General features: G+C 67.5%; 53 protein-coding genes (1 of these 53 running past the window's edge). 14 read left to right on the top strand and 39 right to left on the bottom strand.

What is annotated here, in order from left to right; all coding sequences use genetic code 11:
- Positions 1-459: 459 nt before the first annotated feature.
- From MMF96_RS11405 to MMF96_RS11370, 8 genes are all read left to right on the top strand, one after another.
- On the top strand, positions 460-1407 hold the full coding sequence (locus MMF96_RS11405) for a carbohydrate ABC transporter permease (protein ID WP_256883601.1): 948 nt from the start codon (positions 460-462) through the stop codon (positions 1405-1407).
- Complete coding sequence (locus tag MMF96_RS11400) at positions 1404-2300, top strand: carbohydrate ABC transporter permease (protein WP_256883600.1); 897 nt, start codon at positions 1404-1406, stop codon at positions 2298-2300. Before MMF96_RS11405 ends, MMF96_RS11400 begins: the two co-directional genes overlap by 4 nt.
- On the top strand, positions 2300-5458 hold the full coding sequence (locus MMF96_RS11395; protein ID WP_256883603.1) for a glycoside hydrolase family 2 TIM barrel-domain containing protein: 3159 nt from the start codon (positions 2300-2302) through the stop codon (positions 5456-5458). The genes MMF96_RS11400 and MMF96_RS11395 overlap by 1 nt, the downstream gene beginning before the upstream one ends.
- An 81-nt stretch (positions 5459-5539) precedes the next feature.
- Positions 5540-6337 carry a phosphatase PAP2 family protein gene (locus tag MMF96_RS11390; protein WP_256883599.1) on the top strand — a complete coding sequence of 266 codons (798 nt, stop codon included), beginning with the start codon at positions 5540-5542 and terminating at the stop codon, positions 6335-6337.
- Between the two features lie 14 nt (positions 6338-6351).
- On the top strand, positions 6352-7068 hold the full coding sequence (locus MMF96_RS11385; protein ID WP_371130752.1) for a VTT domain-containing protein: 717 nt from the start codon (positions 6352-6354) through the stop codon (positions 7066-7068).
- On the top strand, positions 7055-7726 hold the full coding sequence (locus MMF96_RS11380; RefSeq protein WP_256883598.1) for a response regulator transcription factor: 672 nt from the start codon (positions 7055-7057) through the stop codon (positions 7724-7726). The genes MMF96_RS11385 and MMF96_RS11380 overlap by 14 nt, the downstream gene beginning before the upstream one ends.
- Positions 7723-8718, top strand: coding sequence for a HAMP domain-containing sensor histidine kinase (locus MMF96_RS11375; protein WP_256883597.1), 996 nt, complete (start codon positions 7723-7725; stop codon positions 8716-8718). The genes MMF96_RS11380 and MMF96_RS11375 overlap by 4 nt, the downstream gene beginning before the upstream one ends.
- 87 nt (positions 8719-8805) lie before the next feature.
- Positions 8806-10065, top strand: coding sequence for an APC family permease (locus MMF96_RS11370; RefSeq protein ID WP_256883596.1), 1260 nt, complete (start codon positions 8806-8808; stop codon positions 10063-10065).
- A 69-nt stretch (positions 10066-10134) separates the two neighbouring features.
- Here the strand turns inward: MMF96_RS11370 and tsaD are convergent, their stop codons facing one another.
- The 5 genes from tsaD to alr all read right to left on the bottom strand — a co-directional run bounded on the left by tsaD (position 10135) and on the right by alr (position 14385).
- Positions 10135-11226, bottom strand: a complete 1092-nt coding sequence (gene tsaD / locus MMF96_RS11365) for a tRNA (adenosine(37)-N6)-threonylcarbamoyltransferase complex transferase subunit TsaD (RefSeq protein ID WP_256883595.1) — start codon at positions 11224-11226, stop codon at positions 10135-10137.
- Complete coding sequence (gene rimI, locus MMF96_RS11360; protein WP_176615163.1) at positions 11223-11723, bottom strand: ribosomal protein S18-alanine N-acetyltransferase; 501 nt, start codon at positions 11721-11723, stop codon at positions 11223-11225. Before rimI ends, tsaD begins: the two co-directional genes overlap by 4 nt.
- 131 nt (positions 11724-11854) lie before the next feature.
- A complete protein-coding gene (gene tsaB / locus MMF96_RS11355; protein ID WP_176615162.1) occupies positions 11855-12574 on the bottom strand; it encodes a tRNA (adenosine(37)-N6)-threonylcarbamoyltransferase complex dimerization subunit type 1 TsaB in 720 nt (239 codons plus the stop codon).
- A gap of 9 nt (positions 12575-12583) precedes the next feature.
- A complete protein-coding gene (gene tsaE, locus MMF96_RS11350) occupies positions 12584-13195 on the bottom strand; it encodes a tRNA (adenosine(37)-N6)-threonylcarbamoyltransferase complex ATPase subunit type 1 TsaE (RefSeq protein WP_256883594.1) in 612 nt (203 codons plus the stop codon).
- Complete coding sequence (alr, locus tag MMF96_RS11345) at positions 13195-14385, bottom strand: alanine racemase (protein ID WP_176615160.1); 1191 nt, start codon at positions 14383-14385, stop codon at positions 13195-13197. The genes tsaE and alr overlap by 1 nt, the downstream gene beginning before the upstream one ends.
- Before the next feature lie 144 nt (positions 14386-14529).
- On the opposite strand from alr, the gene MMF96_RS11340 reads away from it, so the two are divergent.
- Positions 14530-15834 (top strand): glycosyltransferase, encoded by a 1305-nt coding sequence (locus MMF96_RS11340; RefSeq protein WP_256883593.1) that lies wholly within the window; start codon positions 14530-14532, stop codon positions 15832-15834.
- Positions 15835-16071: 237 nt separating this feature from the next.
- A complete protein-coding gene (locus MMF96_RS11335; protein ID WP_256883592.1) occupies positions 16072-19155 on the top strand; it encodes a S8 family serine peptidase in 3084 nt (1027 codons plus the stop codon).
- A 102-nt stretch (positions 19156-19257) separates the two neighbouring features.
- Here the strand turns inward: MMF96_RS11335 and MMF96_RS11330 are convergent, their stop codons facing one another.
- Positions 19258-19779 carry a serine protease inhibitor gene (locus MMF96_RS11330; RefSeq protein ID WP_306295850.1) on the bottom strand — a complete coding sequence of 174 codons (522 nt, stop codon included), beginning with the start codon at positions 19777-19779 and terminating at the stop codon, positions 19258-19260.
- Positions 19780-19897: 118 nt separating this feature from the next.
- Here MMF96_RS11330 and MMF96_RS11325 point away from each other — a divergent pair, with 118 nt between their 5' ends.
- Together MMF96_RS11325 and MMF96_RS11320 are read left to right on the top strand one after the other, a co-directional pair.
- Positions 19898-21583, top strand: coding sequence for a glycoside hydrolase family 13 protein (locus MMF96_RS11325; RefSeq protein WP_256883591.1), 1686 nt, complete (start codon positions 19898-19900; stop codon positions 21581-21583).
- A gap of 229 nt (positions 21584-21812) precedes the next feature.
- Positions 21813-22763, top strand: a complete 951-nt coding sequence (locus MMF96_RS11320; RefSeq protein ID WP_256883590.1) for a DUF559 domain-containing protein — start codon at positions 21813-21815, stop codon at positions 22761-22763.
- A 123-nt stretch (positions 22764-22886) separates the two neighbouring features.
- Here MMF96_RS11320 and MMF96_RS11315 read toward each other — a convergent pair whose 3' ends face one another.
- The 6 genes from MMF96_RS11315 to glmS all read right to left on the bottom strand — a co-directional run bounded on the left by MMF96_RS11315 (position 22887) and on the right by glmS (position 31429).
- The gene (locus tag MMF96_RS11315) at positions 22887-23972 is read right to left on the bottom strand and encodes an inositol-3-phosphate synthase (RefSeq protein ID WP_256883589.1); all 1086 of its coding nucleotides are present in this window, start codon (positions 23970-23972) and stop codon (positions 22887-22889) included.
- A 269-nt stretch (positions 23973-24241) separates the two neighbouring features.
- On the bottom strand, positions 24242-25279 hold the full coding sequence (gene mgrA, locus MMF96_RS11310) for an L-glyceraldehyde 3-phosphate reductase (RefSeq protein ID WP_256883588.1): 1038 nt from the start codon (positions 25277-25279) through the stop codon (positions 24242-24244).
- Positions 25280-25339: 60 nt separating this feature from the next.
- Complete coding sequence (glgX, locus tag MMF96_RS11305; protein ID WP_256883587.1) at positions 25340-27460, bottom strand: glycogen debranching protein GlgX; 2121 nt, start codon at positions 27458-27460, stop codon at positions 25340-25342.
- 32 nt (positions 27461-27492) lie between these two features.
- Positions 27493-29070 (bottom strand): bifunctional ADP-dependent NAD(P)H-hydrate dehydratase/NAD(P)H-hydrate epimerase, encoded by a 1578-nt coding sequence (locus MMF96_RS11300; RefSeq protein WP_256883586.1) that lies wholly within the window; start codon positions 29068-29070, stop codon positions 27493-27495.
- Positions 29057-29404 carry a holo-ACP synthase gene (locus MMF96_RS11295; RefSeq protein WP_113719140.1) on the bottom strand — a complete coding sequence of 116 codons (348 nt, stop codon included), beginning with the start codon at positions 29402-29404 and terminating at the stop codon, positions 29057-29059. The genes MMF96_RS11300 and MMF96_RS11295 overlap by 14 nt, the downstream gene beginning before the upstream one ends.
- A gap of 120 nt (positions 29405-29524) precedes the next feature.
- A complete protein-coding gene (glmS, locus tag MMF96_RS11290) occupies positions 29525-31429 on the bottom strand; it encodes a glutamine--fructose-6-phosphate transaminase (isomerizing) (RefSeq protein WP_256883585.1) in 1905 nt (634 codons plus the stop codon).
- A 122-nt stretch (positions 31430-31551) separates the two neighbouring features.
- Here glmS and coaA point away from each other — a divergent pair, with 122 nt between their 5' ends.
- Positions 31552-32529: a type I pantothenate kinase gene (gene coaA, locus MMF96_RS11285; RefSeq protein ID WP_256883602.1), complete on the top strand. Its 978-nt coding sequence runs from the start codon at positions 31552-31554 to the stop codon at positions 32527-32529.
- A 6-nt stretch (positions 32530-32535) separates the two neighbouring features.
- Complete coding sequence (locus tag MMF96_RS11280; RefSeq protein WP_256883584.1) at positions 32536-33477, top strand: D-alanyl-D-alanine carboxypeptidase family protein; 942 nt, start codon at positions 32536-32538, stop codon at positions 33475-33477.
- A 227-nt stretch (positions 33478-33704) separates the two neighbouring features.
- On the opposite strand, the gene MMF96_RS11275 is transcribed toward MMF96_RS11280, so the two are convergent.
- From MMF96_RS11275 to rplP, 27 genes are all read right to left on the bottom strand, one after another.
- On the bottom strand, positions 33705-34136 hold the full coding sequence (locus MMF96_RS11275) for an MscL family protein (protein ID WP_176615203.1): 432 nt from the start codon (positions 34134-34136) through the stop codon (positions 33705-33707).
- Positions 34137-34283: 147 nt separating this feature from the next.
- Positions 34284-35630 (bottom strand): phosphoglucosamine mutase, encoded by a 1347-nt coding sequence (glmM, locus tag MMF96_RS11270; RefSeq protein WP_256883583.1) that lies wholly within the window; start codon positions 35628-35630, stop codon positions 34284-34286.
- Positions 35631-35750: 120 nt separating this feature from the next.
- Positions 35751-36266: a 30S ribosomal protein S9 gene (gene rpsI / locus MMF96_RS11265; protein WP_176615149.1), complete on the bottom strand. Its 516-nt coding sequence runs from the start codon at positions 36264-36266 to the stop codon at positions 35751-35753.
- A 38-nt stretch (positions 36267-36304) separates the two neighbouring features.
- A complete protein-coding gene (gene rplM, locus MMF96_RS11260) occupies positions 36305-36748 on the bottom strand; it encodes a 50S ribosomal protein L13 (RefSeq protein ID WP_176615148.1) in 444 nt (147 codons plus the stop codon).
- A 226-nt stretch (positions 36749-36974) separates the two neighbouring features.
- Positions 36975-37880, bottom strand: a complete 906-nt coding sequence (locus MMF96_RS11255) for a tRNA pseudouridine(38-40) synthase TruA (protein WP_256883582.1) — start codon at positions 37878-37880, stop codon at positions 36975-36977.
- Positions 37881-37912: 32 nt separating this feature from the next.
- Positions 37913-38605 carry a 50S ribosomal protein L17 gene (gene rplQ, locus MMF96_RS11250; RefSeq protein WP_176615146.1) on the bottom strand — a complete coding sequence of 231 codons (693 nt, stop codon included), beginning with the start codon at positions 38603-38605 and terminating at the stop codon, positions 37913-37915.
- Between the two features lie 86 nt (positions 38606-38691).
- The gene (locus MMF96_RS11245; protein ID WP_176615145.1) at positions 38692-39702 is read right to left on the bottom strand and encodes a DNA-directed RNA polymerase subunit alpha; all 1011 of its coding nucleotides are present in this window, start codon (positions 39700-39702) and stop codon (positions 38692-38694) included.
- Between the two features lie 161 nt (positions 39703-39863).
- Complete coding sequence (gene rpsK / locus MMF96_RS11240) at positions 39864-40265, bottom strand: 30S ribosomal protein S11 (RefSeq protein WP_131394219.1); 402 nt, start codon at positions 40263-40265, stop codon at positions 39864-39866.
- A gap of 47 nt (positions 40266-40312) precedes the next feature.
- Complete coding sequence (gene rpsM / locus MMF96_RS11235; RefSeq protein ID WP_038464651.1) at positions 40313-40690, bottom strand: 30S ribosomal protein S13; 378 nt, start codon at positions 40688-40690, stop codon at positions 40313-40315.
- 187 nt (positions 40691-40877) lie between these two features.
- The gene (gene rpmJ, locus MMF96_RS11230) at positions 40878-40991 is read right to left on the bottom strand and encodes a 50S ribosomal protein L36 (RefSeq protein WP_011775570.1); all 114 of its coding nucleotides are present in this window, start codon (positions 40989-40991) and stop codon (positions 40878-40880) included.
- 29 nt (positions 40992-41020) lie between these two features.
- Complete coding sequence (infA, locus tag MMF96_RS11225; RefSeq protein WP_009358723.1) at positions 41021-41242, bottom strand: translation initiation factor IF-1; 222 nt, start codon at positions 41240-41242, stop codon at positions 41021-41023.
- A 232-nt stretch (positions 41243-41474) separates the two neighbouring features.
- Complete coding sequence (locus MMF96_RS11220) at positions 41475-42419, bottom strand: P1 family peptidase (RefSeq protein WP_256883581.1); 945 nt, start codon at positions 42417-42419, stop codon at positions 41475-41477.
- Between the two features lie 159 nt (positions 42420-42578).
- Positions 42579-43415 carry a type I methionyl aminopeptidase gene (gene map / locus MMF96_RS11215; protein WP_256883580.1) on the bottom strand — a complete coding sequence of 279 codons (837 nt, stop codon included), beginning with the start codon at positions 43413-43415 and terminating at the stop codon, positions 42579-42581.
- 110 nt (positions 43416-43525) lie between these two features.
- Positions 43526-44086 carry an adenylate kinase gene (locus tag MMF96_RS11210; protein WP_176615202.1) on the bottom strand — a complete coding sequence of 187 codons (561 nt, stop codon included), beginning with the start codon at positions 44084-44086 and terminating at the stop codon, positions 43526-43528.
- Between the two features lie 5 nt (positions 44087-44091).
- Positions 44092-45417 (bottom strand): preprotein translocase subunit SecY, encoded by a 1326-nt coding sequence (gene secY, locus MMF96_RS11205; RefSeq protein WP_176615142.1) that lies wholly within the window; start codon positions 45415-45417, stop codon positions 44092-44094.
- Between the two features lie 210 nt (positions 45418-45627).
- Entirely contained in the window at positions 45628-46107 is a 480-nt protein-coding gene (gene rplO, locus MMF96_RS11200) for a 50S ribosomal protein L15 (protein ID WP_256883579.1), read from the bottom strand.
- A gap of 1 nt (position 46108) precedes the next feature.
- The gene (gene rpmD / locus MMF96_RS11195; RefSeq protein ID WP_176615141.1) at positions 46109-46321 is read right to left on the bottom strand and encodes a 50S ribosomal protein L30; all 213 of its coding nucleotides are present in this window, start codon (positions 46319-46321) and stop codon (positions 46109-46111) included.
- Positions 46321-47001 (bottom strand): 30S ribosomal protein S5, encoded by a 681-nt coding sequence (gene rpsE, locus MMF96_RS11190; protein ID WP_176615140.1) that lies wholly within the window; start codon positions 46999-47001, stop codon positions 46321-46323. The genes rpmD and rpsE overlap by 1 nt, the downstream gene beginning before the upstream one ends.
- A 26-nt stretch (positions 47002-47027) precedes the next feature.
- Entirely contained in the window at positions 47028-47399 is a 372-nt protein-coding gene (gene rplR / locus MMF96_RS11185; RefSeq protein WP_176615139.1) for a 50S ribosomal protein L18, read from the bottom strand.
- Positions 47400-47401: 2 nt separating this feature from the next.
- A complete protein-coding gene (gene rplF / locus MMF96_RS11180) occupies positions 47402-47938 on the bottom strand; it encodes a 50S ribosomal protein L6 (RefSeq protein WP_176615138.1) in 537 nt (178 codons plus the stop codon).
- 18 nt (positions 47939-47956) lie between these two features.
- Entirely contained in the window at positions 47957-48355 is a 399-nt protein-coding gene (rpsH, locus tag MMF96_RS11175; protein WP_176615137.1) for a 30S ribosomal protein S8, read from the bottom strand.
- 103 nt (positions 48356-48458) lie between these two features.
- Positions 48459-49043: a 50S ribosomal protein L5 gene (gene rplE, locus MMF96_RS11170; protein ID WP_176615136.1), complete on the bottom strand. Its 585-nt coding sequence runs from the start codon at positions 49041-49043 to the stop codon at positions 48459-48461.
- On the bottom strand, positions 49040-49402 hold the full coding sequence (rplX, locus tag MMF96_RS11165; protein ID WP_176615135.1) for a 50S ribosomal protein L24: 363 nt from the start codon (positions 49400-49402) through the stop codon (positions 49040-49042). The genes rplE and rplX overlap by 4 nt, the downstream gene beginning before the upstream one ends.
- A 3-nt stretch (positions 49403-49405) precedes the next feature.
- Positions 49406-49774, bottom strand: coding sequence for a 50S ribosomal protein L14 (gene rplN, locus MMF96_RS11160; protein ID WP_054013196.1), 369 nt, complete (start codon positions 49772-49774; stop codon positions 49406-49408).
- A gap of 484 nt (positions 49775-50258) precedes the next feature.
- Entirely contained in the window at positions 50259-50489 is a 231-nt protein-coding gene (gene rpsQ / locus MMF96_RS11155; RefSeq protein ID WP_082000545.1) for a 30S ribosomal protein S17, read from the bottom strand.
- Between the two features lie 62 nt (positions 50490-50551).
- Entirely contained in the window at positions 50552-50875 is a 324-nt protein-coding gene (gene rpmC / locus MMF96_RS11150; protein WP_176615134.1) for a 50S ribosomal protein L29, read from the bottom strand.
- A 2-nt stretch (positions 50876-50877) separates the two neighbouring features.
- Positions 50878-51247: the 3' portion of a 50S ribosomal protein L16 gene (gene rplP / locus MMF96_RS11145; RefSeq protein ID WP_165183260.1), read on the bottom strand. It continues 47 nt past the right edge of the window; only the last 370 of its 417 coding nucleotides appear in the window; its start codon lies beyond the right edge, outside the window — the gene reads right to left on this strand; it ends in the stop codon at positions 50878-50880.

Genomic DNA, 51247 nt, shown 5'->3' with positions numbered 1-51247 from the left:
TGTTCGAAGGCAGCGACCTCAACGCGCGAGCAACATCCATGGTGGCCATATTAACTGAGACAAACCCCAGAAAGCCGTAGGTGGCCAGGTAAGTTGCGAAAATGGCCAACTAAATTGAGACAGGACACTGACGTCCAGCCGCGAAGGCATTGACGCCGAGATCAAGAACTGCGGCATTGGCTGGTCCCCGAGCCCGGACTTCACCGGCACGTCAAGGCAGCAGCACTCGGCGTTCTTCAGCGGCCAAAACTACAACCAGGACGTCTTCGCCCCGGCCTCCCTGCAGCAAAACCCCGGCTGGTCCTGGTGGCCGTCCCAGCAGCAGTCCTTCAACATCCTCAGCGACGGATTCCGCAGAAAGGCCTCGGGAACCACGCTGGTTGATTCCATCGCCACGGCGGAACAACAAATCATGACCGTTTTCAAGAACAGCGGCCTGAGCATCCGAAAGGAAAACGCATGACAACCACGTCCCTCAAGGCACGCCGCGAAGCCACGGCTGCCGTTCCGGCCCGCCGCCGGCGCAACGGCGCCACGACCCGCGCGCCCTGGCTTTTGCTGGCGCCGTTCCTGGCCCTGTTCCTGCTGACGTTCATCCTGCCGATCATCGTGGCGGTCATCTCCAGCTTCACGAAGGTCACCCGGCGCGGCCTGTTTGGTGAGCAGGGGATCAGCAGCGGCTTTGCCGGCTTCTCCAACTACGCCCAGGCGCTCGCCGACGGCAACTTCATCGGCTCGATCTGGCGGATGCTGCTCTTTGGCGTGGTGCAGGTTCCGGTCATGATCGTGCTCGCCACCGTCCTGGCACTGCTGCTCGAATCCGCCTCCGCACGCTGGCCCGGCCTTTTCCGCGCCGCGTTCTTCCTGCCCTATGGCGTCCCGGGCGTCATCGCCACCATCCTATGGTCCTTCCTTTACGTCCCCGGCCTGAGCCCGCTGTACAGCATTGCTTCCGCCTTTGGCCTGTCGCCGGACTTCCTGGGCCCCCACTCGGTGCTCTGGTCCATTGCCAACATCGTCACATGGAGCTACACGGGCTACAACATGCTCATCATCATCGCCCAGCTCAAGGCGATTCCCGGCGAAGTCTACGAGGCCGCCAGGATGGACGGCGCGTCCCCCGTCCGGGTGGCGTCCAGCATCCAGCTGCCCCTGATCCGCCCGGCGCTGGTCCTGACCACCATCTTCTCCATCATCGGCACGCTGCAGCTCTTCGCCGAACCCCAGGTGCTGCAATCCGTCTCCTCCTCCATTGACAGCCAGTACACGCCCAACCTCAGCGCGTACACCACAGCGTTCGCCTACAACGACTACAACGTCGCCGCCGCCCAGGCCGTGCTCATCGCCGTGATTGCCTTCGCGCTTTCCTTTGCCTTCCTCGCCATCACGAACAGGAAATCCTCATGACCGCAACACTGACCAAGCCCGGGACCAAGCCCGCCACCCGGCCCGCGGCGGCCGGCCGCAAAAAATCCACCACGATACTCGTCACGGGGGCGCTGGTGGTGGCCACCCTGTACTTCCTGGTGCCCGTCTACTGGGTGGTGGTCGCGTCCACGAAGACCACCGGGGACCTTTTCGGCACCAACGGCTTCGCCTTCGCCGCGAACTTCAACCTCTGGAACAACCTGGCCCAGGTGCTCAGCTACGACGGCGGCATCTTTGTGCGCTGGTTCGCCAACTCCGTGCTCTACGCCGGCGTCGGGGCCCTGCTGGCCACCTACATCGCCGCGGCCGGCGGGTACGCGCTGGCCAAGTACACGTTCCGCGGCAGCAACCTGGTCTTCGGCATCATTCTGGGCGGCGTGCTGGTCCCCGGCACCGCCACCGCGCTCCCGCTGTTCCTGCTCTTTAGCCAACTGGGACTGGCCAACACCTACTGGAGCGTGCTGCTGCCCTCCCTGGTGTCCCCGTTCGGGCTGTTCCTGTGCCGGATCCATGCCCAGGCCACGGTGGACCCCGCCCTGATCGAGGCGGCGCGGCTGGACGGCGCCGGCGAGATACGCATATTCCACACCGTGGGCCTGCGCGTGCTGACCCCGGCGCTGGTCACGGTGTTCCTGTTCCAGCTGGTGGGGGTGTGGAACAACTACTTCCTGCCGCTCGTCATGCTCTCCGACACCAGGCTCTACCCCATTACGCTGGGACTGAACAACTGGCTCAGCCAGGTCAACCGGCTGCCCGAGTTTTACCAATTGACCACCGGCGGAGTGCTGTTGTCCATCATTCCGCTCGCCCTTGCCATGATTGTGCTGCAGCGCTTCTGGCGCGGCGGCCTGACCGAAGGATCCGTCAAGTGATGACACCGCCCGCCACTCCCCCCGCATCCTACGTGTCCGACCGCGGCCCTGGTTCCGGCCGCCGCGTCCCGGCCCGCTCCCGCCTCCACAGCGACGCCCCGTCGCTGTCGCTGAACGGCGACTGGCGCTTCCGCCTGCTGTCCGGCCTCCCCGGCTCCCCGGGCGGGCCCGTCCTGCCCGGCGGCGAGGAGCCGGAAGGTGTTGCCGCCGAGGCGTTCGACGACGCCGGCTGGGACACCCTGCCCGTCCCGTCCCACTGGGTGCTGGAGGGCGCGGGCAAGTACGGCCGGCCCATCTACACCAACGTGCAGTACCCCTTCCCGATCAACCCGCCCCACGTCCCGGACGCCAACCCGACCGGCGACTACCGCCGCCGTTTCGACGTCCCCGCCGCCTGGCTGGAGCGCACGACGACGGACGCCGTCACCCTCCGCTTTGACGGCGTCGAGTCGCGCTACAAGGTGTGGGTGAACGGGACCGAGATCGGCACCGGCTCCGGCAGCCGGCTCGCCCAGGAGTTTGACGTCACGGAGGCCGTGCGGGCCGGCGAAAACGTCGTGGCGGTCCGGGTGCACCAGTGGTCCGCCGCCAGTTATCTGGAGGACCAGGACCAGTGGTGGCTGCCGGGGATCTTCCGCGACGTGACGCTGCAGGCCCGTCCGGCCGGCGGCATCACCGACGCCTGGCTGCGCACCGGCTGGACGGCAGGCGGCGCACTGACCGGCGCGGGAGCGGAAACGGGCACCGGCACCATCGACGCCGAAATCACCGCCGCCCCCGGCGCCTTCCCCATCACGCTCTCGGTGCCCGGGCTGGGCGTCCGGGTCCGCTGGGACTCCCCTGCCGACGTCGTGCCGTTCACGGTGGACAACGTGGAACCGTGGTCGGCCGAGGTGCCGCGCCTGTATGCAGCCACGGTGTCCAGCGCTGCGGAGACGGTGTCGCTCAGGCTCGGCTTCCGCACCGTGGAAATTGCCGGGGACCGCTTCCTGGTCAATGGCCGCCGCGTGGTGTTCCACGGCGTCAACCGGCATGAGACACACCCGGACCGCGGCCGCGTCTTCGACGAGGCGGACGCCCGCGAGGACCTGGCCCTGATGAAGCGGTTCAACGTCAACGCCATCCGCACCAGCCACTACCCGCCGCACCCCCGGCTCCTGGACCTGGCCGACGAGCTCGGCTTCTGGGTCATCCTCGAATGCGACCTGGAAACCCACGGCTTCCACACCCAGGGCTGGACGGACAATCCCAGCGACGACCCCGCCTGGCGCGGCGCCTACCTGGACCGGATCGAGCGGACCGTGGAACGCGACAAGAACCACCCGTCCATCGTCATGTGGTCCCTTGGCAACGAATCCGGCACGGGCGCCAACCTGGCCGCCATGTCCGCCTGGGTCCACGCCCGGGACAACGGCCGCCCCGTCCACTACGAAGGCGACTACACCGGCGCCTACACGGACGTGTACTCGCGCATGTACTCCTCCATCCCGGAAACGGACGCCATTGGCCGCGACGGCTCACGCTCCCTGCTGCTGGGCTGCTCCGCCGCGGAATCCGCCCGCCAGCGCCGCAAGCCGTTCATCCTGTGCGAGTACGTCCACGCCATGGGCAACGGCCCCGGCGCCATCGACCAGTACGAGGACCTCGTGGACAGGCACCCCCGGCTGCACGGCGGCTTTGTCTGGGAATGGCGCGACCACGGCATCCGCACGAAGACCGCGGACGGCACAGAATTCTTTGCCTACGGCGGCGACTTTGGCGAGGTGGTCCACGACGCCAACTTCGTCATGGACGGCATGGTCCTCTCCGACTCCACCCCCACCCCGGGCCTGTACGAGTACAGGCAGGTCGTCTCCCCGCTCCGCCTGGCCCTCACGAGGGACGACGGCGGCGCGCCCTGCCTGCGGGTGGCGAACCTGCGCCACACGGCCGACGCGTCCGACGTCGTGCTCCGCTGGCGGGTGGAGCACGACGGCGCCGTCACGGCGTCCGGCGAGGTGGACGCGGCAGCCCCCGGCGGAGGGGCGCTGGCGGCCGGCACTTCCACGGCGCTCCCGCTCCCGCCCGTGGCGGCCGCACCGCACGGGGAAACCTGGCTGACGGTGGAGGCCGTGCTGCGCGAGGCGACCTCGTGGGCGACGGCCGGCCACGTGCTGTCCGCGGCACAGCTGGACTGCTCGGCGCCCCGCACGCCGGCCAGGGCCCCGCGCCCCGCAGCACCCGTGGCCGCCCCCGCCGGCGGCGCCGCCGTGCCGGGCACCCTCACCCTGGGGGCCGCCGTGTTCGACGCCGGCCGGCTCGTCTCGCTGGCCGGCCTGCCGGTGTCCGGCCCCCGGCTGGAGCTGTGGCGCGCCCCCACCGACAACGACAAGGGTGCCGGCTTCGGCTCCTACGACCTGGCCGACCCGTGGCTGGACAATGGCAACGGCGTGCCGGCGCCGTCCTCCGCGAGCATGTGGCTGGCGGCCGGGCTGGACCGGCTCACGGGCCGGGTCGAGGACGTTGCCGTGCTCGACGGGGGCCTGCGGGTGAACACAAGCTACGCCGCGGCCAACAGCCGCGAGACGGTGTCCGTGGCGGAAAACTGGCAGCTGGCGGACGGGGAGCTGTGGCTGCGGGTGGACATTGCGCCCAGTGCCGGCTGGGACACCGTGTGGCCGCGCATCGGCATCCGCCTGGACCTGCCGGTGTCGGTGGACGGCGCCTCCTGGTTTGGTGCGGGGCCGCGGGAATCGTACCCGGACAGCATGCATGCCGCGCTGGTGGGCCGCTACTGCGCATCCCTGGACGGGCTCGCCGTGCCGTATGCCCGGCCGCAGGAAAGCGGGCACCGCAGCGGCGTCCGCTCGCTCGAGCTGTCCCGCAGCGGCAAACCCTGGCTGCGGATCGACGCCGAGCCCGATGCCGCCGGCAGGCGGCCCGGCTTCACGCTGTCCCGGCACACGGCCCAGGAGGTGGCCATGGCCGGGCACCCGCACGAGCTGCCGGAGCCGGCCCACAGCCACCTGTACCTGGACGCCGCCCAGCACGGGCTGGGCTCGCGCGCCTGCGGGCCGGACGTGTGGCCGGACTTCGCGCTCCGCCCGGAAGCGCGGGCCCTGGTGTTGAAAATCACTGCCGTCCAAGGCATGCGGCCGCCGCGGCGGGGCATTTCTTAGCGAATTCTTAAGCGCCGTGCGGGACAGTGGAGGAAAGGCCTTCGGGCCGCCTCCCAGTCCCCGCACGCATCGGAGAGTTACTTGTCCCATCCTGTTCCAGACCACCAGTACCGTGACGGCCGCCTGGGCGGTGCCGCCCCCCGCCATGCGTCCGGGGCGGCCACCCGCCTGGCTGTGCTGCCGCAGCTTCGGCTGTGGGGCCTGTGGGTCGTGGTGCTGTCCGCAGCGGTCCTGACCCTGGGTTTTGTGGCCACCGACGTGCACGGTTTCAGCGCCGACGAGTTCACCGTCGACCAGGACCTGAGCCGGCACCATGACGGCGTGCTGACCGTCCTGGCGATGACCTTGAACTACGTGTTTTCCCCCGTCGGCGCGGTGCTGGTCATTGCCCTGTGCTGCCTGTTCCTGCTGGTGGTGCGGAAATCCCCCGTGAATGCCATTGCCTTTGGCGGCACGGCCGCCGCCGGGTACCTCTCCAGCCAGTTCTTCAAGGCCATCGTGGAGCGCCAGCGCCCCAACCCGGCGCTGCTGTTTGACCCGCTCGCCCCGGAAACCGGCTCCAACAGCTTCCCCAGCGGCCACGTGGCGCTGGCCGTGGGGCTTGCCTGGGCGTTCTGGTTCCTGGCCCGGCACACCCGCTGGTCCAGGCTGGCTGCCATCCTGGGCGTCGTGGTCCCCGTGGTCCTGGCCTGGTCCAGGCTCTACATCGGCGTCCACTACCCCACCGACGTCATTGCCTCCTTCCTGGCGGCCACCGCCGCGGTGCTTCTCTTCGTCGGCGTGTGGAACCGCTTCCAGGGAAGCGTGCTGCCGCGCATACCCCTGCTGGAGCGCTTTGGCCCGGTCCGCGCCGGGGCCGCCCCTGCAGCCCGCCACTAACGAAAGGCCGCACCGTGAACATATTTGCCACCGCGCTTCCTGCGCTTGCCCCCGCCGGCCTGACGTCGGTCATGGACCCGTCGGCCCTCCTGCAGGGCCTCGGCCCCGCCACGCTGGCCGTGGTCGCCGTGATCGTCTTCATTGAATCCGGCCTGCTTTTCCCCTTCCTGCCCGGCGATTCCCTGCTGTTCACGGCCGGGTTGCTGCACCAGCAGCTGAACCTGGCCCTGCCCGTGCTGATCGGCGTCGTCGCGATTGCGGCGATCGCCGGCGACCAGGTCGGCTACCTGCTGGGGCGCAGGTTTGGCCGGCGCTGGTTCAAGGACGACGCCCGGATCCTGAAGACCAAATACCTCGTGGAGACGGAAACGTTCTTCGCCAAACGCGGCGGCTGGGCCATTGTCCTGGCGCGGTTCGTGCCCATCGTGCGCACCTACGCGCCGCTCGTGGCCGGCGTTGCCAAATACGACCACAAAAAGTTCACCCTGTGGAACGTGACGGGGGCAATCGGCTGGGCCGCCTCCGTCGTCCTGCTGGGTACCTGGCTGGGCCACTTTGAGGTCATTGCCAAGAACATCGACCTGATTGCCGTCCTCATGGTGCTGGTGTCCATCATTCCCGGCATCATCAGCGTGCTGCGCTCCCGCCGGGCGGCGCGCCGGGGCGTCCCCCCGGTGCACGAGGCTGCCAACGCCGCCACAGGCGACAATGGAAGGCATGCACACCAATGAGCGCCCCCGCCTCCTGCTCGTGGAGGACGACCCCGTCCTGGGCCCGTTGACGGCACAGCTGCTGGCCGGGGACTACGACGTCGAAGTCGCCGCGGACGGGCAGTCCGGGCTGCACCTGGCCCTGACCCGGGAATGGACGGCCCTCGTGGTGGACCGCGGCCTGCCCGTCATGGACGGCATCGAAATGATCCGCGCCCTGCGCCGCGCCGGAAACGGCACCCCCGTCCTGGTTCTCACCGCGCTGGGCAGCACCGCCGAGAAGATTGCGGGGCTCGACGCCGGTGCCAACGACTACATGGCCAAGCCGTTCGACGCCGGCGAGCTGCGCGCCCGCCTGCGCGCCATCACCCGCCGCTTTGACGCCGCGCCGGCCCGGCTGTCCATTGGCGACTGGACCCTGGACCCTGCGGGCCGGCTGCTGCGCTCCATCTACGGCGGGCATGTTGAGCTCACGGCCAAGGAGGCCGAGCTGCTGGCCATGCTCGCCGGGGAGCCGGGGCGCGTCTTCACCCGCCCGGAGCTCATGGCGGCGCTGTTCCACCCGCAGGATTCCCCCGGCGTCATCGACACCTATGTGCACTACCTTCGCAAGAAGGTCTCCAAGTCCGTCATCCGCACCGTCCACGGCTCCGGCTACCAGATCGGCGACGCTTCATGACGTCCCGCACGCCGGGCCCCGCCGGCACGCGGCCCGACGAACTGCAGCTGCGCCGGGCGGCCCTGACGGTGGGCCTGCGGATTGCCGTGGCCATCGCCGTCATGGTGATCGCCGTGATCGTGGCGGCCGCCATCTACATGCTCTACCTCTCCCACCACCCGGACGTGTCCAGGCAGGACCCCCATTCGGCCAGGGTGTACGTCGAGTCCAATGACATGCTCAAGGCCATGGCCGTGGCCGGCCTGGCTGGCATCCTGGCCGCCGGGGCCATTGGCTGGCTCAGCGCCCGCAACGCCATCCGCCCGCTGGGGCGGGCCCTGGAACTGCAGCGCCGCTTCGTCCAGGATGCCAGCCATGAGCTGCGCACCCCGCTGGCCATCCTCGACGCCCGGGTCCAGCTGGCCCAGGACCACGTGGCCGCAGGCACCGAAGCGGCGGCGCTGCTCGCCCAGGTCCGGCACGACACGGCCGGGCTGGCCGCCACGGTCCAGGAGCTCCTGCTGGCGGCGACGGGGGATCCCGGGTCAGCCGATGCCGAACCCGTGGACGTCAATGACGTGGTTGCCGGGGTCACGGCAGACTTCCAGGACATGGCCGCCGGCCGCGGCATCCGCCTGGAGTTCGTGCACACCGGCAGCCCCCGCGTGCGCATCCAGCCCAACAGCCTGCGCCGCGCCGTCCTTGGACTGGTGGACAACGCCCTCACCCACACGCCCGAAGGAGGACGGGTCACTGTCACGGCCATGTCCCGGGGCAGGGAAGCGGCCATCACCGTGGCGGACACCGGCACCGGGATTTCCGGGATCGACCAGGACCGCGTCTTCGACCGGTTCGCCCGCACGAGTGAGCCCTCCCCCGGCAACCGGCGCAGCTACGGCCTGGGCCTGGCCCTGGTCAGGGAGATCGCCGTGGCCGCCGGCGGGCGGGTGGAGATCAGCTCCACGGGCCCGCGCGGCACCACCATGGCCCTGACCTTCCCCGCCGTGCCGTAGCCCCAAGCACGCAGTTCGGGCAATGTCCGCCCGGAGCGGCTATTGTCGCTGGAAGCACGCACTTCCCGAACCGAAAGGGCAACCATCATGAGTGGCAACCCGGCGCTGGCCCGCCGCCTGGGCACGGTCGACGCCGTCGTCATCGGCCTCGGCTCCATGATCGGGGCCGGCGTTTTCGCAGCCTTTACGCCGGCGGCCCAGGCAGCGGGTTCGGGACTGCTCGTCGGGCTGGCCGTGGCCGGCGTCGTCGCGTATTGCAATGCAACGTCCTCGGCGCAGCTGGCCGCCGCCTACCCGACGTCCGGCGGCACATACGTTTACGGGCGGAAGCAGCTGGGTGAATGGCCCGGGTTCCTGGCCGGCTGGGGATTCGTGGTCGGAAAGACGGCCAGCAGCGCCGCCATGGCGATGACGTTTGCCGCCTACGCCGCGCCTCCGGGATGGGAAAGGCCGGTGGCGATTGCCGCCGTCGTGCTCCTGGTGGCCGTGAACTACCGGGGCGTGACCCGCACGGCGGCGCTGGCCCGGGTCATTGTGGCGGCCGTGCTCGTTGCGCTGGCCGTGGGCGTGTCGGCAGCCTGGGCGGGCGGCCCGTCCGGCGGAGGGGGCCGGTTGTGGGGCGCCGGGGTCCTCTCGCACGGCTGGTACGGGATCCTGCAGTCGGCCGGGCTGCTGTTTTTCGCCTTCGCCGGCTACGCACGGATCGCGACCCTCGGCGAGGAGGTGAAGGACCCGCGCCGGACCATCCCGCGCGCCATCCTCGTGGCCCTGGCCATCGCGGCGGTGGTCTATGCTGCCGTCGCCGCCACGGTCCTGGCCGCCCTGGGGCCCGACGGCGTTGCCGCCGCCCCCGCGCCCCTCGCCCAGGCGGTGGCGGCCGGCGGGTGGGCCTGGGCGGCCCCCGTGGTCCGGGTCGGCGCGGCGCTGGCCTCCCTGGGCGCGCTGCTGGCGCTCGTCGCTGGGCTGGGCCGGACGTCGCTGGCCATGGCGCGTGAATCCGACCTTCCCCGCTGGCTTGCCGCCGTGCACCCCACGTTTCAGGTGCCGCACCATGCCGAGCTGACCCTGGGCGCGGTGATTTGCGTGATCATTGCCGTTGCGGACCTGCGCGGGGCCATCGGATTTTCCTCCTTTGGCGTGTTGGTGTACTACCTGGTGGCCAACGTTTCGGCGTTCACCCAGGACCGGGCGGCCCGCCGCTACCCCCGGTTCCTGCAGCTGCTGGGCGCGGCCGCCTGCCTGGTCCTGGTGGCCACGCTGCCGCTGGAGGCGGTCGTGGCGGGCCTGGTCATGTTTGCCGTGGGAACCGGCTACCGGCTTTTCCGGCTGCGCCGCGCCCAGGGCTGAGGCACGGGCAGCGCGAACGGGCACTTGACAGTGGTGTTTGCGGGCATCCGCGTCAGGTGCCGGTTCGCGCTACAGGCTGATGCTGCCCACCGGCATGGAGGAGTCGGGTGCGAACGCGAGGTTGCTGGGCGCCACCCCGTTCATGACCAGCTGGGCGCCAAGGGCCGCCACCATGGCGCCGTTGTCGGTGCACAGGGACAGCTTGGGCACCAGCAGCGCAATGCCCGCCGCCTCGCACCGCTTCCGGGCCAGTTCGCGCAGCCGGGAATTGGCAGCCACGCCGCCGCCCAGCAGCAGCGTGGTGATGCCGTTTTCGCGGCACGCCAGCACCGCCTTGGCAGTGACGACGTCCATCACCGCTTCCTGGAACGACGCCGCCACGTCGGCCACCGGGACGTCCTCACCCCGGGCTTCGTACCCCTCCACGCAGCGGGCCACCGCGGTCTTCAGGCCGGAGAAGGAAAAGTCATAACGGTGCGGTCCGGGGGCTTCGGCGGTGCCCATGTACTTGGGGACGCTCAGCCCCCGGGGAAACCGGATGGCCTTGGGATTGCCCTCCCTGGCCAGCCTGTCGATGGCGGGCCCGCCGGGGTAGCTCAGGCCGAGCAGCCGGGCCACCTTGTCAAAGGCCTCACCGGCGGCGTCATCAATCGTGGCGCCCAGCAATTCCACGTTTGAGGCGATGCTGCGCACCCGCAGGATTTCGGTGTGGCCGCCGGAAACCAGCAGGGCGCCGAGGTTTTCCGGCAGTTTGCCCGCCGTGGACGCGGCGGCGATCGACTCGTCCAGCAGCCCCACGCCCACGTGTGCCACCAGGTGGTTGATGGCGTAGAGCGGCTTGCCCGTGGCCAGGGCCAGGGCCTTGGCGGCACTCACGCCCACCATGAGGGCGCCGGCCAGCCCGGGTCCGCTGGTCACCGCGATGGCATCGACGTCGGCCAGCGCCACGCCGGCGTCGGCGAGCGCCTGTTCCAGCGTGGGCACAAACGCGTCCAGGTGCGCCCGCGAGGCGATCTCGGGGATCACGCCGCCAAAGCGCACGTGCTCCTCCATGGAGGAGGACACCGTGTTGGTGAGCATCTCGACCCCGCGGACCAGCCCCACGCCGGTTTCGTCGCAGGAGGATTCGATCCCCAGGATCAGCGGATTGGCCTGGTTCATGACGGGTCCTTCGTGTCTGTCGTTTCCGCAGCATCGGCGGCTGCCGCGCCGGTCCAGGCGGCCACGGACAGGCGCATGACCAGCCCGTCCGAGCCGTCCCTGTAGTAGCGGCGGCGGGTGTGGATGTGTTCAAAGCCAAAGCGGCGGTAGAGTTCCTGCGCGCGCGGGTTGGTGGCGCTGACCTCCAACATCACGTCCCGGGCGCCGCGCCGCCGCGCCTCCCCGATGAGTTCGGCCAGCATGGCCCGGGCAATGCCGCGTCCCTCAAATTCCGGCAGGACGCCGATGGTCTGGATGTCCCCGATGGGCGGCACGCACATGAGCCCCGCGTACCCCACGGTTTGGGGGCGGCCGTCCCCGCCGGGCACTTCGGCGACGATGTACCGCCTGGTCAGGGGTGCGGCCAGCTCGTCTTCAAAGAGCTGGCGCGGCCAGCAGTCCACGCCGAACAGCAGAGCGTCCATGGCCGTGATGGGGCCGACGTCGGACGCGGCCATGTCCCGCAGCGTCGCCGGCGCCTCGGGCACCCGGGCGACATCCGCCTCCTGGCCCGTGACAGCAGACCCATTCCCGGCCGGCCCTTTCGCAGCAGCTCCATTCACAGCCGGTCCATTCACAGCAGGTCCATTCACAGCAGGGCCCGCTTCCGGGGTCCGGGGACCTTCGCGTCGGACTCACGCAGGTACAACGGCGCGCTGCCGGGCAGCTCGATCCCGGCCCGGATCCTGCCCGACGCCATGTGGCCCAGGGAGGCGGCGGTGGGCTGCAGGCCGGCGGTGGCGGGGTCCACGGTGCAGCCGTTCCCCGCAAGCTCCGCAGCGTACAGTCCGGCGCCCGCCCCGTGGACGGGCACGTCCCGGAGGTCCGCAGCCGGGCCCACCACCGGGCCCTCCAACAGTTCGCCGGTGCCGGAGAAGCGCGCCCAGTAGACTTCCTTCCGCCGGGCGTCCGTCGCCACCACAAACTCGCCGGCGGGCCGGCCCGCCGGCCCCTGCGCGGCCTGCCGCAGCGCGAGCACGTCCCAGGCCAGAGCCTCCAGGCTCATGAGCCCGTGCAGAGGCACCTGCCAGGTGAACGCCAGCGTGCGGGCCATGGCAATCCCGGACCGCAGGCCGGTGAACGGGCCGGGGCCCACCCCGACCACGATGGCGTCCAGCGCGGGCCCTTCCGCGACAGGGTCGGTGAACAGGGACCGGATGCCCGGGGCCAGCACCTCGGCGTGGGTGCGGGTGTCGGCCGTGGCAAATTCTGCCTCGACCCGTGCAGGCGCGGCGGACGCTGCGGTCCCGTCGAAGGAAAGCAGGGCCGCGCTGGCCACGGCGGAGGTGTCAATGGTGAGGATTCGCACGCATCCAGCCTATTCCACGGTCCCGTGCGGACCGGCGGGCCGGCGGGTGCCGGTCCCGTCGAGCACGCTGAAGTCAACGCCGTCCCAGCGCGGGCCGACGGCGTTCAGGCGCACGGTCCGGGGTTCATCGGCGTCGTCGGCTTCAAAGGCGCCGGGCGCCACGCCGTCCCCGCCTGATGCCTCGCCGGGGGTCCCGCTGCCTGTGTACCGGCCGCCCGTGCTGCGGCCCAGCTCGATTTCGAGCCTGTTGGCGGAGAGGTGCTCCACCCGGCCGGCGCCCCATTCCACGACGGTGACGGCCGAGTCCATGGTGTTTTCCAGGTCGATGTCGTCAATTTCGGCCTCGGAGCCAAGCCGGTACGCGTCCACATGGACCAGGTCGGGGCCGCCGGGGCGGGGGCCGTCAGCCAGGTTGGGGTGGATGCGGACCAGCACGAACGTCGGCGAGATGATGCCCTCACGCACGCCGAGGCTGCGGCCCAGGCCCTGCGTGAACGTGGTTTTGCCGGCCCCCAGCCCGCCGCTGAGGATGACCAGGTCGCCGGCCCTGAGCAGGCCGGCGAGGTTTTCGGCCAGCCGCTGGGTTTCCCCGGCCGTGGCGGTGGCAAATTCCCAGGCCATCAGGCGCCGCCCACATAGCTGCGCGGGACGCGCCCGCTGATGCGGGTCACCACCTCGTAGTTGACCGTCCCGGCGGCTTCGGCCCACTGCTCAACGAGGGGACCGCCGTCGGACCCGTCACCAAAGAGGACGGCGGCGCAGCCAAGCGCCGAGCCGGGCACCTCGGCACCGCTGAAGCCTGCACGCCCGTCGGGGCCAAGGTCAATGACCATCTGGTCCATGGCGATCCGGCCCACCACGGGGTAGGTGGTGCCATTGACGCGGACGGGGCCGCCCGTGGCGACGCGCGGAATCCCGTCCGCATACCCCAGCGGGATCAGCCCCAGGGTGGTGGGGCGGTTGCTGACAAAATTCAGCCCGTAGGACACGCCCTGGCCGGCGGGCACGTCCTTGCAGAGGGCCACGCGGGTTTGCAGCGTCATGGCCGGGACCAGGCCCAGCTGGGCGGAGGTGCGGTCCTCAAACGGCGAGAGGCCGTAGATGCCCAGGCCCGTGCGGACCAGGTCAAAGTGTGCGTCCGGGCGGGACAGCGTGGCCGGCGTGTTGGCAATGTGGCGCACTTCCAGGTCCGCGCCGGCGTCCTCGGCAATGGCCACGGCCTCGCGGAACACCTCGAGCTGGGCGTCCGTTTCGGGCCGGTGGGGCTCGTCGGCCACGGCCAGGTGGCTGAAGACGCCCACCACGCGCAGCAGCCCCTCGTCCTGGTAGGCGATGGCGTCGGAGACCAGCGCATCCCACCCGGCCATGGAGCAGCCGTTGCGCCCCAGTCCAGTGTCAATCTTCAGGTGGATGCGTGCCGGGCGTTCCTGCGCGCGCGCGGCGGCGGCAATGTGTTCCAGCTCCCAGCCGGAGCAGCCCACGTCGATGCCGGCGGCGACGGCTGCCGCGAAGTCGGTGGACGGGGTGTGCAGCCAGGCGAGCACCGGCGCGTCAATGCCGGCTGCGCGGAGCTGGAGGGCCTCGGAGACGTGGGCCGTGCCCAGCCAGTCCGCCCCCGCGGCCAGGGCGGTGCGGGCCACGGGCAGCATGCCGTGGCCGTAGGCGTCGGCCTTGACCACGGCCATGAGCTTGGCCGGGGCCGCAATGGAACGCAGCGTCCCGATGTTGTGGGCGATGGCGGAAAGGTTGATGACGGCTTGCCGTTCCGGGACGTGGCCGTGGACGGGCAGGGGCTCAACGGTGGGATTCACAGCTTCATTTTAGGCCTTCGCGCCGCCGACCCCGCGCGGCCGGACGGCCAGGGGGCGGCCCGGCCGCCGGGGCGCGGTGATTCCAGCACCGCAGTGCGAAGATGGAAAGGACAAATTTCCAGGCCCGGCAGGAAAGGCACGCCAGTGCACCAGGTTCGACGCGTTGCCATGCTCTCCCTCCACACCTCCCCCCTGGACCAGCCGGGCGGGGGCGACGCCGGCGGCATGAACGTCTACGTCCGCCAGCTGGCCCTGGAGCTGGCCGCGGCGGGCATCCTGGTTGACATTTATACGCGCCGGACGTCCCCGGAACTGGCGGACACGGTGGCGCTGGCGCCCGGCGTGAACGTCCACCATGTGACGGCGGGCCCCTTCGGCAAGGTGTCCAAGGAGTCGCTGCCGGAGCTGGTCCCCCAGATGGCCGACGCCGTTGCCGCCCACATGCGCCACCTTTCCACCCAGCCGTCCCCGGCCTGGCCGGCGGCCGGTGCGGGCGGCGGCCTTCCCGGGCCCGTCCCCGTCAACGTGGTGCATTCCCATTATTGGGTATCCGGGATGGCCGGCATCCTGGTGGCCCGCGGGCTTGACCTGCCGCTGGTCCACACGATGCACACCATGGCCCGGGTGAAGAACAAGCACCTGCCCTCGGGCCAGGCCGCCGAACCGGGCATCAGGGAAGAGGGCGAACAGCAGATCGTGGCTGCGGCCACGCGCCTGATTGCCAACACGACGGCCGAGGCCGCGGAGCTGGAGGCACATTACGACGGCTGTGAGCAGCGCATTGACGTGGTCTCCCCCGGCGTGGACCTGAAGGTGTTCAAGCCGGCCTTCCGCGACCGCTCACGCCAGCTGCGCGGCATTGCCCCGGCCGACTTCCATGTGGTGTTTGCCGGCCGGCTGCAACGGCTGAAGGGCCCGCATGTGCTGGTCAAGGCGGCGAAGCTGCTGCGCGCCGAACGCCCTGACATTCCGCTGCGGCTGACCTTCCTCGGCGCCCGCAGCGGCAACGACAAGTACGACCTCGGCCAGCTGGTGGCGGAGGCCGGCCTCGCCGGCACCGCCGCCGTGCTCCCGCCCGTCACCGCCGCGGAATTGGCGGACTGGTACCGCAGCGCGGACCTGGTGGCCGTGCCGTCGGCCAGCGAGTCCTTCGGGCTGGTGGCGTTGGAAGCACAGGCGTGCGGGACCGCCGTCGTCGCCACCAACGTGGGCGGACTGCCGCGTGCCGTCAGCGACGGCCGCACGGGGCTGCTGGTGGACGGCCGCTCCTCCAGGCTTTGGGCCGAAGCCATCGCCTCGCTCCACGACTTCCCGCAGACCCGCAAGGACATGGGACGGGCCGCCTCCGTGTTTGCCGAGTCGTTCGGATGGGAAAACACGGCCGCGCAGACCATGGCCAGCTACGACCTTTCGCTGACCTACCAATACGTGGCCCCGCCGGGCTGCTGACCAGCCACTGACGGGCAGGCGTGTCCCCTATCACAAAACCGGGCAACGCTGTAGCGTGTGACAAGTACCCGCATTTAGATGACAACTTTGTCATTTATGGCGCAACGTCAACTGTCCCGGCAAAAACGCCGGGCGGTTCCTGTCGAAAGGTCCACATCACTCGTGAAAACCCTGGGGAGAGCTCTGTTATCCAGGCCGGGATTCAGGAGGGCTGCGGCAATTTCCGCAGGCCTTCCGTTGCTCCTGGCCACCGTGGGGGCGCTGCCGGCCACGGCATCCACCGTCCAGGCCAAAAACCCTGGCCCGGCCACCTACCAGGCGGGCCGCTACATTGTGGTCCTAACCGAAAGGCCGGCCGCGACCTATGCGGGCGGCACTGCCGGGCTGGCCGCAACCAAGCCGGACAAGGGCCGCAAGCTCGATGCCAGCAAGCCGGCCGTGAAGAAGTGCCAGGACCACCTGCGCACCAGGCAGTCGGCCGTGGCCAAATCTGAAAATGTCAAGATCAACCGGACGTACACCGCCGCCCTCAACGGCTTCTCGGCGGAACTGTCCGCCGCACAGGCCCTCAAGCTGGCCAGGGACCCGCAAGTCCTGATGGTTGCCCCGGACACGGAGAACGCACCGGACTACTCCACCACCGATTTCCTGGGCCTGAGCGGGCCGAACGGCACCTGGAACTCCGCCTTTGGCGGACAGGGGAACGCCGGCAAGGGCGTCGTGGTGGGCGTGATCGACTCGGGGTATACGCCGTCGAGCCCGTTCTTCGCCGGCGATGACGTCAAGCCGCTGACGGGCACACCGCAGGTGGGGGTCCCCTACCGCACCCCGGACGGCAAGATCGCCATGTTGAAGGCCGACGGCGAAACGTTCCTCGGCGAGTGCCAGCCGGGCACGGGCAGCGGCGCCGCCTTTGACGGCTCCGCCTGCAACTCCAAGGTCCTGGGCGCACGGTACTTCGCCGAAGACTTCCTGAACTACGTGGCACCGGAACACCGGGCGCCACAGGAACTGCTTTCGCCGGTGGACGTGGGCAGCCACGGCACGCACACGGCCAGCACCGCGGCCGGCAACGCCAACATCCATGCCACGGTCGGCGGCAAGGACATGGGCACCACCAGCGGCATTGCCCCGGCGGCGAAGCTGTCCATCTACAAGATCTGCTGGGAGGACGACGACCCCAACACGGGCGGCTGCTACACCTCCGCCTCCGTGGCGGCCATCGACCAGGCCATCCTGGACGGCGTGGACGTGCTCAACTATTCCATCTCCGGCAGCACGGCCACCACCACCGACCCCGTGGCGCTGGCGTTCCTGTCCGCAGCCTCGGCCGGCGTCTTTGTGGCCGCGTCCGCCGGCAACTCCGGCCCCGCCGCAGGCACGGTCAACCACGGCGCCCCGTGGCTGACCACCGTCGCGGCCACCACCTTCAGCTCCGAACTGCAGGGGACGGCGGCATTTTCCGACGGCACCAAGTTCCGCGGTGCCAGCATGATGGACCATGAAGTCCCGGCCAGCCACGTTGTCCTCGCCGCCGATGCGGCAGCAGCGGGCGCGGCCACGCCGGAACTCTGCGGCCCCGATTCGCTGGACGCCGCCAAGGCCGCCGGCAAGGTCGTTGTGTGCGACCGCGGCGTCTTTGACCGGGTGGCCAAGAGCGCCGAAGTGAAGCGGGCGGGCGGGATCGGCATGATCCTGGCCAACATCACCCCCGGGTCCGAGGACCTTGACCTCCACTCGGTGCCCACGGTCCACGTGAACCCGCCGGCCAGCCAGCAGATCAAGGACAAGGTCACGGCCAACCCGGACATCCTGGTAGCCCTGGTCAACAAAGACACGACGGGCCTGCCCGTTGAGCCGCAGCCGCAGATCGCCGGCTTCTCCTCCAGGGGCCCGCTGACGGCCACGGATTCGGACCTGCTCAAGCCCGACGTCGCCGCCCCCGGCGTTGGCGTGCTGGCCGGGGTCTCACCCATCGGTTCCGCAGGCGCCCGGTTCGGCATGATGTCCGGAACGTCCATGGCGTCCCCACATGTTGCCGGCTTCGGGGCCCTCGTCCTGTCCCGGCACCCCACCTGGTCCCCTGCCACGGTCAAGTCGGCCATGATGACCACGGCGTCCGGCGTCGTCAATGCCGACGGCAGCAAAAACACCGACGTCTTCGCAACCGGCGCCGGCCAGGTGGCCGTCGCGAAGGTGCCCGACCCGGGCCTGGTCTACGACGCCGGCACCAACGACTACCTCAGGTTCATCCAGGGCACCGGCCTGGACCTGGGCATCCCGGGGCTCGGCAGCACGGCGCCCCGCGACATGAACCTGGCCTCGTTTGCCCTCGGCAGCCTGGCCGGCAAGGTCACCGTCACCCGTACCGTGACGGCTCTGGCACCGGGCCTGTACCGGGCCACGGCCAAGGTGCCCGGCGTGAACGTCAAGGTCACCCCTTCCGTGCTGAACTTCGCCAAGGCAGGCCAGCAGCAAACCTTCACGGTCACCTTCGAAAACGCCACGGCACCGCTGGGCAAGTTCGCCATGGGCAGCCTGGTCTGGGAGGGTGCCGGCAAGCACGTCGCCTCGCCCGTCGCCGTACGGCCGCTGCCGGTCATCGCGGCCAAGGACGTGGCGTTCACCTCCGCCGGCGGCACCGGCACCGGAAACATCCCGGTCGTGTCCGGCACCAATGCCCCCATCCAGGTGACGCTCGACGGGTTGTCGAAGGCGGATTCCTCGGAGATCTCGCTGGTGCCCGGCCCGCTCGAGGTGGCGGACGGCCCGTCGAACTTCCTCAAGACCGTCCAGGTCCCGGCCGGGGCCAAGCTGGCGAAGTTCTCCGTCATCTCCTCGGATCCGGCGGCCGACTACGACATGGTGGTCTTCAACCCGGCAGGATCGTACTACGACGTCCGAACCGGGTCCTCCAGCGAGACCCTTTCGCTGGCCGACCCGGCGCCCGGCACGTACACGATCCTGGCGAACCTCTACTCCAGCGCCGACGGGGCGGCCGTGAAGGCCACCGTTGACGCCGCTGTGCTGGGCGCGGACACGGGCAACGCGACCGTGACGCCCAACCCGCTGAAGCTGGCCAACGGCAAGTCGGGGGCGGTGATCCTGGCCTGGACCGGCCTGGACCCGGGCTCCTACATTGGGCGCGTCTCCTTCGGCGGCACCGGGACCCAGACGTTCGTTTCCGTGGTCGTTTCCCCGGACGGCACCGCAGTGGTGCCGGGCCAGGGGACGGGCGGGCCCGGGAAGGACAAACCTTACAAGCAGCACCAGCCGCTGGTGCTGCCCGAGTCACCGGCCCAGCCAAACCCGGAACTCTAGGCAGTCCTGGCCGGGCCGGAACGGCCCATGCATTATCGGCCCAGTCAGGCACCCTGCACTTTAACGGCCGGTCCGGTCCGGCCCGGCGCCGGGCCGGACCGGCTATGTGGCGCCGGTGCCGCCGGCCACGGCGCCGAACAAGGGCGCAAGGGCCTGCCAGCGCGCGGTTTCGCAGCTGTCGGTCCGCTTGAACGTGGAGCGGACGTCACGGCCCTTGAACACGCCGCGCACCACCGCCACCTGCGGGCCGCTGTACACGTCGCTGCACATCCGGGGCGGCCCCGGAACGGGGAAGAAGATGGCCTGCCCGTAGCGCTCCAGCGCCGCCACGGCGGCGGCAGGGTCCGGAACAGTTGTTTCCGGTCCGGGCCTGCCGTTCTCCACCACCAGCCGGTAGTCCAGCGGCTTCGCCCCCGGCGACGCCGTCACGGTGATGGATAGGTCCGTGGCCGCAGCCGGCGGCTGCACCGGCATTCCGGAAGCCGGCGGCCGGCCGCCCGTGCCCGGGAGCGCCGGCACCGGCGCGCACGCCGCCAACCCGGCCGCCAGCAGGACGGCCAGGACCACGCCGGCCCAGGCGGCGGCGTCGAACACCGCGGGGTTCCACAACCGTCCCAGGTCCACCGCCTCCTTGCATTTCTGCCATGCTAGCCCACCGACATGGCGGCGGGCGGGGACACGTTCCCGGCAGGGCGGCGCCGAAGTTGGTAACGTCACGGATACGACGAGAGGAATTCCTGCCATGACCGTTCCCGCAACCCCCTCCACCCATCCGGACGCCGGCTGGTGGCGCCAGGCCGCCGTCTACCAGATCTACCCGCGCAGCTTTTCGGACGCCACCGGCGACGGCATCGGCGACCTGCCCGGGGCCACGGCCCGCATGGGCTACCTCTCGGCGCTGGGCATCGACGCGATCTGGCTGAGCCCGTTCTACCCCTCGGCGCTGGCTGACGGCGGGTACGACGTCGACGACTACCGCAACGTCGATCCCCGCCTGGGCACGCTGGACGACTTCGACGCCATGGTCGCCGCCGCCCACGACGCCGGCATCAAGGTGATCGTGGACGTCGTCCCGAACCATTCCTCCAACCGGCACGTCTGGTTCCAGGCCGCCCTCGCCTCCGCCCCGGGCTCGCCCGAACGCGCGCGGTACCACTTCGCGGACGGGCTGGGGGTCAACGGCGAGCTGCCGCCATCGGACTGGCCCTCGCACTTTGGCGGCGGGGCCTGGACGCGGGTCGTGGAACAGGCCGGCCCCAACGCGGGCAGGCCGGGCCAGTGGTACCTGCACCTGTTCGCCACCGAGCAGCCCGACTTCAACTGGGACCATCCCGAGGTGCAGGCGGACTTCCACACCACCCTGCGCTTCTGGGCGGACCGCGGCGTGGACGGCTTCCGCGTGGACGTGGCCCACGGGCTGGCGAAGGACATGTCCCTGCCGCTGCGGTCCAAGCCCCAGCTGGAGATCCTCGTGGACGACGGCTCGGACCCGCTTTTTGACCGCGACGCCGTCCACGACATCTTCACCGGCTGGCGCGGCGTCCTGAACGAATACGATCCCCCCAAGGCCGCCGTGGCCGAGGCCTGGGTGCCGTTCACCAACCGCCGCCTCATGTACGCCCGCCCCACCGAACTCGGACAGGCCTTCAACTTCGACCTCCTGCAGGCCCCGTTTGACGCCGCCGAGTTCCGGGCCATCGCCGAGAAGTGCCTCGTGGAGGCCGCGGCGTCCGGGGCCTCCTCGACGTGGGTTTTTTCCAACCACGACGTCGTCCGCCACGCCTCCCGCTACGCCCTGCCGGACGGCAGCACCCTCGAAGACCTCGAGGCCTGGCTGCTGGCCGGCGGCACCGTTCCCCCGGCTGACCTGGGGCGCGGGCTGCGCCGGGCCCGGGCGGCAACGCTGTTCATGTTGGGCCTGCCCGGCTCCGCCTATCTTTACCAGGGCGAGGAGCTGGGGCTGTTCGAGGTGGCCGACCTGCCGGAGGCCTCGCTGCAGGACCCGACCTGGTTCCGCACGCAGCACAAGGTGAAGGGCCGCGACGGTTGCCGGGTGCCCCTGCCGTGGCAGCGGGATGCGGCAAACTTCGGCTTTGGCGGCACCCCGTGGCTGCCGCAGCCGGACTGGTTTGCCGGCCACGCGGCCGACGCACAGGACGGCGTCGAGGGCTCCACCCTGGAAATGTACCGCGCCGCGCTGGGCTGGCGGCGCAAGCTGCAAACCGACGAGTCGCTGGCGTGGCTGAGCGAACCGGCGGCGTCCGTGGTGCACTACCGGCGCCCCAACGGCTGGGAGGTGCTGACCAACTTTGGTGCCGCGCCCGCCCTGGTGCCCTCCGGCGTCGACCCTGCCAAGGTGGTGCTCAGCTCCGGCGTGCCGGCCACCGGTACCGTCCCGGCAGAAACCACCCTCTGGCTCGCCCCCTAGGCCAAACGCCCGGTTGCAAACGGGGCACTTTCCGCCAACGCCCGGTTGCAAACGGGGCACTTTCCGCCAACGCCCGGTTGCAACCGGGGCACTTTCCGCCAACGCCCGGTTGCAACCGGGGCACTATTTCCAAACCCTTCCGCAACGGCTGCGCCCATGGCCGCTCCAGATGGCGCCGAGCTGTGGATAACTTCTGCGGCGGGTGCCCGGCAGCGGCCATACTGGAGCCATGGACACGCCAGAGGAATCCCGGCTCCCGGACGTACCGTTCACGCTCGGCGAGGCCGAATCGCTGGGCGTCAGCCGGGACCGGCTGCGGGGCTCGAACTTCATGGCCGCAGGGTACGGACTGTACAGGCCGGCGGCGTGGGAGTTCACGCTGTCCGAGGCAGCCCGCGCACTTTGTGCCGCCACGCCCGGCGCCTGGATTTCCCATACGACGGCGGCACAACTGCACGGACTCATCCTCCCGCCCTGGCTCCAGGACGCTGCGGAATTGCATGTGAGCAAGCCCCGGAAACTGCCCGAAACCCGCCGCAGGGGCATCACCGGCCATACACTTCTCGCCTACGATGACGAGGTCGAAACTGTCAATGGGCTGCGGATCAGCACCCGCGCCCGCACCTGGCTGGACTTGGCCCGCCACCTCCCCCTGCCCAACCTTGTGTGCATGGGCGACCAGCTGATCCGGGTCCCCCGCGCCGTGTTTGAGGGGCGCACCGGTCCCTACGCCACCCCCGCCTCACTGCGCGCCATGACCGCCAGGCACAAAAACCTCCAGGGGATCGTCCGCGCGAGGGATGCACTGGGGCTGATGCGGGTGGGCGCCGATTCCGCGCCGGAGACGCTGCTGCGGCTGGCCATGCTCGACGCCGGCCTGCCGGAGCCGGAACTGCAGCTGTCCCTGTGGCCGACGCCGAGCGCCCCGTCCGCCGACCTCGGCTACCGGCGGCGGCGGATCGCCATCCAGTACGACGGCGGCACCCACGACGACCCCTTCCAGGCCAAACGCGACCAACGCCGCGATGCAGCGTTCCGCAACGCCGGCTGGACCGTCCTGGTCTTTGACAACCATGACCTTGCCGACGGCTACGACGGCGCCGTCCGGCGGATCAAGGCGGCCCTGCGGAACGCGTGGACGGACCCCGCCATCGTCGCCGGCTTCGCCACGGGCAGCTGAACCGGTCCCACATCAAAAAAGGGCGGATGCCCCCTCACAAAAGTGAGGGAGCATCCGCCCTTTTCGACCCGGTTGCAACCGGGCGTCGGGGAAAAGTGCCCCGGTTGCAACCGAGCGTCGGTGTCAGCGCTCGATGTCTCCGCGGATGAACGCTTCGACCAGCTCGTGGGCCTCGTCGTCGGGGTGCTGGACGGGCGGGGACTTCATGAAGTAGCTCGCGGCGGAGAGGATGGGGCCGCCGATGCCGCGGTCCAGGGCGATCTTGGCGGCGCGGATCGCGTCGATGATCACGCCGGCGGAGTTCGGGGAATCCCACACTTCCAGCTTGTATTCCAGGGATACGGGCGCGTCACCGAAGTTGCGGCCTTCCAGGCGGACGAAGGCCCACTTGCGGTCGTCGAGCCACGCAACGTAGTCGGACGGGCCGATGTGGACGTCGTCCGCGCCTAGCACGGCCGAGGTGTTGGAGGTGACGGCCTGGGTCTTGGAAATCTTCTTGGACTCGAGGCGGTCGCGTTCCAGCATGTTCTTGAAGTCCATGTTGCCGCCGACGTTCAGCTGGTAGGTGCGGTCCAGGATCACGCCGCGGTCCTCAAACAGCTTGGCCATGACACGGTGGGTGATGGTGGCGCCGATCTGGCTCTTGATGTCATCGCCGATGATGGGCACGCCGGCGGCGGTGAACTTGTCGGCCCATTCCTTGGTGCCGGCAATGAACACCGGCAGGGCGTTGACAAAGGCGACCCCGGCGTCGATGGCGCACTGGGCGTAGAACTTGGCGGCGGCGTCGGAGCCCACCGGCAGGTAGCACACCATGACGTCGACCTTGGCTTCCTTGAGGGTCGCCACCACGTCCACGGCCTCGGCGTCGGACTCCACGATGGTCTCGCGGTAGTACTTGCCCAGGCCGTCGAGAGTGTGTCCGCGCAGGACGGGGACGTCGAGCACGGGCACATCAGCGAGCTTGATGGTGTTGTTCTCGCTGGCGCCGATGGCCTCGGAGAGGTCCAGCCCCACCTTCTTGCCGTCCACGTCGAACGCGGCCACAAACGTCACGTCATTGACGTGGTACGGCCCGAACTCGACGTGCATCAGGCCCGGAACCTTCGCGGACGGATCGGCATCCTTGTAGTACTGGACGCCCTGGACCAGCGACGAGGCACAGTTTCCCACACCGACAATGGCAACCCGAATAGGATGATTGGACACGGAACTCCTTCATAAAAAATATCCCGGTCCGGACCCATTTCAGGGCGATCGGTCGGCGCACGGCTGCACGGAATTCTCGTGAGCTCAGGCGGACGGCTGGTCGAACCGGACCCGGCGCCACCACGGCGCCCTAACCATACTAAGCAACGTACCGCGCCTTGGCATTGTTCCCCACGTCACGAAAGATCTTCGTGGCCGCCCTCATGGGGCCGCCGCCCGGTGGCGGCCCCATGAGGTCCCCGGGGCGACCCCGGGGCATCTTAACGCAGCTACTTTTGGGCCCACTTGTTGATGTCGGATTCGACGGCGAACTCGTCGATGGCGGTGAGTTCACGGTCCGTAAACGCCAGGTTGTTGATGGCGGCGACATTGTTTTCAAGCTGCCGGACGCTGGAGGCACCCACCAGGGCGGACGTCAAGGCGCTGCCCTTGGCCTGCGGGCGCAGGATCCAGGCGATGGCCATTTGCGCCAGCGACTGGCCGCGCGCGGCGGCGATGCCGTTCAACGCGCGCACCCGGGCCATCTTTTCCTCGGTGAGGTCGTTTTCGTGCAGGAAGCGTTCCTTGGCGGCCCGCGAGTCGGCGGGGACCCCGTTGAGGTAGCGGTCCGTGAGCATGCCCTGGGCCAGCGGCGAGAACGCTATCGACCCCGCGCCAACCTCGTCAAGGGCCTCGTACAGGTTTGGTTCGCCGTTTTCCGTCCACCGGTTCAGCATGGAGTAGGAGGGCTGGTGGATCAACAGCGGCGTACCCATTTCCTTCAGGATCCGTGCCGCCTCGAGCGTCTGGGCGGGCGTGTACGACGAAATGCCCGCGTACAGTGCCTTGCCGGAACGAACGGCCGTGTCCAGGGCGCCCATGGTCTCCTCCATGGGCGTTTCCGGGTCTGGCCGGTGGCTGTAGAAGATGTCCACGTAGTCAAGGCCCATGCGCCCCAACGACGCATCCAGGCTGGACAGCAGGTACTTGCGGGAGCCCCACTCGCCGTACGGCCCGGGCCACATATAGTAGCCGGCCTTGGTGGAGATGACCAGTTCGTCGCGGTGGGCGGCAAAGTCATCCTTGAGGTGGCGGCCAAAGTTGGTTTCGGCGCTGCCGTCCGGCGGGCCGTAGTTGTTGGCCAGGTCAAAGTGGGTGACGCCCAGGTCGAAGGCGCGGCGCAGGATGGCACGCTGGACCTCGAACGGCTTGTCATCGCCAAAGTTGTGCCACAGGCCCAGCGAGACGGCGGGCAGTTTCAGTCCGCTGCGTCCGACGCGGCGGTAGGGCATGGTCTCATAGCGGTTTTCCGCAGCATGAAATGTCATGTCCCCATCCTGCCACCCCCGGCGCACCGCGGGCGGCTTTTGCCGCGCCGGCCCCGCGCCTCAGTCCCGGCCGGGCGCGCGCAGCACCAGCGTGGACCGTCCGGCCACGCCCACCACCTGCCCGGCCGCGAATTCCTCAGCACTGACGCCGTCGGTGTGGATTTCCACCACCCAGCTGTCCGCGTAGCCCCCATCCGGCAGCGTAAAGTCCACCACGTCGTCCCCGGCGTTGAACAGCATCAGGAAGCAGTCGTCCACCACGGGCCGGCCGCGTTCGTCGCAGTCCGGGAGTCCGTCACCGTTGAGGAACACCCCGATGCTGCGCCCGAACCCGCTTTCCCAGTCGGCCTCGGTCATGGCGGCGGCATCGGGGCGCAGCCACACGATGTCCGGCAGGGCGCCGTCGTCCCCGCGGTCCACGGGGTGCCCGTTAAAGAAGCGCCGGCGCCGGAACACCGGGTGCGCTGCCCGCAGAGCGCCCAGCCGGGAGGCAAAGTCAACCAGGGCGGTGTCGGCGCCGGACCAGTCGATCCAGGTCAGGGGCGAGTCCTGGGCGTAGCCGTTGTTGTTGCCGCCCTGCGTGCGGCCCAGCTCGTCGCCGTGGGAGATCATGGGCACGCCCTGGGCCAGCAGCAAGGTGGTGAGGAAGTTGCGCTGCTGCCGGGCGCGGAGGCTGTTGACGGCAGGGTCGTCGGTGGGGCCCTCCACGCCGCAGTTCCAGGAACGGTTGGTGGATTCGCCGTCGCGGTTCTCCTCCCCGTTGGCGTCGTTGTGCTTGTCGTTGTAGCTGACCAGGTCGGCGAGGGTGAAGCCGTCGTGGGCCGTCACGAAGTTGATGGACGCCACGGGGCGGCGGCCGGAGTGGCCGTACAGGTCCGAGGAGCCCGTCAGCCGGGAGGCAAACTCCCCCAGCGTGGCCGGTTCCCCTCGCCAGAAGTCGCGCACGGTGTCGCGGAACTTGCCGTTCCACTCAGTCCACTGCGGCGGGAAGTTGCCCACCTGGTAGCCGCCGGGGCCCAGGTCCCAGGGTTCGGCGATGAGCTTGACGCGGGAGATCACCGGATCCTGCTGCACCATTTCGAAGAACGTGGAGAGCTTGTCCACTTCGTAGAATTCGCGGGCCAGTGTGGCGGCCAGGTCAAAGCGGAAGCCGTCCACATGCATCTCGGTGACCCAGTACCGCAGGGAGTCCATGATCAGCGCCAGGGGGTGCGGCTGGCGGACGTTGAAGGAATTCCCGGTCCCGGTGTAGTCCAGGTAGTGGGCCGCGTCGCCCTCGACCAGGCGGTAGTAGCCGTCGTTGTCGATCCCGCGGAAGGAAAGCGTGGGTCCCAGGTCGCTGCCTTCGGCCGTGTGGTTGTACACGACGTCCAGGATCACCTCGAGCCCGTTGCGGTGCAGTTCCTTGACCATCTCCTTGAACTCGCGCACCTGCCCGCAGGGGTCCGTGTCGGCCGCATATTCGTTGTGCGGGGCAAAGAAGCCGATGGTGTTGTAGCCCCAATAGTTGCGCAGTCCACGGCTTTCCAGCGCGTCGTCCTGGACAAATTGCTGTACCGGCATGAGTTCGACGGCGGTCACGCCCAGCTTCTTCAGGTGCCCGACGACGGCGGGGTGCGCCACCCCTGCATAACGGCCCCGCTGGTGTTCCGGCACGTCAGGAAGCTGCCGGGTCAGGCCCTTGACGTGGGCCTCGTAGATGACGGTGCGGTGGTAGGGGGTGTCCGGCCGGGCCACCTCCCGGCCGTCATCGCCGCTCCAGTCGAAGCCCGCATCGACCACCACCGAGCGGTAGGTGTAGGCGGCGGAGTCCTCGTCGTTGCGGGTGAGCGGCTCGCCGAAGGTGTATGCGTAGACCGGCTGGCCCCACGTCACCTGGCCCGCAATGGCCCGGGCATAGGGGTCCAGCAGCAGCTTGTGGACGTTGAACCGTTTCCCGTTGGCAGGGTCCCAGGACCCGTCAACGCGGAAGCCGTAGTGCTGGCCGGGCTTCACCCCGGGCACATACCCGTGCCACACGTACGCGTCGACTTCGGTGAGGCGGATGCGTTCCTCGTTCCCGCCGTCATCAAACAGGCACAGGTACACGGCCTCGGCACTGTCGCTGAACAGGGCGAAGTTGGTGCCGTCGGCGTCGGCCTCGGCGCCGAGCGGATACGGTTTTCCGGGCCAAGGTTCCACGGGTTCCCCCTTGCGGTTGGTGCGTTGGTTGGTCAGCAGGCTCCGGACAGCCCTTTCCACACGGCCGGGATGCGCCCCGCCAGCATGCCGGCATTCAGCGGCGCCCCGGTGCCGTACTGCCCCAGTCTGCCATGGAATGCCGCCGCCAACGCGGCAGTTGCGGCCAAGGCGTCGGGCGGGTCCGCGCCGGCTGCCTGGCCGCGCCCGGTGTCCATGGCCAGCAGTGCCACCAGGATGCCGGCCAGGGTGTCGCCGCTGCCTGCCGTGGCCAACGACGGCGTGCCGTCGCCCTGGCTGTACGTCCTCCCGCCGGGGGACGCCACGAAGGTGGTCGGCCCCTTGAGCAGGACCGTGGCCCCTGTCAGGGCGGCGGCATCGCGGGCGGCAGCCAGCGGGGCCGCTTCCACCTCCGCCCGCTCGGTCTCCTTACCCAGCCTGGTCAGGAGTGCGGCCAGCTCGCCGGCATGCGGGGTCAGGACCAGGTGCGACTGCTCCGCCCCGGCCGCCCGGGACACGAGTTCCAGCGCCCCGGCGTCAACCACCGTTGGCAGGCCGGAGGCCAGCGCCTGGCGGGCCCGGGCCAGTTGTTCCCGGTCGCCGTCAATGCCGGGACCGGCAAGCCAGGCCTGCACGCGGACGCTGTCCGGGGGACCTTCGGTGCATACGGCCTCCGGGTTGCGCACATGCAGGGCGGCAGCCACCGCGCCCGGTCCCAGGTAGCGCACCATGCCCGGTCCGCAGGCCGACGCCGCGGCCACTGCCAGCAGCGCCGCCCCCGGATAGTCTGCGGACCCGGCCACGATCCCCGCCACCCCGCGCGTATATTTCTGGTCGGCGGCTTCCGGCCGTGGCAGCAGCGCCGCCAGGTCCGCCGTTTGCAGGCGGAGCACATCGGGCGTCCCCAGCCCGTCCTCAATGCCCAGCCCGACGACGGTGGCCCCACCGCTGAGCTGCTCCCCCGGCGCCGCAAGCAGCCCTGTCTTGGCGGCACCGAAGGTCACGGTGAGCGTTGCCGGCAGCACGGGCCCGTGCACTTCCCCGGTGGTGGCGTCCACGCCGCTGGGCAGGTCGCATGCCACCACTGCGGGGGCGGAGGTGGCCGCCAGCCCCGGACCCGGGCCGGCCGGGTTGTTCGGGATTATTTTGCACAACCGTGCCACAATGCTTGCTGCGGGCTCCCGCAGGCCGCCATGCCCGCCGGTGCCCAGAAGTCCGTCCACAATCACGTCGGCGGCTGCGGCCTGGGCGCAAAAGCGGTCGCTGCCCTCCGGGACGCTGAGGATCAGGCCGCCGGCCTTCGTGAAGGCGGCCAGCGCCCCAGGGTGGGTGCGGGTGCTGGTGAGCAGCGCCATCGCGCGGGCCCCGCGTCCGGCCAGCCAGGCTCCGGCAAACAACGCGTCACCACCGTTGTTGCCCGAACCGACGAGCAGGGCAACGTGCGATCCGTAGACGCCGCAGCCGCGTCCCCGCAGCACGGAAACCACGCCCATCGCCAGGCCGTACGCGGCGCGCTGCATCAATTCCGGCCCGCACCCGGCCTCGAGCAGCGGCTGTTCGGCAGCGCGCACGGCTGCGGCGGTGTAGGCGGGGAGCACGTCAGCCCTCGGCAATCACCATGGCCGTGGAAATGCCGCCGTCGTGGCTCATGGACAGGTGCCAGCGCTTGATGCCCTTGGCCTTGGCGACGGCGGCCACAGTGTCCTTGACGTTGATGGTGGGGCCGTGCTCGTCCAGGCCGATCCAGCAGTCCTGCCAGTTCATGCCGGCCGGCGCGCCGAGGGCCTTGGCCACGGATTCCTTGGCGGCAAAGCGCGCTGCGAGCGACTGGGTGTTCAGGCCGCGCTCGGCGGGCACAAACAACCTGTCCCGCAGCCCGGGCGTACGCTCCAGCTGCCGGCCAAAGCGTTCTATGTCAACGACGTCCACACCAATGCCAATAATCATGCTCCCAGCCTATTCCCCAGAAGCTCCCACCGCGGGGACCCCGGCGGTCGAGCCCGTCGAGACCTTGATTTCGACAGGCCCGATCACCGGCAAGCCCAATCACCGGCCGGCGGCGAAAATCTACTCGACGGTGACGGACTTTGCCAGGTTGCGCGGCTGGTCCACGTCGTAGCCCTTGGCCATGGCCAGCTCGCAGGCGAAGATCTGCAGCGGCACGGTGGCCAGCAGCGGCGCCAGCAGCGTGGTGGTCTCCGGGATGTAGAAAACGTGCTCGGCGTGGGCGCGCACGGACTCGTCGCCTTCCTCGGCAATCACAATGGTCTTCGCACCGCGGGCGCGCACCTCCTGGATGTTGGAGACGACCTTCGAATGCAGGGAGTCCCGGCCGCGGGGCGAGGGGACCACCACGATGACGGGCTGGCCCTCCTCGATCAGTGCGATGGGGCCGTGCTTGAGTTCGCCGGCGGCAAATCCTTCGGCGTGGATGTAGGCGAGCTCCTTGAGCTTGAGCGCCCCTTCCATGGCCACGGGGAAGCCGACGTGGCGGCCCAGGAACAGCACCGAGCTGGTGTCGGCCATGCTGCGGGCCAGGTCCTTGATCTGCTGGTCGTTTTCCAGGACCTGCGCGATCTTTGCCGGCACCTTGGCCAGGTCGGCCAGCACATCCTTGATCTGCCCCTGGAACAGGTTGCCGCGCAGCTGTGCCAAATACAGGCCCAGCAGGTAGGCGGCCGTGATCTGGGCGAGGAACGCCTTGGTCGAGGCCACGGCGATCTCCGGTCCGGCGTGCGTGTACAGCACGGCGTCGGATTCGCGCGGGATGGTGGAACCGTTCGTGTTGCAAATGGCGACGGTCTTGGCGCCCTGCTCGCGGGCGTAGCGCACGGCCATCAGCGTGTCCATGGTTTCACCGGACTGGGACAGCGAGACGATCAGCGTCTTGTCATCCACGATCGGGTCACGGTAGCGGAATTCATGGGACAGTTCCACCTCGGTGGGGATCCGGCACCAGTGCTCGATGGCGTACTTGGCCACCTGGCCGGCGTAGGCGGACGTGCCGCAGGCGAGCACGATGATCTTGTTGACGGTTTTCAGCACGTCGGCGTCGATGCGCATTTCATCCAGCGTCAGCTTGCCGTCGATGTCCGAACGGCCCAGCAGGGTCTGGGCCACGGCCTCAGGCTGGTCATGGATTTCCTTCTCCATGAAGGACGGGAAGCCGTCCTTCTCGGCGGCGGCGGCATCCCAGTCGACCAGGTACTCGCGGCCCTCGGCGGGTTCACCGCGGAAATCGGTGATGGCCACGGTCTCCGCGGTGATGGTGACCACCTGGTCCTGGCCCAGCTCCACGGCCCGGCGCGTGTAGTCAATGAAGCCGGATACGTCCGAGCCGAGGAAGTTCTCGCCGTCGCCCAGCCCCACCACCAGGGGTGAATTGCGGCGCGAGGCCACCACGGTGCCGGGGTGGGCCGCATGGGCGGCGAGGAGGGTGAAGGCCCCCTCAAGGCGCTGGGAGGCAAGCTGCATGGCCCGGGTGAGGCGGGCGCCGTCGGCAGATTCATCGGCCGGAAGCGAGCGGTAGATCTCCCCCAGCAGGACCGCCGCCACTTCGGTGTCGGTGTCGGAGATGAAGGTGTGCCCCTGGTGGACGAGCTCGGCCTTCAGGGGTGCATAGTTTTCAATGATCCCGTTGTGGATCACGGCCAGCCGGCCGTCGTCCACCACATGCGGGTGGGCGTTCTTGTCCGTGGGACCGCCGTGGGTGGCCCAGCGGGTGTGGCCGATCCCGGTCATGGAATCCGGCAGCGGGCTCGCGGCGAGCTCCGCCGTCAGGTTGGCCAGCTTTCCCGCCTTCTTGCGCATGGCGATTTCGCCGTTGGCCACCACTGCCACCCCGGCTGAGTCGTAGCCGCGGTACTCAAGGCGCCGCAGGCCCTCCATGAGCACGTCCAGGGCCTGGTGCCCGGCTGCAGTCGACGTTCCATTGGCCGGGGCGGTTCCGGCATAACCAACAATTCCACACATGAAAACCAATCATAATCGCTGTTTGATTTGTAGTACGTCCTACGTTAGGGGCGGGAAAACGCACCGCAGTCCCGCCCCACCGTGACGTCCCGTATTTCGCGCTGCACCACAAACAAGGCAGAATCAACAGCGTGACATCGCAAAAATCCGAGTCCAGCAACGGCGACGGCGCCTCCCCCTTTGTGGAGCTGGACCGCCAGACGTGGTCGCGGCTTGCCAATAAAATCGAGCAGCCACTCAATGAAGAGGACCTCGCACGCATCCGCGGCCTGGGTGACCAGCTCGACATGCGTGAGATTCGCGACGTCTACCTCCCGCTGTCCCGGCTCCTGAACCTCTACGTGGCCGCGGCGGGGCACCTGCACAGCGCCACCACCACCTTCCTGGGCGAACGCGGCAGCCGGACGCCGTTCGTCATTGGTGTCGCCGGTTCCGTGGCCGTGGGCAAGTCCACCACGGCACGTGTGCTGCGCGAGATGCTGCGCCGCTGGCCGGACACACCCAACGTGGAACTCGTGACCACTGACGGCTTCCTCTATCCCAACGCCGAACTGGAGCGCCGCGGGCTGATGTCCCGCAAGGGCTTCCCGGAATCCTATGACCGCCGCGCCCTGCTCCGCTTTGTCAGCGCCGTCAAGAGCGGCGCCGAGGAAGTCCGCGCCCCGATGTACTCGCACCTGACGTACGACATCATGCCCGGCCGGGAAGTGGTGGTCCACCGCCCCGACGTGCTCATCGTGGAGGGCCTGAACGTCCTGGCCGCCGCCCGGCCGCGCCCGGACGGCCGGTCCGGCCTGGCCGTCAGCGACTTCTTCGACTTTTCCATCTACGTGGACGCGAAAACGCAATACATCGAACAGTGGTACATCGACCGCTTCCGATCCCTGCGCAGCGGGGCGTTCTCCAACCCGGAATCGTATTTCCGCCGGTACGCGGCCCTGTCCGACGCCGAGGCCGTGGAAACCGCCACCCACATCTGGAAAACCATCAACGAACCGAACCTGCTCCAAAACGTGCTCCCCACCCGCGGCCGGGCACAGCTGGTGCTCACCAAGGACTCCGACCACTCCATCCGCCGGATGCTGCTGAGGAAGGTCTAGCCGGCCATGGCCGGAAGCCACCAGGCCCCCGGCAATGCCCCGGGAACTCGCCGGGCCCGCCCGGGCGCCGTCCTGACAGCATTCCTTGCCGTGCCGCTCCTTGTCGTCCTGGCCTTCTCCCTGGGCGGCTGTTTCCCCCGTCCGACGCCGGGGCCCTCCCTGGCGGGCGCCGCACCTTCCGTTTCCCCCTCCACGGCGCCGGGCCCGGCATCGGCCAAAGCCCAGCGGCCGGCGTCGTCCTCCCCCGCTTTGGCAGCGAAACCCCCGGTCGCCGGCGCGCCTGCCGGGGCACCCATCCAGCAGCTGTTCGCCGCCGGCGGCAATTCCCTGCCCGACCGGGCGCTGTGGGACATCACCGACCCGTCCAGTGTGCTCGTGCTGGTGAACAAGCACCATGCACTCGTGCCGCGGAACTACATGCCACCGTTCCTGGTGACGCCCGCCGTTCCCACGGGTTCGGGCGAGCCCGTCCTCCTGCGGCGGGCAGCGGCAGCGGCTGTCGGGCAAATGTTTGCCGCGGCCGCAGCAGACGGCGTCAACATGACGGTGATGAGCAGCTTCCGCTCCTACGCCACGCAGGTGTCCCTCTACAACAGTTACGCGGCACAAAGGGGCGCCGAAGCGGCGGACACGGCCTCGGCCCGGCCGGGATACTCCGAGCACCAGACCGGCTTTGCCTTCGATATCGGGGACGCCGCCGTCCCGGCGTCGTGCGCGTTCACGTGGTGCATGGCGTCAAGCCCGGCTGGCCTGTGGGTGGCCGGACACGCCGCGAAATACGGCTTTGTGGTCCGCTACCAACTTGGCCTGGAGGGCACCACCGGATACCTCGCCGAACCCTGGCACCTGCGCTTTGTGGGTGCTGCCGTTGCCCAGGACATGTCCAGGCGCGGAATCCTGACGTACGAACAATATTTAGGCCTGCCCGGCGCACCGGGTTATGAATAGGCCGCGTGGAGGCATTTGTGAAAATGCCGTCCATGAGGTGCCTGGCGCGCGCCTGCACCATTCCGGGAAGCTGCCGCGCGTCCACGTTTTTGGGCCGGCTGCATTGAGCGGGACAATTCCCTTTTGGTCTCAATGCAACCGGCCCAAATCCGCTGGCACCGACCTGCGGACATCAAATTTTCATTCCCAGGAACGCCTTCAAGGGCGCCCCGGCGGAAACTGCGGTTTTAGACGCTCACGACAGGCTGCTCGGTCCCGCAATACTTGCATTTGCTTGCTGCGACCGGCAGGTCGTCGGAAAGGCAGGCGGGGCAGGCCTTGGTCGGCGCCGGGTCACCAAACGCCGTGATGCCACGGCGGGCCTGGATCGCCTTGTAAGGAACGACAATAACGAAGTACACGACTGCCATGAAGATGATGAAATAGATGATGGCGGAAATAAAGGACCCGATATCGAGGTAGGTCGCCTTGTTGCCAGCCGCTCCGAGCTGCCAGCCAAGGCCCAGTGACTGGCCACCCTGAAGTGCGGCAATGAGGGGATTGATGACGAAATCCGTAAATGCCTTCACCAAGGTGCTGAAGGCCAGGGCAACAACCAAACCGATTGCCACGGTAATTACGTCACCACGCATTAGAAAATTCTTAAATCCACGAATCATCATTACTCCTCACCCATTCAACAACAATTTACTGTCGGTTGTCACGCTAAGGGAAAAATACGGCGAGGTCAAGCGCTTACGCAGGGCAGCGTGTTGGCTGTGAGCCGGACCACCAAGGCCCGCTCCGGTGCCACTTCCGGGCACCTGCTACAGGGCAAGTTCCTGGCGCACCACGTCGACCAGGCCGTCGCAGATGCGCTGTGCCGTCGCGGTGTCGGCCGCCTCAACCATGACCCGGACCAGCTGCTCGGTCCCCGACGGGCGCAGCAGCACGCGGCCGGTGTCGCCGAGCTCGGCCTCGGCCTTGGCCACGGCGGCCTTGACCGCGGGGACGATCGCGGCACGGGACTTGTCCACGTCCTTGACGTTGATCATGACCTGGGGCAGCTTGTGCATGGCGCCGGCCAGGTCCTTGAGGGTCCTGCCCGTCTTGGCAACCTGGGCAGCGAGCTGCAGGCCGGTCAGGAGGCCGTCGCCCGTGGTGGCGTAGTCGGAGAAAATGACGTGTCCGGACTGTTCCCCGCCCAGCGAGTAGTCTCCGCGGCGCATTTCCTCCAGCACATAGCGGTCGCCAACAGCGGTTTCGCGGATGGTGATGCCGGCATCGCGCAGCGCGATCTTCAGGCCCAGGTTGCTCATGACGGTGGCAACCAGGACGTTGCCCTTAAGTTCGCCGGCTTCCTTTTGTGCCAGGGCCAGCACGGCCATGATCTGGTCGCCGTCCACAACCTGCCCCTCGTGGTCCACGGCAAGGCACCGGTCGGCGTCGCCGTCGTGGGCAATGCCCAGGTCCGCACCGGTGGACAGGACCATGTCCTGCAACTTTTCAAGGTGTGTGGAACCCACGCCGTCATTGATGTTCAGCCCGTCCGGGTCCGCGCCAATGACGGTCACTGTTGCACCGGCGTCGGTGAAGACCTGCGGGGAGCAGCCGCTGGCGGCGCCGTTGGCGCAGTCCAGGACAATCTTCAACCCGTCGAGGCGGTGGGGCATGGTGCCGAGCAGGTGGACGATGTAGCGGTCCTCGGCGTCGGAGAAACGCTGGATGCGTCCGACGTCGACGCCAACGGGGCGGAAGGCATCGCGCTGGAGCTGGTCCTCGATGGCATCCTCCACCGCGTCGTCCAGCTTCTGGCCGCCGCGGGCAAAGAACTTGATGCCGTTGTCCGGGGCAGGATTGTGGGAGGCGGAGATCATCACGCCAAAGTCTGCGCCTAAGTCTGCGATGAGGAATGCGGTGGCCGGCGTCGGCAGGACACCGGCGTCGTAGACGTCGACTCCCGCGCTGGCCAGGCCGGCCGCCACTGCGGCGCCGATGAATTCGCCGCTCGCGCGCGGATCACGGGCGAGCACCGCACGTGGCCGCTTTCCTTCGCTCATCTGGTCGTGTCCCAGCACCACGGCAGCGGCCTGCGCCAGTGACAATGCGAGCTCTGCCGTCAGGAGGCCATTGGCCAATCCGCGGACACCGTCGGTTCCAAATAATCTAGACATCCCGTCCAGTCTAATTCATCTCCGGCCCCAACGCCGCCGCGGGACCCGGAACCAGCCCGCCCGGAGACATAAAAATCCCCGGCCGCGCGGCGGCCGGGGATTTTTATGGGAGCGCGGAAATTAGCGCTTGGAGTACTGCGAAGCCTTGCGGGCCTTCTTCAGACCAGCCTTCTTGCGCTCGATGACGCGGGCGTCACGGGTCAGGAAGCCGGCCTTCTTCAGGGTGGCCCGGTTGTTCTCAACGTCGATCTCGTTCAGGGAACGGGCAACGCCCAGGCGCAGTGCACCGGCCTGGCCGGAGGGGCCGCCGCCGTGGATGCGGGCGATGACGTCGTAGGCGCCGTCGAGGTCCAGGATGCGGAACGGGTCGTTGACTTCCTGCTGGTGCAGCTTGTTCGGGAAGTAGTCAGCCAGTTCGCGGCCGTTGACAACCCACTTGCCGGTGCCGGGGACAACACGCACGCGGGCAATGGCCTGCTTGCGGCGGCCGACTGCAGCACCGGAAACGGTCAGCGCAGGACGCTCCTTCTTCGGGGCGGCGTCGGCGGCGGGGGCGCTTTCGCTGGTGTAGCTGGTCAAAACTTCTTCCTCGGCCGCAACGGCGTCGGTGTTCAGCTCTTCAGTATTCTGAGCCACGATTCTCCTTGATAAGTAAATTTAGGTGGTGGCCAGGACTACTGGGCGACCTGGGTGATTTCAAACGTCTTGGGCTGCTGGGCGGCGTGCGGGTGCTCGGCACCGCGGTACACCTTCAGCTTGCCAATCTGGGCGTTGCCCAGCTTGGTCTTCGGGAGCATGCCGGCAACGGCCTTCTCCACGGCGCGAACCGGGTTCTTTTCCAGCAGTTCTGCATAGTTCATGCTTGACAGGCCGCCCGGGTAACCGGAGTGGCGGTAAGCGCGCTTCTGCTCGAGCTTGGCGCCGGTCAGGGCAACCTTCTCGGCGTTGATGATGATGACGAAATCGCCCATGTCCATGTGGGGAGCGAAGGTCGGCTTGTGCTTTCCACGCAGCAGTGTTGCGGTCTGGCTGGCAAGACGGCCCAAGACAACGTCATTGGCATCAATGATGTGCCACTGACGGTTGATATCGCCGGGCTTCGGGGTATACGTACGCACGGTTTTTGCCTTCGTTTCTTGTTCTTGGTTGGTGTCACAGATGGTTGACACCTGCTATCTATGCGTTTACCGGAACAGAGGTGAGGGCTCTAACACCAGTCATCCATACACTTCCCGATCACGCCTGCCGGGTGGCAGTCCTGCAACCGGACCTCCAGCGGGCGTGTGGCATCGGGATAGGACACGCACAACGACTACCAACGATACCGTTAATCCTGCCCGCCGGTCAAAGCGGGGCCGGGGTCCCCCGCCGTGCCCGGGTCAGCACCGCACGCCCCGACAGTTCCGAGTCCGCCGGGTAGTGGACTTCCTCCAGGACCAGCGGGTGCGGGGCGGCCAGGACGGACTTTGCGTCCCTGACGCCCGCCAGCAGCCGGCGGTGCATCCATTCCGGGTCCTCGCGCCCCTCCCCCACCCGGAGCGCAGCCCCCATCAGGGCGCGGACCATGTTGTGGCAAAAGGCGTCGGCCTGGACATTGACATTAATCACACCGTCGGCTCCGCGCACATAGTCCAGCCGCTGGAGCGTGCGCACGGTGGTGGACCCCTCCCGGGGCTTGGCGAAGGCCTTGAAGTCCTGCAGGCCCAGCAGCGGCCCGGCAGCCTGGTTCATCAGGTCCACGTCCAGCCCATGCTTGTGCCACAGCGTCACGGCACGCTGGAGCGGATCACGCCGCGTCGGGGCGTCGGCAATCCGGTAGCTGTAGCGCCGCCACAGGGCGGAGAAGCGTGCGTCGAAGCCCTCGGGCGCGGGCCCCGCCGCCACGACCTCCACGGCACCGTGGAGGTCTTCAAGGACCCTGGCAAGCGCCCCGTTGAGCCGGCGTTTCAGCGATTCCTGGGGCACGGCGTCGTGCCCGCGCCGCAGCCCGGTCCACTCCTCCTGCGTGACGTCCAGGTGGGCGACCTGCCCGCGGGCGTGCACGCCCGCGTCCGTGCGTCCGGCGACGGTGAGGCGCACCGGCCGCCGCAGGATCAAGGCGAGGGACCCCTCGAGCACGCCCTGGACCGTGCGCCGCCCCGGCTGGACTGCCCACCCGCTGAACGGGCCGCCGTCGTAGGCGATGTCCAGCCGGACACGCAACAACCCGCCGCCCCCGGGAAGGGGGACAACGGGTTGTTGATGGTTCATGGCCACAAGTCTACCGTGGCGCTGAAGCGTGGTTACTCAGCTTCAACTTCCTGGGCAGCCTCGCCGCCGGCAGGCGCGAAGCCTGCAGCCGCAGCCGACTCGGCAGAGTCGAACCAGACTTCAGCGACCGTGGCGTCGTACCAGCGCGAGCCGGGAACGTGGAACTTCATGGAGTCCTCGTTGCCCTTGACCGGGAAGCCCTCGGGGGCTTCGTTGTCCTCGGTGGCGGCGTGGGCGCCGGCGTACTTGGCCTCGGCAGCTTCAGCCGGGGCTGCAGCTTCCTCAACCGGTGCAGCAGCTTCCTCAACCAGCGCGGCAGCGGCGGCAGCGGTGGCGGCTTCCTTCACAACGGCCTGCTTGGCGCTCAGCGGCTCCAGGACCAGTTCGATGACGGCCATGGGGGCGTTGTCGCCCTTGCGGTTGCCGATCTTCGTGATGCGCGTGTAGCCGCCATCGCGGTTCTCCACTGCCTTGGCGATGTCGGTGAACAGCTCGTGGACAACGCCCTTGTCGCTGATCAGGCCGAGGACGCGGCGGCGTGAGGACAGGTCCCCACGCTTGGCGAAGGTGACCAGACGCTCAGCGTAGGGGCTCAGGCGCTTGGCCTTGGTCAGGGTGGTGGTGATCCGCTTGTGCTCGAACAGGGCAGCGGACAGGTTCGCGAGCATCAGGCGCTCGTGAGCCGCGCCGCCTCCGAGGCGGGGACCCTTGGCGGGTGTAGGCATGGTGTTTCTCCTCAAGTATCAGCCGCACCGGGCCGGCCACATCAAGCGTGGCCGGAGGTGCCGGCTAAAAGAATGGTTGTTCGTCTTTAGAGTTCGTCGTCGCCGTAGGCGTCGTCGTTCTCGTCAATGGCTGCGGCACGGGCGGCCAGGTCAAATCCTGGAGGGGAATCCTTCAGGGACAGGCCCAGTTCAACCAGCTTTGCCTTTACCTCGTCAATGGATTTCGCACCAAAGTTGCGGATGTCCATCAGGTCAGCCTCGGAGCGAGCAACGAGTTCACCCACGGAGTGGATGCCCTCACGCTTGAGGCAGTTGTAGGAACGCACCGTCAGGTCCAGGTCCTCGATCGGCAGTGCCATGTCGGCGGCGAGGGCGGCATCCGTCGGGGACGGGCCGATCTCGATGCCTTCAGCAGCGGTGTTCAGCTCGCGGGCCAGGCCGAAGAGCTCAACCAGCGTGGTGCCGGCGGAAGCGATGGCATCCCGGGGGGAGATGGCCTGCTTCGTCTCAACGTCAACAATCAGCTTGTCGAAGTCGGTGCGCTGCTCGACACGGGTGGCCTCCACGCGGAAGGTCACCTTCAGGACGGGCGAGTAGATCGAGTCGACCGGGATCCGGCCGATCTCGGAGTCCGCGCTCTTGTTCTGGGCTGCCGAAACGTAGCCGCGGCCGCGCTCGATGGTCAGTTCGAGTTCGAACTTGCCCTTCGAGTTCAGCGTGGCAATGTGCATGTCCGGGTTGTGGAATTCCACCCCGGCCGGCGGGGCGATGTCCGCAGCCGTGACGACGCCGGGACCCTGCTTGCGCAGGTAGGCCACGACGGGCTCGTCATGCTCGCTGGACACGGACAGGCCCTTGATGTTCAGGATGATCTCGGTGACATCTTCCTTCACACCGGGAACCGTGGTGAACTCGTGCAGCACGCCATCAATGCGGATGCTGGTGACAGCAGCGCCGGGGATGGAGGACAGCAGGGTCCGACGGAGGGAGTTTCCCAGGGTGTAGCCGAAGCCGGGCTCCAACGGTTCAATGACGAACCGGGAGCGGTTTTCGGAAACAACTTCTTCAGATAGGGTGGGGCGCTGTGCAATGAGCACTGGGGGTTTCCTTTCAGCGAGCATCCGCTATATGACGCAACACAGGTAGTGGAAAAGGCGGCTGGCGACTTAACGGCGGCGGAGTTGGCCCTCCCCGGAAGCCCCTGGATTGGATCCGGGGCTTTTCGGGAAAGGCCAACTCATACTGCGGCGGTGTGTCGTTAGACGCGGCGGCGCTTGGGCGGACGGCAGCCGTTGTGCGCGCTGGGGGTGACATCCTGGATGGAGCCAACCTCAAGACCAGCGGCCTGCAGCGAACGGATGGCCGTTTCGCGGCCCGAGCCCGGACCCTTTACAAAAACGTCAACCTTGCGCAGGCCGTGCTCCTGGGCGCGCTTGGCAGCAGCTTCTGCAGCCATCTGCGCGGCGTACGGAGTCGACTTGCGGGAGCCCTTGAAGCCAACCTCGCCGGCGGAAGCCCACGAGATGACGGCACCGGACGGATCCGTGATGGAAACGATGGTGTTGTTAAAGGTGCTCTTGATGTGCGCCTGGCCCAGCGCAATATTCTTTTTATCCTTGCGACGCGGCTTACGAACCGCTCCACGAGTCTTTGGGGGCATTTTATTCTCCTACGAAAGTTTTTTTGAGGGGATGACGCCGACGTATGTCAGCGGCCGGCCTTCTTCTTGCCTGCGACGGTGCGCTTCGGGCCCTTGCGGGTGCGAGCGTTGGTCTTCGTGCGCTGGCCATGCACAGGCATGCCGCGACGGTGACGGATGCCCTGGTAGCTGCCGATCTCCACCTTGCGGCGGATGTCTGCTGCGACCTCGCGGCGAAGGTCACCCTCAACCTTGTAGTTGCCCTCGATGTTGTCACGCAGCTGAACGAGTTCAGCGTCGGAAAGGTCCTTGACGCGGACATCCGGGGAGATCCCCGTGTCTGCCAGGACTTTCTTTGCACGGGTCTTGCCCACGCCGTAGATGTATGTAAGCGCTACTTCCAACCGCTTTTCGCGGGGAAGGTCTACGCCAGCGAGACGTGCCATGGTGGCTGCTCCTTGGTGTTTACCGGAGGTCGTAGACAGTACACCCGCACTATTCCCAGTGCGGCCCCGGCCTCCGACCGGGGGTCCGTTGGCCGGTTGCGGATCGCTCCGCCTTCGTCCAACTTGTGCTGCCTTATGTATTTAATTGCGTGAGCGGCTGCCCGGCTTCTTCCCGATGTGGGAAGGATTAGCCCTGGCGCTGCTTGTGGCGCGGGTTCTCGCAGATCACCATGACCCGCCCGTTACGGCGGATCACCTTGCACTTGTCGCAGATCTGCTTGACGCTCGGCTTGACCTTCATGGCATTCCTTTGCGTGATTGCAGTTGTAGTTATTTGTAGCGGTAGACGATGCGACCACGGGTGAGGTCGTAAGGACTCAGCTCCACCACAACCCGGTCCTCAGGAAGGATACGAATGTAGTGCTGGCGCATTTTTCCTGAGATATGGGCAAGAACGATGTGCTTGTTCGTCAGCTCAACACGAAACATCGCGTTGGGCAGCGCTTCAGTCACAACGCCCTCGATCTCAATGACCCCGTCTTTCTTGGCCATATCCTCCGCTAACTTTGTTGCGCCGGCCCGCCCCTGGCCCGGAATGGGCACAACACGGGTCGACTTTGGGTTTACTACTGATGTTTGTTCGTCTGCGTTCACGGCGGGCGTCCGGATTGGACCGGGCTTCCGCAGCACACCCCAAATGACAGCGGGCACAGACAACCAACAACCCACTCTACGGCAAAGTGGCAAATAAGTTAAATTGCCAAGGCCCTGTGCGGCTGTGGTGTTAAGCGCTTTTGGCCGGGTACGCCGGCCAGCTGCCGGCCGGCGTCGTGACCGCTTCCGCGGCTGCCACGCCGTCCAGGACCGCCAGTCGGACGGCCTCGGCCGCTGCGCTTTGGAGCTCGATCAACGCGGCGGCGGGCAGTTGCGGAGGGGGCACCAGCGCCGCGGCCCCCGTTGCCAGCGTGAAAATGGTGTCGCCGTCGGCCAGCGTGTGGACTGGGTTCAGCGCGCGGGCCATGCCGGCGTGTGCGGCGGTGGCCGTCCGCCGCGCCTCCGCCGTCGTGAGCGCCGCGTTCGTGGCCACCACCACCAGGGTGGTGTTAAGCCCTTGGCCGTTCGACGGCGGCACGGCACCCGGGTGCCAGGGCACACCGGCGGCGTTGACCACGGCGAGGGCGCCGACCACCACGGTGCTGTTTTCCCCCGCAAGCCGCAGCGACGCCGTGCCCAGGCCGCCCTTGTACCTCCCGGCCCCGAGGGCGGCGCCCGTCCCGGCACCGGAGTTGCCGCGGTCGACGGCGGCCCCATCTGCCGAGCCTGCCGCGTCGAGGGCGGCCTCGTACCCCATGGCGGCGTCGGGGCGTGCCCCGAAGTCCCCGCCACGGCCCAGGTCAAAGATCGCGGCCGCCGGCACGATCGGCACCACTCCCCCGGGCACGGGGAAGCCGCGGCCGTTTTCCTCGCACCAGCGCTGCACGCCGCCGGCGGCCGCCAGCCCATACGCGCTGCCGCCCGTGAGCACCACGGCATCCACGGTGGGGACCAGGGTGGTGGGGTCCAGCGCGTCGGTCTCGTGGGTGCCGGGCCCGCCGCCGCGGACATCGACCGATCCGATGGTGCCCGGTGGCGGCAAAACGACCGTGACGCCCGTGAGCCAGCCGTCCCCACGCCGCTGCGCCTGCCCCACCCGGATGCCGGGAACGTCTGTGATGGAACCGTTGGTCATGGCCTGTCCTCCTGGTCGTGCGGGCAGTTGCAGGGTGCGTCCGGCCGGCTCGCGGCCGGCACCGGAAGGGCGCCGTCCCCGCAGGGGAATGGATGGCCGCACCCTTGGCAACATGGTTGCACGGTCGGGCCCGGCTCCGCCAGGGGCGGGCCGCGGGTCTCAGCCCAGGGGCGCGGGCGTGACGCCCAACGGCGCGAGCCGCTCCGCACCGCCGTCGGCCGCCGTCAAAACCCAGATGCCCTTGGCATGGACGGCCACGGAGTGCTCCCAGTGTGCGGCGCGCGCCTTGTCCTCGGTGACCACCGTCCAGTCGTCGGCGAGGGTCTTGGTCGCCAGCCCGCCACGCACCAGCATGGGTTCAATGGCCAGGCACATGCCGGGCTTCAGCTTGGGGCCGCGGTGCTTGGAGCTGTAGTTGAGCACGTCGGGCGCCATGTGCATGGCGGAGCCGATCCCGTGGCCCACGTAGTCTTCCAGGATGCCCAGGGGCTGGCCGGGCTGGGCGGTGACGTAGTCGTCAATCGCGTCGCCGATGTCGCCCACATACTTGGCCGTCGCCATGGCGGCGATGCCGTGCCACATGGATTCCTCGGTGATGTCACTCAGGCGCCGGTCCGCCGGGTCCTCGGCGGCGGGGCCGCCCACAATCACCGTGCGGGCGGAGTCGGAGTGCCAGCCCTCAACGATGGCGCCGCCATCGATGGACAGCACGTCCCCGGCCTTGAGCTCCCGCCCGCCCGGGATGCCGTGGACCACCACCTCGTTGACGGACGTGCAGATCGTGGCCGGGTAGTCGTAGTAGCCCAGGAAGTTGGACGTGGCCCCTGCCTTCTTGAGCAGGCCGGCAAAAAGCGTGTCCAGCTCGGACGTGGTGACACCGGGCGCGGCGGCGGCCACCACCTGGTTCAGGGCGTCGTCAAGGATCAGCCCGCTGCGATGCATGACGCGCATCTGTTCGATGGTCTTGTACTCAATCCGTTGCTGGCCGAATGCCATGGCAGGGTCCCTTCGCTGGAAAAATGTGAGGGCCCCCTCCCGCCACGGGGAAGGAGCCCTCCTCTCGTTGGTGGCACCCTTGGGCTGCCCGAGAGGCAAATCTGTTTGGACTAGACGCCCTTGATCGCGTCCATGATGCGGGTGGTGACGTCGTCGATGTGGCCGAGGCCGTCGACCTTGGCCAGGATGCCGCGCTCCGCATAACGGGCCACCACGGGTTCGGTCTGCTCGCGGTAGAGGTCCAGGCGGTGGCGGATGACGGCCTCGTTGTCATCGCTGCGGCCGGTTTCCTGGGCCCGGCCCAGCAGGCGCTTGACGAGTTCGGCGTCGTCGGCGGTCAGCTGGACCACCACGTCGAGCTTGACGCCGGCCGCGGCGAGGATGTCGTCGAGCTCGTCAACCTGTGCCGTGGTGCGGGGGTAGCCGTCCAGCAGGAAGCCGTCCGTGACGTCGTCCTGCGCGAGCCGGTCACGGACCATCCGGTTGGTGACGCTGTCCGGAACGAAGTCACCGTTGTCGATGTACTTCTTCGCTTCCAGTCCCAACGGGGTTTCGCCCCTGACGTTGGCGCGGAAGATGTCGCCGGTGGAGATGGCGACAATGCCAAGCTCTACACAGATGCGTTCCGCCTGCGTGCCTTTTCCTGACCCGGGAGGTCCAATGATCAGCATTCTTGTCATCGCAATAACCCTTCATAGTGGCGCTGTTGGAGCTGTGCATCAATCTGCTTGACCGTCTCCAGCCCGACACCGACAACAATCAACAGCGAAGTGCCGCCGAACGGGAAGTTCTGGTTTGCCCCGATCATGACCAGGGCAATCAGCGGGATCAGGGCAACGATGCCCAGGTACAGCGATCCCGGCAGGGTGACGCGTGATATTACGTACTGCAGGTAGTCCTGCGTCGGCTTGCCGGCACGAATGCCGGGAATGAAGCCGCCGTACTTCTTCATGTTGTCAGAGACTTCTTCCGGGTTGAAAGTTATCGCGACATAGAAGTACGTAAACCCGATCGTAAGCAGGAAGTACATCAGCATGTAGAACGGGTGGTCGCCACGTGTGAGGTAGTTGTTGATCCACTGGATCCAACCCGGGACGTTGGCGCTGTTCTTGGGCGTGGCGAACTGGGCAAGCAGTGCCGGCAGGTACAGCATTGACGAGGCAAAGATGACAGGTATGACGCCGGCCATGTTGACCTTGATCGGGATGTAGGTGCTGGTGCCGCCCATGGTGCGCCGGCCAATCATGCGCTTGGCATATTGGACGGGGACGCGGCGCTGCGACTGTTCAACGAACACGACCAGCCCCACGATCACCAGGCCCAGGAGCATGACGATCAGGAAGGTGCCCCAGCCCTGGGTCTTGAGGATCGCGCCCAGGGAGGTCGGGAACTGTGCGGCGATGGCCACGAAGATCAGCAGGGACATGCCGTTGCCGACGCCCTTTTCGGTGACGAGCTCGCCCATCCACATGATCAGCCCGGATCCGGCGGTCAGGGTCAGGATAAGCAGCCCAATGACGACCAGGCTGTCGTCCGGAATCAGCGGGGTGGCGCTTCCGGCGGCCCCGCAGCCGGCGAAGAGCTGGCCGGAACGGGCCAGGGTCACCAGCGTGGTGGCGTTGAGCAGGCCGAGGGCGATGGTCAGGTAGCGCGTGTACTGCGTGAGCTGGCCCTGTCCCTGTGCACCTTCCAGGTGGAGTTCCTGGAAGCGGGGAATGACCACGCGCAGGAGCTGGACGATGATGCTCGCGGTGATGTACGGCATGATGCCCAGGGCAAAAATGGACACTTGAAGCAGGGCGCCGCCACTGAACAGGTTGACCAGCTGGTAAATGCCTCCGGTGGTGTTCGCGGAATTTACGCACTGTTGGACATTGCGGTAGTCAACTCCGGGCGAGGGGATGAATGCACCCAAGCGGAAGATGGCGAGGATTCCCAGCGTGAACAACAACTTGCGTCGCAGATCAGGCGTGCGAAAGGCGCGGCCAAATGCGGTAAGCAAGCGTCCTCCTGACATGTAGAGAGAAAAGTCGGGTTCGCAAGTGAACCCAAGGAAAGATTCTAGTGGGTGACGTGGCTCGCACTGAAACCGGCCGTGCCACCCGGGCTGTTACGGCAGCCGTTGCAGCACATAGGCAAAAGACTCCCGGGGGCGGAACGTAAGCCCCGCCCACCAGGAGTCTAGTCGCCAGATGTGCGCATTTTGAACTGGTTACAGTTCCGTGGTCGAGCCACCTGCAGCAGAGATCTTTTCCGCTGCGCTGGTCGAAAACGCGTGGGCGGTGACGTCAACCTTGACGGTGATGTCGCCGGTGCCCAGCACCTTCACGGGCTGGTTCTTGCGAACCGCACCCTTTTCAACCAGCGTCTCGACGGTGACAACGCCACCCTCGGGGAAGAGCTCGTTCAGCTTGTCCAGGTTGACAACCTGGAACTCGACGCGGAACGGGTTCTTGAAGCCGCGCAGCTTCGGCAGGCGCATGTGCAGCGGCAGCTGGCCACCGGCAAAGCCGGCCTTGACCTGGTAGCGTGCCTTGGTGCCCTTGGTGCCGCGGCCTGCGGTCTTGCCCTTGGATCCTTCACCGCGGCCAACACGGGTTTTAGCCGTCTTGGCACCCGGCGCCGGGCGCAGGTGGTGGACCTTCAGTGCGTTCTGCTTCTCAGCAGTTTCTGCAGTCTTTTCAGTAGCCACTTTACTTAGCCTCCTCAACCTTGATCAGGTGCGGGACCGTGTTGATCATGCCAGCGGTCACTGCGTCAGCCGTGCGGACAACAGTGTGACCGATGCGCTTGAGACCCAGCGAGCGAAGGGTGTCCTTCTGGAACTGCCGGGCGCCAACGACGCCCCTGACCTGCGTGATTTCCAGCTTCTTTTCGGAAGGCTGAATGTTCTTCGGTGTAGTCATTACAGACCTGCCTTTTGCATGTTGCGCAGCAGCACATCCGGGGCGACCTCGTCCAAGGGCAGTCCGCGGCGGGCCGCGACTGACTTGGGGTCTTCCAGGCGCTTGAGTGCATCAACGGTTGCGTGAACAATGTTGATGGCATTGGAGGAGCCGAGCGACTTGGACAGAACGTCGTGGATGCCAACGCATTCCAATACGGCGCGCACCGGACCACCGGCGATAACACCGGTACCGGCGGCAGCCGGGCGCAGCAGGACGACGCCGGCAGCGGCTTCACCCTGGACGCGGTGCGGAACCGTCTTGCCGATGAGCGGAACGCGGAAGAAGGACTTCTTGGCTTCTTCAACGCCCTTGGCGATGGCCGCGGGAACTTCCTTGGCCTTGCCGTAGCCGACGCCAACGAGTCCGTTGCCGTCGCCGACGATCACGAGGGCGGTGAAGCTGAAGCGACGGCCACCCTTGACCACCTTTGCAACGCGGTTGATGTTGACGACGCGCTCGATGAACTGGTTCTTCTCAGCCTCGCGGCCACCGTCGCGACCGCGGCCACGGCCACCGTCACGACCGCCGTCGCGGCCTCCACGTCCACCGTCGCGACCGCCGCGGCCACGGCCGCCGTCGGTTGCTGGTGCAGACTCAGTCTTGGCAGCCGCACCGTCAGCTGCAGTTGCTTCTGACACAGTGTTCTCCTTGTTAATGTTTTCGGTCACAGTGCCAGACCACCTTCACGTGCACCGTCGGCCACAGCGGCGACCCGGCCGTGGTAGCGGTTGCCGCCACGGTCGAACACAACAGCGGCAATGCCGGCAGCCTTGGCGCGCTCGGCAACGAGCTCACCGACACGCTTGGCCTTGGCGGTCTTGTCGCCGTCGAACGAGCGCAGGTCGGCTTCGAGGGTCGAGGCGGACGCCAGGGTCAGGCCCTGGGAGTCGTCGATGACCTGGACGAAGATGTGACGTGCGGAGCGGTTGACCACCAGACGCGGACGGACAGTGCTGCCCGTGACGCGCTTGCGCACGCGCAGGTGGCGACGGCCGCGTGCTGCGGCCTTGGACTTTCCTCTTACGGACAGTGCCATGGTTACTTACCAGCCTTTCCGACCTTGCGGCGGATGATCTCGCCTGCGTAGCGAACGCCCTTGCCCTTGTACGGGTCGGGCTTGCGCAGCTTGCGGATGTTGGCAGCAACTTCGCCCACCTGCTGCTTGTCAATGCCTGCCACCGAGAGCTTGGTGGGGCCCTCAACCGTCAGGGTGATGCCAACCGGTGCCTCAACGACAACGGGGTGGCTGTAGCCGAGGGCAAACTCAAGGTTTGCGCCCTTGGCGACGACGCGGTAACCGGTACCAACAATTTCCAGCTTCTTCTCGTAGCCCTGGGTGACACCGACGATCAGGTTGTCAATGAGGGTGCGGGTCAGGCCGTGGAGTGAGCGTGATGCGCGCTCATCGTTGGGGCGGGTCACCGTGATGGTGTTCTCTTCGAGAGCAACGGCGATGGGGCTGGCAACAGTGTGCTCCAGCGTTCCCTTCGGGCCCTTGACGGAAACGAGGTTGTTGTCAATCTTGACCTCGACGCCGGCAGGCACGGAAATGGGGAGACGTCCAATACGTGACATTATTCTTTCCCTTCCCTACTACCAGACGTAGGCGAGGACTTCCCCACCCACGCCCTTCTTGGCGGCCTGGCGGTCGGTCAACAGACCGGATGAGGTGGACAGGATGGCGACACCCAAACCGCCCAACACGTTGGGGAGGTTGGTGGACTTTGCGTAAACGCGCAGGCCCGGCTTGGAAATACGGCGCAGGCCGGCGATTGAACGCTCGCGGCTGGGGCCGTATTTGAGGTCGATGGTCATCTTCTTGCCAACTTCGGCGTCTTCAACCTTCCAGGCAGCGATGTAGCCCTGTGCCTTGAGGATGTCGGCGATGTGGCCCTTGAGCTTGCTGAACGGCATGGACACGGAATCGTGGTGTGCCGAGTTTGCGTTGCGCAGACGCGTAAGCATGTCTGCGACAGGATCTGTCATTGTCATTTGGGCGCTTGCCCTTCCTCGTAACGGTTTCCTCCGCGTCGAAGGAGCTTCCCGAAATCAGCTTTCGGGCGGCTCGTCCAACGGAACGGACCTGTTACGTAGATTATTTATCTTCGGATTTGAACGGGAAGCCAAGCGCCTTGAGCAGCGCGCGGCCTTCGTCGTCGGTCTTGGCGGTGGTCACGACGGTGATGTCCATGCCGCGTACGCGGTCAATGGCATCCTGGTCGATCTCGTGGAACATGACCTGTTCGGTCAGACCGAAGGTGTAGTTGCCGTTGCCGTCGAACTGCTTGCCGCTGAGGCCGCGGAAGTCGCGGATACGGGGCAGTGCCAGTGTGACCAGGCGGTCCAGGAATTCCCACATGCGGTCCCCACGCAGCGTGGCGTGGCAGCCGATCGGCATGCCTTCGCGCAGCTTGAACTGTGCGATCGACTTGCGGGCCTTGGAAACCTGGGGCTTCTGGCCGGTGATGGCGGTGAGGTCGCGGACGGCGCCGTCGATGATCTTGGAGTCCTTGGCGGCATCTCCAACACCCATGTTGACAACGACCTTGACCAGGCGCGGAACCTGGTTGACGTTCGCGTACTTGAATTCCTCCGTCAGCGTCGCCTTGATTTCCGCAGCGTAGCGGGTCTTCAGGCGCGGCGAGACCTTGGGCGTGTTCTCTGCAACTTCGGCGCTCATGCCAGGTCCTTCCCCGAGGCCTTGGCAACGCGGATGCGTACTTGACGCTCGCGGCCATCGCGCTCAACGGTTTCGATGCGGTAGCCAACGCGGGTCGGCTTCTTGGTGGACGGGTCCACCACGGCAACGTTGGAGATGTGAATGGGTGCCTCGACGATTTCAATGCCACCGGTCTTGGTGCCACGTTCCGTCTGGCCGGCCTTGGTGTGCCGGGTGACGCGGTTGACGCCTTCCACCAACACGCGGTTGGTCTCGGGGAAAACCTTCAGGACCTTGCCCTGCTTGCCACGGTCGCCGCCACGTTCGGCCTTGCCGCCAGTGATGACCTGAACCAGGTCACCCTTCTTGATCTTTGCCATAAGTTACAGCACCTCCGGAGCCAACGAGATGATCTTCATGAACTTCTTGTCACGAAGTTCACGGCCAACCGGGCCGAAGATACGGGTACCGCGGGGGTCCCCGTCGTTCTTGAGAAGCACAGCGGCGTTCTCGTCGAACTTGATGTAGGAACCATCCGCACGGCGGCGTTCCTTCTTGGTGCGAACGATGACAGCCTTGACGACGTCACCCTTCTTGACGTTTCCGCCGGGAATTGCGTCCTTGACGGTAGCGACAATGGTGTCGCCAATGCCTGCGTAGCGGCGCCCGGATCCACCGAGAACGCGGATGGTCAAGATTTCCTTGGCACCCGTGTTGTCGGCGACCTTAAGCCGCGACTCCTGCTGAATCACTAGTGTCTCCTGTTCGTCGCGCCGGTTCTTGGCCACAATCCATCTGTGGACAAGCCTTGCGGAACGTATTGTTCGGGATGTCTCTCGACGTGCCTGGATTTTGCCAGCACACGCCTAAATGCGTCATGCCAACTGCACTTTCCGCACCGGACGCGGTGGATTTCTCCACCAGCCGGAGGGCAGTTTGTAGTGGCACGGGCATTTACGAGGTAATTGCGCACCCACTGCCGCTACCGAAATCGGCGGCACAGAAAAGGCGCAGCAATAGATAATCCTAGCACGGCGCCGGAACCCCGGCTCCCGCCGCAGGCCCACCGCCGGCGTTGCCTTGCGCACACTCCGGGCGTCCTCGGCAGCAGTGTGCGCATCCCCCGCGGCCATCGCGCACGCGTCCGCCGTCGGGGGTTAAACGCACGTTGGGCCCGCCACCGTAAACGGTGACGGGCCCAACGCCTCGGTAATCAATCAGCACAGGGCCGAAAGGTTACTTGGCCTTTTCGACGATCTCGACGAGGCGGAACCGCTTCGTCGCAGACAGCGGGCGGGTCTCGCTGATGATGACCAGGTCGCCGATGCCGGCGCTGTTCTCTTCATCATGGGCCTTGACCTTCTTGTTGCGGCGAAGGACCTTGCCGTACAAGGCGTGCTTTACGCGGTCTTCGACCTCAACAACGATGGTCTTGTCCATCTTGTCGGAGACGACATAGCCGCGCATCTTCTTGCGCTCGTTGCGGACCACTGCGGCGGAGCCGGTTTCAGTGTTGTTTACAGAATCGCTCACTTGGCGACCTCCTCAGTTTCTTCAGCCTTCTTGGAGGCCTTCTTGGCTTCCTTGTCAGCCTTCTTGGAGGCCTTCTCCACCGGGGCGGCGGCAACAACATCCGGGCGAATGCCCAGCTCGCGCTCGCGCAGCACCGTGTAGATGCGGGCGATGTCGCGCTTTACCACGCGCAGACGCCCGTGGCTTTCCAGCTGACCGGTGGCGGACTGGAAGCGCAGGTTGAACAGTTCCTCCTTGGCCTTCCGGAGTTCTTCAACAAGACGCTCGTTGTCGAACCCGTCAAGCTGTGCGGGGGCCAGATCCTTGGATCCAACTGACATCTCTACTCACCACCTTCGCGACGCACGATGCGTGCTTTCAACGGCAGCTTGTGGATTGCCAGGCGCAGGGCCTCGCGAGCTACCTCTTCTGATACACCGGAGAGTTCAAAGAGAACGCGGCCGGGCTTGACATTCGCAATCCACCACTCGGGCGAACCCTTACCGGAACCCATGCGGGTTTCGGCCGGCTTCTTCGTCAACGGACGGTCAGGGTAGATGTTGATCCACACCTTTCCGCCACGCTTGATGTGACGCGTCATGGCGATACGTGCGGATTCAATCTGGCGGTTGGTGACGTAGGCGGGCGTCAGGGCCTGAATGCCCCACTCACCAAACGTGACCGTGGTGCCGCCGGTAGCCTGCCCGGAGCGA

Source organism: Arthrobacter sp. STN4 (assembly GCF_024539665.1).
In the GTDB taxonomy this organism is placed as follows: domain Bacteria; phylum Actinomycetota; class Actinomycetes; order Actinomycetales; family Micrococcaceae; genus Specibacter.
The sequence above is the reverse complement of the archived record's forward strand: the minus strand, read 5'-3'. Positions and strand labels throughout refer to the sequence as shown.

What these genes read in the sequence shown, in the direction of transcription:
- MMF96_RS11405 (WP_256883601.1), top strand. Translation starts at nt 460, where the DNA reads ATGACAACCACGTCCCTCAAGGCACGCCGCGAAGCCACGGCTGCCGTT.
- MMF96_RS11400 (WP_256883600.1), top strand. Translation starts at nt 1,404, where the DNA reads ATGACCGCAACACTGACCAAGCCCGGGACCAAGCCCGCCACCCGGCCC.
- MMF96_RS11395 (WP_256883603.1), top strand. Translation starts at nt 2,300, where the DNA reads ATGACACCGCCCGCCACTCCCCCCGCATCCTACGTGTCCGACCGCGGC.
- MMF96_RS11380 (WP_256883598.1), top strand. Translation starts at nt 7,055, where the DNA reads ATGCACACCAATGAGCGCCCCCGCCTCCTGCTCGTGGAGGACGACCCC.
- MMF96_RS11375 (WP_256883597.1), top strand. Translation starts at nt 7,723, where the DNA reads ATGACGTCCCGCACGCCGGGCCCCGCCGGCACGCGGCCCGACGAACTG.
- MMF96_RS11370 (WP_256883596.1), top strand. Translation starts at nt 8,806, where the DNA reads ATGAGTGGCAACCCGGCGCTGGCCCGCCGCCTGGGCACGGTCGACGCC.
- tsaD (WP_256883595.1), bottom strand. Translation starts at nt 11,226, where the DNA reads ATGAACCAGGCCAATCCGCTGATCCTGGGGATCGAATCCTCCTGCGAC.
- rimI (WP_176615163.1), bottom strand. Translation starts at nt 11,723, where the DNA reads ATGGCCGCGTCCGACGTCGGCCCCATCACGGCCATGGACGCTCTGCTG.
- tsaE (WP_256883594.1), bottom strand. Translation starts at nt 13,195, where the DNA reads ATGGCCTGGGAATTTGCCACCGCCACGGCCGGGGAAACCCAGCGGCTG.
- MMF96_RS11325 (WP_256883591.1), top strand. Translation starts at nt 19,898, where the DNA reads ATGACCGTTCCCGCAACCCCCTCCACCCATCCGGACGCCGGCTGGTGG.
- MMF96_RS11320 (WP_256883590.1), top strand. Translation starts at nt 21,813, where the DNA reads ATGGACACGCCAGAGGAATCCCGGCTCCCGGACGTACCGTTCACGCTC.
- mgrA (WP_256883588.1), bottom strand. Translation starts at nt 25,279, where the DNA reads ATGACATTTCATGCTGCGGAAAACCGCTATGAGACCATGCCCTACCGC.
- MMF96_RS11295 (WP_113719140.1), bottom strand. Translation starts at nt 29,404, where the DNA reads ATGATTATTGGCATTGGTGTGGACGTCGTTGACATAGAACGCTTTGGC.
- glmS (WP_256883585.1), bottom strand. Translation starts at nt 31,429, where the DNA reads ATGTGTGGAATTGTTGGTTATGCCGGAACCGCCCCGGCCAATGGAACG.
- MMF96_RS11280 (WP_256883584.1), top strand. Translation starts at nt 32,536, where the DNA reads ATGGCCGGAAGCCACCAGGCCCCCGGCAATGCCCCGGGAACTCGCCGG.
- MMF96_RS11275 (WP_176615203.1), bottom strand. Translation starts at nt 34,136, where the DNA reads ATGATTCGTGGATTTAAGAATTTTCTAATGCGTGGTGACGTAATTACC.
- glmM (WP_256883583.1), bottom strand. Translation starts at nt 35,630, where the DNA reads ATGTCTAGATTATTTGGAACCGACGGTGTCCGCGGATTGGCCAATGGC.
- MMF96_RS11255 (WP_256883582.1), bottom strand. Translation starts at nt 37,880, where the DNA reads ATGAACCATCAACAACCCGTTGTCCCCCTTCCCGGGGGCGGCGGGTTG.
- rplQ (WP_176615146.1), bottom strand. Translation starts at nt 38,605, where the DNA reads ATGCCTACACCCGCCAAGGGTCCCCGCCTCGGAGGCGGCGCGGCTCAC.
- rpsK (WP_131394219.1), bottom strand. Translation starts at nt 40,265, where the DNA reads ATGCCCCCAAAGACTCGTGGAGCGGTTCGTAAGCCGCGTCGCAAGGAT.
- rpsM (WP_038464651.1), bottom strand. Translation starts at nt 40,690, where the DNA reads ATGGCACGTCTCGCTGGCGTAGACCTTCCCCGCGAAAAGCGGTTGGAA.
- rpmJ (WP_011775570.1), bottom strand. Translation starts at nt 40,991, where the DNA reads ATGAAGGTCAAGCCGAGCGTCAAGCAGATCTGCGACAAGTGCAAGGTG.
- infA (WP_009358723.1), bottom strand. Translation starts at nt 41,242, where the DNA reads ATGGCCAAGAAAGACGGGGTCATTGAGATCGAGGGCGTTGTGACTGAA.
- MMF96_RS11220 (WP_256883581.1), bottom strand. Translation starts at nt 42,419, where the DNA reads ATGACCAACGGTTCCATCACAGACGTTCCCGGCATCCGGGTGGGGCAG.
- map (WP_256883580.1), bottom strand. Translation starts at nt 43,415, where the DNA reads ATGGCATTCGGCCAGCAACGGATTGAGTACAAGACCATCGAACAGATG.
- MMF96_RS11210 (WP_176615202.1), bottom strand. Translation starts at nt 44,086, where the DNA reads ATGCTGATCATTGGACCTCCCGGGTCAGGAAAAGGCACGCAGGCGGAA.
- rpmD (WP_176615141.1), bottom strand. Translation starts at nt 46,321, where the DNA reads ATGACTACACCGAAGAACATTCAGCCTTCCGAAAAGAAGCTGGAAATC.
- rplR (WP_176615139.1), bottom strand. Translation starts at nt 47,399, where the DNA reads ATGGCACTGTCCGTAAGAGGAAAGTCCAAGGCCGCAGCACGCGGCCGT.
- rplF (WP_176615138.1), bottom strand. Translation starts at nt 47,938, where the DNA reads ATGTCACGTATTGGACGTCTCCCCATTTCCGTGCCTGCCGGCGTCGAG.
- rpsH (WP_176615137.1), bottom strand. Translation starts at nt 48,355, where the DNA reads ATGACAATGACAGATCCTGTCGCAGACATGCTTACGCGTCTGCGCAAC.
- rplE (WP_176615136.1), bottom strand. Translation starts at nt 49,043, where the DNA reads ATGAGCGCCGAAGTTGCAGAGAACACGCCCAAGGTCTCGCCGCGCCTG.
- rplX (WP_176615135.1), bottom strand. Translation starts at nt 49,402, where the DNA reads ATGGCAAAGATCAAGAAGGGTGACCTGGTTCAGGTCATCACTGGCGGC.
- rpsQ (WP_082000545.1), bottom strand. Translation starts at nt 50,489, where the DNA reads ATGCGCGGCTATGTCGTCTCCGACAAGATGGACAAGACCATCGTTGTT.
- rpmC (WP_176615134.1), bottom strand. Translation starts at nt 50,875, where the DNA reads ATGTCAGTTGGATCCAAGGATCTGGCCCCCGCACAGCTTGACGGGTTC.